Annotated in this window: 41 protein-coding genes and 1 other RNA gene; 36 read left to right on the top strand and 6 right to left on the bottom strand. The window is 42.9% G+C overall.

What is annotated here, in order from left to right; translation table 11 throughout:
- Nucleotides 1-316 precede the first annotated feature (316 nt).
- From ASU35_RS08255 to ASU35_RS08225, 8 genes are all read left to right on the top strand, one after another.
- Nucleotides 317-952 (top strand): hypothetical protein, encoded by a 636-nt coding sequence (locus ASU35_RS08255; protein WP_147525407.1) that lies wholly within the window; start codon nt 317-319, stop codon nt 950-952.
- Entirely contained in the window at nt 874-1,647 is a 774-nt protein-coding gene (locus ASU35_RS08250; RefSeq protein ID WP_147525406.1) for a tetratricopeptide repeat protein, read from the top strand. Before ASU35_RS08255 ends, ASU35_RS08250 begins: the two co-directional genes overlap by 79 nt.
- Nucleotides 1,648-1,925: 278 nt before the next feature.
- Complete coding sequence (locus tag ASU35_RS08245; protein ID WP_058352553.1) at nt 1,926-2,777, top strand: hypothetical protein; 852 nt, start codon at nt 1,926-1,928, stop codon at nt 2,775-2,777.
- A 20-nt stretch (nt 2,778-2,797) separates the two neighbouring features.
- Complete coding sequence (locus ASU35_RS08240) at nt 2,798-3,379, top strand: hypothetical protein (protein WP_058352552.1); 582 nt, start codon at nt 2,798-2,800, stop codon at nt 3,377-3,379.
- Between the two features lie 90 nt (nt 3,380-3,469).
- An RNA gene (ffs, locus tag ASU35_RS18665) (signal recognition particle sRNA large type) lies at nt 3,470-3,732 on the top strand.
- Nucleotides 3,733-3,919: 187 nt separating this feature from the next.
- The gene (locus ASU35_RS08235; RefSeq protein ID WP_058352551.1) at nt 3,920-6,229 is read left to right on the top strand and encodes a hypothetical protein; all 2,310 of its coding nucleotides are present in this window, start codon (nt 3,920-3,922) and stop codon (nt 6,227-6,229) included.
- Nucleotides 6,230-6,243: 14 nt separating this feature from the next.
- A complete protein-coding gene (locus tag ASU35_RS08230) occupies nt 6,244-7,443 on the top strand; it encodes a tetratricopeptide repeat protein (protein ID WP_058352550.1) in 1,200 nt (399 codons plus the stop codon).
- A 15-nt stretch (nt 7,444-7,458) separates the two neighbouring features.
- Nucleotides 7,459-9,117: a putative manganese-dependent inorganic diphosphatase gene (locus tag ASU35_RS08225; RefSeq protein ID WP_341416584.1), complete on the top strand. Its 1,659-nt coding sequence runs from the start codon at nt 7,459-7,461 to the stop codon at nt 9,115-9,117.
- On the opposite strand, the gene ASU35_RS08220 is transcribed toward ASU35_RS08225, so the two are convergent.
- On the bottom strand, nt 9,114-9,455 hold the full coding sequence (locus ASU35_RS08220) for an Ig-like domain-containing domain (protein ID WP_058352548.1): 342 nt from the start codon (nt 9,453-9,455) through the stop codon (nt 9,114-9,116). The genes ASU35_RS08225 and ASU35_RS08220 overlap by 4 nt on opposite strands.
- An 88-nt stretch (nt 9,456-9,543) precedes the next feature.
- On the opposite strand from ASU35_RS08220, the gene ASU35_RS08215 reads away from it, so the two are divergent.
- The 6 genes from ASU35_RS08215 to ASU35_RS08190 all read left to right on the top strand — a co-directional run bounded on the left by ASU35_RS08215 (nt 9,544) and on the right by ASU35_RS08190 (nt 15,006).
- Nucleotides 9,544-10,134, top strand: coding sequence for a flavin reductase family protein (locus ASU35_RS08215; protein ID WP_058352547.1), 591 nt, complete (start codon nt 9,544-9,546; stop codon nt 10,132-10,134).
- Between the two features lie 7 nt (nt 10,135-10,141).
- A complete protein-coding gene (locus ASU35_RS08210) occupies nt 10,142-10,687 on the top strand; it encodes a shikimate kinase (RefSeq protein ID WP_058352559.1) in 546 nt (181 codons plus the stop codon).
- 40 nt (nt 10,688-10,727) lie between these two features.
- Nucleotides 10,728-12,032, top strand: a complete 1,305-nt coding sequence (locus ASU35_RS08205; protein ID WP_058352546.1) for a UDP-N-acetylglucosamine 1-carboxyvinyltransferase — start codon at nt 10,728-10,730, stop codon at nt 12,030-12,032.
- A gap of 170 nt (nt 12,033-12,202) precedes the next feature.
- Entirely contained in the window at nt 12,203-14,458 is a 2,256-nt protein-coding gene (locus tag ASU35_RS08200; RefSeq protein ID WP_058352545.1) for a heavy metal translocating P-type ATPase, read from the top strand.
- Nucleotides 14,459-14,477: 19 nt separating this feature from the next.
- Entirely contained in the window at nt 14,478-14,792 is a 315-nt protein-coding gene (locus ASU35_RS08195) for a metal-sensing transcriptional repressor (protein WP_058352544.1), read from the top strand.
- Nucleotides 14,793-14,808: 16 nt separating this feature from the next.
- Nucleotides 14,809-15,006, top strand: a complete 198-nt coding sequence (locus tag ASU35_RS08190; RefSeq protein ID WP_083504204.1) for a heavy-metal-associated domain-containing protein — start codon at nt 14,809-14,811, stop codon at nt 15,004-15,006.
- A gap of 73 nt (nt 15,007-15,079) precedes the next feature.
- On the opposite strand, the gene ASU35_RS08185 is transcribed toward ASU35_RS08190, so the two are convergent.
- Entirely contained in the window at nt 15,080-15,283 is a 204-nt protein-coding gene (locus ASU35_RS08185) for a YaaL family protein (protein ID WP_058352557.1), read from the bottom strand.
- 165 nt (nt 15,284-15,448) lie between these two features.
- Between ASU35_RS08185 and ASU35_RS08180 the strand changes: the two genes are divergently transcribed.
- The 16 genes from ASU35_RS08180 (at nt 15,449) to ASU35_RS08105 (ending at nt 28,411) form a co-directional block, all read left to right on the top strand.
- A complete protein-coding gene (locus tag ASU35_RS08180) occupies nt 15,449-15,661 on the top strand; it encodes a pro-sigmaK processing inhibitor BofA family protein (protein WP_172794622.1) in 213 nt (70 codons plus the stop codon).
- A 71-nt stretch (nt 15,662-15,732) separates the two neighbouring features.
- On the top strand, nt 15,733-16,233 hold the full coding sequence (locus ASU35_RS08175; protein ID WP_058352542.1) for an A24 family peptidase: 501 nt from the start codon (nt 15,733-15,735) through the stop codon (nt 16,231-16,233).
- Nucleotides 16,230-17,183 carry a P-loop NTPase family protein gene (locus ASU35_RS08170; RefSeq protein ID WP_058352541.1) on the top strand — a complete coding sequence of 318 codons (954 nt, stop codon included), beginning with the start codon at nt 16,230-16,232 and terminating at the stop codon, nt 17,181-17,183. The genes ASU35_RS08175 and ASU35_RS08170 overlap by 4 nt, the downstream gene beginning before the upstream one ends.
- Nucleotides 17,159-18,403 (top strand): TadA family conjugal transfer-associated ATPase, encoded by a 1,245-nt coding sequence (locus tag ASU35_RS08165; protein WP_058352540.1) that lies wholly within the window; start codon nt 17,159-17,161, stop codon nt 18,401-18,403. Before ASU35_RS08170 ends, ASU35_RS08165 begins: the two co-directional genes overlap by 25 nt.
- Entirely contained in the window at nt 18,303-19,130 is an 828-nt protein-coding gene (locus ASU35_RS08160; protein ID WP_058352539.1) for a type II secretion system F family protein, read from the top strand. Before ASU35_RS08165 ends, ASU35_RS08160 begins: the two co-directional genes overlap by 101 nt.
- The gene (locus tag ASU35_RS08155) at nt 19,120-20,322 is read left to right on the top strand and encodes a type II secretion system F family protein (RefSeq protein WP_058352538.1); all 1,203 of its coding nucleotides are present in this window, start codon (nt 19,120-19,122) and stop codon (nt 20,320-20,322) included. Before ASU35_RS08160 ends, ASU35_RS08155 begins: the two co-directional genes overlap by 11 nt.
- A gap of 11 nt (nt 20,323-20,333) precedes the next feature.
- Nucleotides 20,334-20,507, top strand: a complete 174-nt coding sequence (locus ASU35_RS08150) for a Flp1 family type IVb pilin (RefSeq protein WP_058352537.1) — start codon at nt 20,334-20,336, stop codon at nt 20,505-20,507.
- Nucleotides 20,504-21,889: a DUF5702 domain-containing protein gene (locus ASU35_RS08145; protein ID WP_058352536.1), complete on the top strand. Its 1,386-nt coding sequence runs from the start codon at nt 20,504-20,506 to the stop codon at nt 21,887-21,889. Before ASU35_RS08150 ends, ASU35_RS08145 begins: the two co-directional genes overlap by 4 nt.
- A gap of 46 nt (nt 21,890-21,935) precedes the next feature.
- Complete coding sequence (locus ASU35_RS08140) at nt 21,936-22,715, top strand: TadE/TadG family type IV pilus assembly protein (protein ID WP_147525405.1); 780 nt, start codon at nt 21,936-21,938, stop codon at nt 22,713-22,715.
- A 3-nt stretch (nt 22,716-22,718) separates the two neighbouring features.
- Nucleotides 22,719-23,171, top strand: coding sequence for a hypothetical protein (locus tag ASU35_RS08135; protein WP_058352534.1), 453 nt, complete (start codon nt 22,719-22,721; stop codon nt 23,169-23,171).
- Nucleotides 23,159-23,461, top strand: coding sequence for a TadE family protein (locus ASU35_RS08130; protein WP_058352533.1), 303 nt, complete (start codon nt 23,159-23,161; stop codon nt 23,459-23,461). Before ASU35_RS08135 ends, ASU35_RS08130 begins: the two co-directional genes overlap by 13 nt.
- A complete protein-coding gene (locus ASU35_RS08125; RefSeq protein ID WP_058352532.1) occupies nt 23,449-24,678 on the top strand; it encodes a DUF6382 domain-containing protein in 1,230 nt (409 codons plus the stop codon). Before ASU35_RS08130 ends, ASU35_RS08125 begins: the two co-directional genes overlap by 13 nt.
- A gap of 91 nt (nt 24,679-24,769) precedes the next feature.
- Nucleotides 24,770-25,492 carry a GTP pyrophosphokinase gene (locus ASU35_RS08120; RefSeq protein WP_058352531.1) on the top strand — a complete coding sequence of 241 codons (723 nt, stop codon included), beginning with the start codon at nt 24,770-24,772 and terminating at the stop codon, nt 25,490-25,492.
- Nucleotides 25,493-25,577: 85 nt separating this feature from the next.
- Nucleotides 25,578-26,075 carry a hypothetical protein gene (locus ASU35_RS08115; RefSeq protein ID WP_058352530.1) on the top strand — a complete coding sequence of 166 codons (498 nt, stop codon included), beginning with the start codon at nt 25,578-25,580 and terminating at the stop codon, nt 26,073-26,075.
- Nucleotides 26,076-26,106: 31 nt separating this feature from the next.
- Nucleotides 26,107-27,027: a 30S ribosomal protein S1 gene (locus ASU35_RS08110; RefSeq protein WP_242861232.1), complete on the top strand. Its 921-nt coding sequence runs from the start codon at nt 26,107-26,109 to the stop codon at nt 27,025-27,027.
- A 64-nt stretch (nt 27,028-27,091) separates the two neighbouring features.
- Complete coding sequence (locus tag ASU35_RS08105; protein WP_058352529.1) at nt 27,092-28,411, top strand: Sapep family Mn(2+)-dependent dipeptidase; 1,320 nt, start codon at nt 27,092-27,094, stop codon at nt 28,409-28,411.
- An 86-nt stretch (nt 28,412-28,497) separates the two neighbouring features.
- On the opposite strand, the gene ASU35_RS08100 is transcribed toward ASU35_RS08105, so the two are convergent.
- Nucleotides 28,498-30,426: a heavy metal translocating P-type ATPase gene (locus ASU35_RS08100; protein ID WP_058352528.1), complete on the bottom strand. Its 1,929-nt coding sequence runs from the start codon at nt 30,424-30,426 to the stop codon at nt 28,498-28,500.
- A gap of 28 nt (nt 30,427-30,454) precedes the next feature.
- Entirely contained in the window at nt 30,455-30,820 is a 366-nt protein-coding gene (locus ASU35_RS08095; protein ID WP_058352527.1) for an ArsR/SmtB family transcription factor, read from the bottom strand.
- Nucleotides 30,821-31,005: 185 nt separating this feature from the next.
- Here ASU35_RS08095 and ASU35_RS08090 point away from each other — a divergent pair, with 185 nt between their 5' ends.
- Complete coding sequence (locus ASU35_RS08090) at nt 31,006-32,346, top strand: alpha-amylase family glycosyl hydrolase (protein WP_172794621.1); 1,341 nt, start codon at nt 31,006-31,008, stop codon at nt 32,344-32,346.
- A 220-nt stretch (nt 32,347-32,566) separates the two neighbouring features.
- Here ASU35_RS08090 and ASU35_RS08085 read toward each other — a convergent pair whose 3' ends face one another.
- Nucleotides 32,567-33,508, bottom strand: coding sequence for an alpha/beta fold hydrolase (locus ASU35_RS08085; RefSeq protein WP_172794620.1), 942 nt, complete (start codon nt 33,506-33,508; stop codon nt 32,567-32,569).
- Between the two features lie 16 nt (nt 33,509-33,524).
- Nucleotides 33,525-34,034: a transcription repressor NadR gene (locus ASU35_RS08080; RefSeq protein ID WP_058352524.1), complete on the bottom strand. Its 510-nt coding sequence runs from the start codon at nt 34,032-34,034 to the stop codon at nt 33,525-33,527.
- A 144-nt stretch (nt 34,035-34,178) separates the two neighbouring features.
- On the opposite strand from ASU35_RS08080, the gene dtd reads away from it, so the two are divergent.
- The 5 genes from dtd (at nt 34,179) to ASU35_RS08055 (ending at nt 40,660) form a co-directional block, all read left to right on the top strand.
- The gene (gene dtd, locus ASU35_RS08075; protein WP_058352523.1) at nt 34,179-34,634 is read left to right on the top strand and encodes a D-aminoacyl-tRNA deacylase; all 456 of its coding nucleotides are present in this window, start codon (nt 34,179-34,181) and stop codon (nt 34,632-34,634) included.
- A gap of 78 nt (nt 34,635-34,712) precedes the next feature.
- Nucleotides 34,713-37,664 (top strand): DUF6240 domain-containing protein, encoded by a 2,952-nt coding sequence (locus tag ASU35_RS08070; RefSeq protein WP_058352522.1) that lies wholly within the window; start codon nt 34,713-34,715, stop codon nt 37,662-37,664.
- Nucleotides 37,654-39,063, top strand: coding sequence for a flagellin N-terminal helical domain-containing protein (locus ASU35_RS20470; RefSeq protein WP_058352521.1), 1,410 nt, complete (start codon nt 37,654-37,656; stop codon nt 39,061-39,063). The genes ASU35_RS08070 and ASU35_RS20470 overlap by 11 nt, the downstream gene beginning before the upstream one ends.
- 80 nt (nt 39,064-39,143) lie before the next feature.
- Nucleotides 39,144-39,641, top strand: a complete 498-nt coding sequence (locus ASU35_RS08060; protein WP_058352520.1) for a flagellar export chaperone FliS — start codon at nt 39,144-39,146, stop codon at nt 39,639-39,641.
- 20 nt (nt 39,642-39,661) lie between these two features.
- Nucleotides 39,662-40,660, top strand: a complete 999-nt coding sequence (locus ASU35_RS08055) for a LacI family DNA-binding transcriptional regulator (protein WP_058352519.1) — start codon at nt 39,662-39,664, stop codon at nt 40,658-40,660.
- Nucleotides 40,661-40,760 lie beyond the last annotated feature (100 nt).

The raw sequence follows: 40,760 nt of genomic DNA, 5'->3' as shown, positions 1-40,760 counted from the left end.
TAATTCCCCTCATGAATGAGGGGCTAGGGGAGTTGATGTGTCGAAGACACTTTTTTATGAGATGAGAGAAAAGATAGAGGAGGCTCTCCAGGAGGGAAAGGTATCACTTATAAAAGAATTTTTAAAGAATTATGAAAAAAATCTCAAAGAAAAGTATGTGCTGCACTGGCAGTATATAGATATGGTAAAAGCACTGCTTTTCTGGGAAACATCAGAAAAAGAATGTGTTTTGTGGCTGGAAAAAGCAATAGAAAGGACATTGCCATTTATAAGGGAGAAAGATATTTGGAACCTGGCAATGGGACGAGATGAGCTAATGCTTTTGATTTTATGGGGAGAAAAAAAGAAACAAGGAAAAAGACGAATTGCTTTTATGCAGAAAGCTCTTACTTATATGGAAAAACAATGGAAGGATATAGAAGAAAAAGGAAAGATTTATCCTTATGCAGCAATGTTATTAGAAAGAGAACTAATAAAAGAGAAACTTTGGCAGGAAGCAGAGAAAGTAGGGGAGGATGCGGTAAAACTTCTAATAGATATAGATTCTATTTGTTATTTGCGAGAGCTTCTTCAGCTGCAAATATTTGTGAAAAATGAATTGGGAAAGACTGAGGAAGCAAAAAAGTTTACAGAAGAGTATATGATACTTGAGGATATTTGTAAAGAATATGGTTATATAGATGAAAAAACAGGAATACTTGTACGTTTAAAAAAGCAGTTTTATGTTGAAAAAGAGGTTATTCGCAAAAATCGAATTGGTAGAGGCTTTACGCAGGAGCAACTAAGTGAAGGAATTTGCGAACCGGAAACACTTGCCCGTATTAAAAAGGGAGGAGGGCTCATGAACGAAATTTTGGGAAACTTACGGAGCGTTTGGGGTGGAGAAAAGAAAAGCGAAGTACAGAGCTTGCTATTTGGGATTTTAAAAAACTGGAAAAGAAGTGGAAAATAGACTGGTTGATGGGACATAGAAAATTTAAAGAAGCAAGGAAGGAGTTAGAACTTTTTGAATGTGGAGATACGTTGGAAGGCAGACAATATTTGCTTTATATGAAGACTATGGTTCGAGTGCAATTAGGAGAGCTTACTTATCAGGAAGCATTAGAAGTATTTGGGGAGGCACTTTCTCTTACATTGAAAAATTATGAAAAGTTATCCTTTAAAGAGTATATTCTAACCAGACAAGAAATGGTAATATTGAATGGAATTGCATTGGCACACATTGAAATTGGAGAGAAGGAGCGTGGAATAGAAATATATGAAGATGTTTTGACAGGGTGTGACCAAAGCAGTGTGAAAAACCAACATAGAACAACAGGAGTATTAATTTTTATGGAAAATCTGCCAGTCTACCTGGAGGAAATGAAGAGATATGAAGAGGCATTGGAGTGGCATGAAAAGGCAATAAGATTGGTATTGAAATGTAGACGAGGGCTACTGTTGGATAAAATACTCGCAAATAAAGCATATGTTTGGGAGAAGCAGGGAAGAAAAGAAGAAGCCTGTTTACAGCTATATAAACAGGCATATTATATTAGTATTCTAATGGAAGATAAGGTGATTGGCAGTGGGATTAGAGAGCATTGTCAGAAACAGTATGGAGAAGAAACCTGGGCAAGGGTAATTTCTGGCGAGAATAATTTTTGAGATTTAGGGGAAAGAAGCTTATTGACAGAGAATAAAGAAAGCACATGGATACCTGTAATTAATAATAAAATAAGTAAATTTTTTCTTTTTTTCATAATAATTTCTCCCTTTTAATAAAATAGTTTAATAATAGTATACATAAAAAATGAATGATTAGCATGACGTTTTTGGGGATTTTTGAAAGTCTCTAAAAACGTCATGTTTTATTGGACAGATAATTAATAAAATAAGTATAGATATTTTGTAAAAATTAGCAAATGCTAGAAAGGATGAGTATTATGAAAAAGTTTACAGCTAAAGTTTTGAGTGTTATACTTGTATTGTCAATGGTGTTGGAGTTACCAGCAACAGCTTTTGCCACCGAATATGGTGTTGCCTATGATTTGTCTATTGGAACTCAAGAGGATATAACATATGCTAGAAATACATATAATGCACTTGATTCAAAGGCAAAGGTTATTTTTGAGAAAGCTCTTGCAAGAGATCCCAAATTACTCGAGTTCCATAAAACTTATGTCGACCCTAATTTTACGACTCTTAGAAAAATTCCTATAGCACGTGTTGCTGTTTCATCTATTGATCCAATGACAGTTCTGTCTGCTCAGCTTGCGACTCTTGGTTTGCCTTCAGCAGTAGTTTACTCATTAAAGGCTATGGGAGCGGGGATGGTAGCAGCCATTGCAGATGGACCACTTCCGGTTGGAGACATTTTGCTTGCGGCGGCTACAGCTAGCACAGCTGTGGTTATTGCTGCTAATTGGGACACCGTTTCACCTAAATTTAATCGGATTGTTAGTGCTTTTCAGAAAGCTTTTTCAAGCACTGGCACCAATATTTCATCTGCTTTTACAAAGATAAAAAGTGATGCGAAGGAGAGGGTGGCTAGAGCAGAAATAAATCAGATTAGAAATAATATACCCAAAAGGCTTCTTAAATCAAATGGCGATGTAGATATTTCAAGGTTTAACCGAAAGAAGCCGGGTGGGCATCGACCAACATGGATGGGACCCCTTGGCTGGTATATTCAAAGAGATACAGCTGGTCATGGAGGACGCTATTGGAAGCTGTTTGATTATGTTGGAAAAAGAATAGCATCTTTGGCACAAAATGGTAAAATATTAAGCAAGTAGTGATAAAAACAGGAGGGGACATGTATAAGCAGCAAGATAGCTTCTTTGATAAATGGGAGAGCTTTGAATTTCCGAAATCTAGCGATGATTTATGGAGTTTTTTAGCTGAACATTATCCGGATGACTGGTATATTCTTGATTATATACCTGTTCAGATGAAGGATAATAAAAAATATTCACAGATAGAGGTATGTTATTCCAGTGAGGAGTATGGTGCCGATTATAGTAACTATAATCGTATTGAGGAGAGCTTTCTTCGGGTTTTGACTCTACTGTGGGGATTTTATGACAGTAGATGTGAAACAGAAGTAAATCCAGACATTTTAAATAGTGGCATTGAGTGTATAAGTAGTAAAGATATATCTCATGATGGAACAGAGATTAAGTTGGTGAGTATTGAAAGCCTGTCTGCATATAAACGGCTTACACAACTTTCTTTGCGGGAAAAAACGACTCATATTATTTTTTTCGCAGAAGCCGAGCTTATCATCTGGGTGGGTGGCTTGTATGCAGAGGTATTTACAAGGAAGAAGGATACGATTAATCTGCTCACAAGAATAGCTACCACCGAAGGTCTGTACCTTTGGAAAAAGGAACCTTAATTGTCTTTTAGTAGTAAAAGCTTGACAGAACGCTTAAAAAAGGATATACTGTAACAGCGTCATTGACGTACTGTATTTGTCATAACATTTCCGTGCAGCTGGGGAGTTAGCGGTGCCCTGTACCTGCAATCCGCTATAGCAGGGGTGATGTCCGGTTTCGGGTTGGTTTTTCTAATGCAGCCCTCTATAAGTGGCGTTGACGTTTGGGTCTTACGCAATGGGAATTCATGAACCGTGTCAGGTCAGGAATGAAGCAGCACTAAGTGAAACCTCCCATGTGCCGTGAGGAAGCCTGGGCTGAGCAAACTGTAGAGGTAACGGTTAGGAAAATTGATTCAACGCCGGATGCACGGATTTTTTATTTAAATTTTTTATTCAATAGGATATTTTAGCCAGAGGCTACATGAAAAGTGTAGCTGCTGGCTTTTTTTGCAGTATAGGAAGTTCGTCCTATAGAACAAAAAATTTTACTTTAGGCTTTATCTTAGCGGAAGAATGCATTATAATAAGAAATAGATTAAATTCCAAAGGAGAACCGGTATGGGTATCGATTTGAGAGTAAATACTGTAAATCAAATTGCAAGGGGAGTTACGATATACAGCGAAGGAGAACCTGTTGAGTCAGTCTGCCTGGTGCTGAAGGGCAGAGTTCTGGTAGAAAAACGGGGAGTCCGTTTGGTCATTGGTTCTGGCAATTTTTTAGGAGTAAGTGACCTGGAGGAGGGCGTTTATGGCGTATCCTATACGGCCTTCGATAATGCGGTTGTATTTCCTTTTGCAGCAAGAGAAGGTAGCGATATTGAGAATATTATAGCTTCTAACCGAGAGTATGGAAGCTTAATGGTGGCGTCCTTTAGCAAGTACATCAAAGAACTGAAGGATGTACAGAAAAGTCTTTTGATAGGGGCAAATGCACTGTATACTTTTTTAAAGGTGCAGTATGATTTGTATAAAAAAGGCTGCCGGGAAAATGGATATGAGATAAAGCTAAATCAGAATCTGGAAGTAATGGATGCTTTTTCAGCAAGTCATATGGCATCAGCAAGACAGTTAAATTACTATGTGCAATGTGCAGATACGCCGATAGATGTGCAGAAAGCCTTTTACAGAAATAGCACAATATGTCTGTACCATATCGAAGAGCAGACGGTATTGGTACGAGAAATTATTGAAGAGTCTGTGGAGACAGCAGAGTATTTTGACAGCCTTAGAAAGGAGCTGTATGGTGTCGATGGGGACAACCTGTTCCGTCTGGTATCAGGACTTTTAATCCAGCTAAAGCAGTGTGGGAAAAAGGTTTCTATGCAGCTACAGGATTCTCTGGATGAGATTATTGAGCAGCTTAACCAGACCGAGGATATTTTGCTGAATAAAGCAGGGATTCCTCTGGATATTAATCGGGATGATCTGGAGGATACTTACTTTAAGGTGCTGGCAGGTGCCGGTGCCGTAGAGGCAGAGCCGATGTCGATGGTAGACCAGGTGGCCCGTCTGGAGAATTCAGTAGATCGGATTCTGGGCTATGGTGAGCTTGAAGAGGATAAAGCAGAGCGTCTTAAGGAGCTGGTAGACAAATTCTATCACATGAAGGATAAGACGGCTGCAGATGATAACAGTAGAACTCTTAGAAGAGAAATAGTGTCGATTTATTACGGTCTGTATGAAAAGGTGTTTTTCCGTGCCGTAAAGGATAGCGATTGTCCGATTGCAGTAGAGCTGTTTTTGAAATATGGTCTGTTTGATGAACGGCTTTTGACAAAGGAAGAGCTGGTTGAGCTTGTTAATCTGGAAAAGGATGAAAGAGGTAAGCCTTGCCATGTATACAATATGAAGGAATGGCTAACTCTGATTTATGAGGGGAAGCGTCTTCCATCCAAAAGTGAGTTTGACCTTGATTTTGAGGAGCATTTAAGGGAGCTTAAGAAAAATAAGGAAATTACAGGAGAAGAGGCAAAGGAGCAGCTTAAGGATCCGGTACGCCGGGTACAGTACGAGATTCGTAATATGTTTGCTTATAATAACCGTATTGTTTCCGGACAGATTACAAGCTTTGTACCATTCCTGTATGAAAATTCCTTTATTGGCGGTCCGGCAGGCTGCCGGCTGACAGCACAGGTTATCAATGAGGCTGTTGAGAAAATCCGGTCAATTGATTATTCCCTATTTTGCCGGGAATCTCTGTATGAGAATCAGGAGGCTGGTATTAAAAAGGAATACGTTGTTAAGGAGGTATTCCCGGATATTATAGTTATGCCAATCGGTGGAAGCAATGGCGTCATGTGGCAGGAAATCAGCGGCAGAAGAAGAGACTCCAAGGGAAGATTTTTGCTTCCGGCCTTTATGAATGGCCGACTGGAGGAGGTTCTGGTGCAGATGTGCGGTCGGTTCCGATGGGAGATGTGCCGTACAATCCAGGGAGCCATGTGGAATAATATTAAGTATAAATCTCTTACCAGTGAATATATGGATTATATCCAGTTTTATAGAAAAAACAGGGATTTATCCGAGGAACGAAAGGAAAAAATTAAGCTTCAGCTACAGAAGGCAAGAAGCAGTGCAAAGGAAGTATTTGTACAGGATTATGAAACCTGGGTTAAAAATGAGTCCCAGGGCTCTATCCGTATGAATAAGGTGGCAAGAGAGATTCTCGCATTCTATTGTCCGTTTAGTGTAAACATTCGTGAAAGTGTAAAAAATCAGCCTATTTTTGCAGATGCTATGCAGCGGTATATCCGGGAAAAGGCAGCAAAGGTAAAGGAAATTGATTTGCGTTATCGTATGTTGGAAAAGGAAGGTGTTACGATACCGGAGGAACTTATAAGAACACAGGAATATTATCGGGATAAGTAAAAGGAGAACCGTTAATGAGTAAATATGATAGCATGATGAAGTGTGCAAAGGCACGGAATCTTGTAAATGATAAGAAATTTGGTGAAGCATTAGGGGCAATAGATGATGTGCCTTTAGAACAGGTGAAAGTGATTGCCGATTTGAATTTGATTGCCGATGTTTTTATTAAGAATGAGAAGTTTGATCGTGCTCTCGAGGTATATCAGTTTTTGTATGGCAGGGTACAGACAAGACGAATTTTGTATCAATTGATTTATCTGTCTGTAAAGTGTGGACAGATTAAGGAGGCAGAGGAGTATTACAGGGAATATATTGCCCTACCTGCTCAGTCCAGTGACCGCCTGATTTTGAAGTATTTTCTGGATAAGGGACGGGGAGCTGAGCGAAGGCAGCTGATTGAAGACCTAAAGGAATTAAAGAAGGAAGACTATATTGAAGAGTGGGCTTATGAGCTGGCTAAGCTGTACCACAAGGAGGGCATGGAAGAGGAATGTATCAATGAGTGCAGTGACATTATTATGTGGTTTGGCGAAGGCAGAATTGTGGAAAAGGCTATGCTTTTGAAGCTTCATTATATGGATGGGCTGGATATCTCTTCTCCAAAAGCGATAGAGGAAACCAGGAACCTGGCAGCAGATTTAAAGCTGGCAGCAGCAATAGCGGCTGAGAATGATAAGAAACGTGCTGACCTTTATGAAAGGGATGAAGAGATACCGGAAGAGCTTTCCGAGGAGGAAGCGGTTTTTGAACTACAGCAGACAGTTGCTGGGCCGGAGCCACCTATAGAGGTAGAGGGTAGTGATAAACGGACAAAAATGCTGAAGCTTCTGGATGAGATTTCGGGAAATGGAAAGCTGCCTCATTTTGCTCTTATTGGTGAGGATGAAGAAAAAATAACAGATTTTGCAAAGACCATATCAAAGGGACTCGCGGCAAAGCAGGTAACAAAAGCGGCGAAGCTAGCACGCATTAACAGCTCCCGTTTAAATGAAATTAACCTGTCAGATAAGCTTTCACAGCTGAAGGATGGATGCCTTTTAGTCAGTGACGCAGGGAAGCTCTCTATCAATTCTCTGCAGAGCTTAAACCAGATGATGCGGAAAAGAGAAAATGGAATTGTTGTAATTCTTGCAGATGAAGAGGATGGACTGGAGTCTGTTCTTCGCAGAAACAGAAAGCTGCAAAGTATGATTGAATTTGAAATCAGAGTTTAGGAGGAGCTAATGGCTATGGAAGGAATGGAAAGGCCGGTATGGGTTATCGGACATATGAATCCGGATACGGATTCTATCTGCTCGGCGATTGCGTATGCGAATTTGAAAAGTAAGATAACGGGTCGCACTTATCTTCCGAAGAGAGCTGGAGATGTGAATACGGAGACCCGGTTTGTATTGGAGCGGTTTGGAGTTCAGGAGCCGGAGTTTGTTTCAGACGTGAGAACCCAGGTGAAGGATATTGAGTACCGCTATACTCAGGGCGTAGATGGGACAATTTCCTTAAAAAAGGCATGGGAATCTATGCGGGCGATTCAAGCTCATACCCTGCCGATTGTAGCCCCAAATGGTAAGCTGGAGGGTGTTATTACTATTGGTGATATTGCAAAGTCCTATATGGAGATTTACGACAATAAGATTATTTCTGAGGCAAGGACACCTTATAAAAATATTATCGAAACCTTGAATGGAGAAATGGTGGTCGGTGATCCTTCCAAAGAGGTGACGAAAGGGAAAATGCTGATTGCGGCGGCAAATCCGGATTTAATGGAAAGCTACATTGAAAAGGATGATATTGTTATTCTTGGAAACCGGTATGAGTCTCAGCTGTGTGCTATTGAGATGGATGCTCAGTGTATTATTGTCTGTGATGGTGCTGCAGTGTCTTATACTATCTGTAAGCTGGCTGAAAGTAAGAGCTGTACGATTATCAAAACACCTTATGATACTTATACAGCGGCGAGATTAATTAACCAGAGTATGCCAATCCGCCATTTTATGTGCCGTGAGGGTATCATTTCTTTTACGATGGAAGATTATATCGAGGAAATTAAGGAAATTATGGCGAAAAAGCGGTTCCGTGATTTTCCGATTCTTGATTTGGAGGGCAGATACGAGGGTATGATTTCTCGCCGTGTTCTGTTGAATACAAAGAAGAAAAAGTTGATTTTAGTAGATCACAATGAACGCTCCCAGTCCGTCAGTGGTGTTGAAGATACGGAGCTTTTAGAGATTATTGATCATCACCGGCTGGGCGGTATCCAGACGATGAGTCCGGTATTTTTCCGCAACCAGCCTCTGGGCTGTACCGCTACAATTGTGTATCAGATGTATGAGGAAAATGGAATTGAGATTGAGCCTTATATTGCGGGACTTCTTTGCTCTGCTATTATTTCGGATACACTGGTATACCGCTCTCCAACCTGTACAGAGGTTGATAAAGAGGCGGCAGAAAGACTGGCAGGGATTGCAGGTATTGATGTAGCTGAATATGCAAAGGAAATGTTTACCGCAGGCAGTGATTTAAGACATAAATCCTGTGAAGAGATTCTACATCAGGATTTTAAGAAGTTTACTTCAGGAGAGATTATCTTTGCTGTAGGTCAGATTAATTCGATGAATGGCGAGGAGCTTCAGGCAATTCAGGAGAAAATGCAGGAGTATATGAAAGAGACCTTTGCAGAACTCGGGGTTTCCATGCTGTTCTTTATGCTGACAGATATTATGGAGGAATCAACACAGCTTCTGTGTGCAGGAGGTGGTGCAGATGAGCTGGCTAGAAAGGCTTTTGGAATTAAAAATCCTGCTGAAGGTCTTAAGCTGGATGGCGTCGTTTCCCGTAAGAAACAGCTGATTCCGACACTGATGATGGCACTTCAGCAGGAAAATAACTAATCAATCTTAAATTGAAGACGGACAGGGGCCTTGAGCTTCTGTCCACCCCTTGACTGTACCTTTGTGGTAATGTTAAGGGTATAGGATTCGTGCTGGGCATAGGCTTCTAAGGGCTCTATCTCAATGACGCTGCTTTCTGCGTCATAATGGATGGATGTATTTAGAATCTTTCCATCGGCACTGGTAACGAATAGATTGACATTGTTCACAGTACGGGCATCTAAGGGTGTAGTAAACTTGACACGCCACACAAATTTGCCTGTTTTAAACCTAAGATTTTGTTTTACTTTATCTTCTAGTCCATCGGACATAGCTTCTATATCAAGATAGTTAGACACATTAATCACCCCGCTTTTGCTCTATTATAATACAAAATACGGTAAAAGGATAGAGGGAATTTTGATAAAATCGGAAAAGAGGAGTTTTATGGAAAAGGAGCTTTGGAAGCCAGGCAATATGCTATATCCCTTGCCTGCTATCATGGTGAGCTGCCAGGAAAAAGGGAAGAAGCCAAATATTATTACGGTGGCGTGGACAGGGACAGTTTGTACCAATCCGCCGATGGTTTATGTGTCCATCCGGCCAGAGCGGTATTCCTACGATATCATAAAGAAAAGTGGGGAATTTGTTGTTAATCTGACCACAAGAGAACTGGCCCGGGCTACGGATTTTTGTGGTGTCCGTTCCGGCAGAGAGGTGGACAAGTTTGCCGAGATGAGGCTGACGCCGTCAGAGAGCGAGACGGTTTTAGCACCGGGAATTTTGGAAAGCCCAGTCAATATTGAGTGCAGGGTCAGAGAAATCCAGGAGCTTGGCTCTCATCATATGTTTTTGGCAGAGGTGACAGGCGTCCGTGTAGATAAGCAGTATATGGATGAAAAAGGCCGGTTTGATTTAAGCTTGGCTAATCCATTGATTTATTCCCATGGAGAATATTTCGATGCGGGCGAAAGACTTGGAAAGTTTGGATATTCTGTACAGAAGCCGAAAAAGGAGAGAAAACGACGTGAAAAATAATATAGTTATGATTGGTATGCCGGGAGCAGGAAAAAGCACGATTGGCGTTATTCTAGCAAAGGCATTAAATTATCATTTTCTGGATTCGGATCTGGTGATTCAGGAAAGAGAAAATCGGCTTCTCAGGGAAATCATTGCTGAGGAAGGTCTGGACCGTTTCGTTGAGATTGAAGAAGAAATCAATGCTTCTATTGAGGTGGAGAAAACGGTGATTGCTACAGGCGGCAGTGTGGTCTACGGGCCAAAGGCAATGAAGCATTTTAAAAAGACTGGAACGATAGTTTATATCAGGCTAAGCTATGAGGCAGTGCTGAAACGGGTGGGTAATCCGAAAAAACGGGGAGTGGTCTTAAGAGAGGGTCAAAGCTTCCAGGATTTGTATGAGGAAAGATGTCCTTTATATGAAAAGTATGCCGATGTGGTTGTCGAGGCAGATGGCTTGGAAATTGGTGAATTATTGGAAAAAGTAAAAAGCCATTTTACAAATGAGGAAAACAATGGTATAATCAATTGGATTAGGGGAGATGTGTTGGAAGGCAGTGGAGACTGCTGACTGTTATGGGAAAATTATTATAGATTAGCAGAGGTGTCAAATGGAAGAATATATTATGAAAGGTGGAAAGCCCCTGGTAGGAGAGGTAACCATCGGAGGAGCAAAAAATGCTGCACTAGGCATTTTGGCAGCAGCCATTATGACAGATGATACAGTTACACTTGAGAATTTGCCAGATGTCCGTGACATCAACGTTCTTTTAAAGGCAATGGAAGGTATTGGTGCCAGAGTAGAACGAGTAGGAGCCCATACCGTTAAGATTAACGGCAGCAACATTGGTTCTGTCAGTATTGATTATGAATTTATTCGTAAAATCAGAGCGTCCTATTATCTTTTAGGAGCTTTATTAGGTAAATATAAAAAAGCACAGGTAGCACTTCCTGGCGGCTGTAATATCGGAAGTCGTCCGATTGACCAGCATATTAAGGGCTTTAAGGCACTGGGGGCAACGGTGGAAATTGAGCAGGGTGGTATGATCGATGCAGCTGCAGAGCGGCTGGTTGGAAATCATATCTATCTGGATGTTGTCAGTGTAGGTGCGACAATTAACATTATGCTTGCCTCCTGTATGGCAGAGGGTAAGACGATTATTGAAAATGCTGCGAAGGAGCCCCATATCGTAGATGTGGCGAATTTCTTAAATAGCATGGGAGCCAATATCAAGGGTGCCGGTACGGATGTTATCCGCGTCAAGGGTACAGATAGGCTCCATGGAAGCGAATATTCTATTGTGCCGGATCAGATTGAAGCAGGTACTTTTATGGTGGCAGCGGCAGCGACCCGGGGCGATGTTCTGATTAAAAATGTGATTCCAAAGCATCTGGAGGCGATTTCTGCAAAGCTGGTGGAAATTGGTGCTGAGGTAGAGGAGTTTGATGATGCAGTCCGTGTGATTGCAAAGAAGCGTCTTAAGAATACTCATGTGAAGACACTGCCATATCCGGGGTTTCCGACGGATATGCAACCGCAGATTGCTACCCTTTTAGCACTTTCAGAGGGCACAAGTATTGTTACGGAGAGTATTTTTGAGAACCGTTTCAAATATGTAGATGAGTTAAGCCGTATGGGTGCGACGATTACTGTAGAAGGCAATACTGCTATTATCAATGGGACAGAGAAATTTAACGGAGCTATTGTTTCGGCACCAGATCTTCGTGCTGGAGCAGCTCTGGTGATTGCGGGACTTGCTGCTGAGGAGGGCTATACCTTTGTAGACCAGATTGAGTATATAGAGCGGGGGTATGAGGCCTTTGAAGAGAAGCTGTCTGCTCTCGGTGCTACGATTGAGAAGGTAAATGTTGAGGATGAGAAGGCCATCCAGAAGTTTAAGCTGAAGGTAGGCTAGGATAATTTAATAGGCTTTATTTTGTAAGGAAGCTTACGTTTAACAGACTAAGCCTCCTTACTTTTTGTCTTTTCCGGTTGAAAAAAGCGTATAGAAAATACCTCTTGACAAATACTTTCCCTAGGAGTATAGTGTTAATATACCCCATGGGGGTATGAGGAGGAAGGAAAATGAAGGAAGAAACCTATTTAATTGAGGGAATGACCTGTGCATCCTGCAGTGCTGCAGTAGAGCGTGTGACGAGAAAGCTTCCGGGAGTTGAACGAAGTGATGTTAATCTGGCAACGAACCGCATGGTTATTTGTTATGATGAGACCCAGGTAAATCCCGATAAAATAAAAGCAAAGGTAGAAAAAGCCGGCTTTGGTATTAAGGAATATGAGGAGCCTTTGAAAAGAGTAGAAAAGGCTTTACCAAGGGAGGAAAATGATCCTGAGGAGGCCCAGATAAAGGATGCAAAGCACCGGCTGATCGGAGCTTTTGTATTTGCGATTCCGCTTTTTTATATTGCAATGGGACATATGGTGCCAGGTGGCACACCTCTGCCAGAGCTTTTATCCATGGACAAGTATCCGACAAATTTTGCAGTGATACAGCTGATTCTTACAATACCGGTATTGTATTTTGGGAGGAGCTTTTATCTAAAAGGTTTTAAGACGTTGCTTCACGGCAATCCAAATATGGATTCTCTGGTAGCGATTGGAACAACCAGTGCTTTTTTTTACAGTCTGGTTATGACCTTTATGATACCCTTGGATATGAAATATGCCCACCAGCTCTATTATGAATCTGCAGCCATGGTAGTGGCACTGGTTATGTTTGGAAAATATCTGGAAAAGAACAGCAAGAAAAAAACAAAGGGTGCGATAAAAAAGCTGATGGAGCTGACACCGGATACAGCGATACTTAAGACAACCTCGGGAGAAAGAGAGGTTTCTGTGGAGGAGCTTTCTCTGGGTGATATTGTGATTGTGAAGCCGGGAGCAAGACTTCCGATGGATGGAAGAGTTGTAGGTGGTGAAAGCAGCGTAAATGAAGCTATGCTGACCGGAGAAAGTGTTCCGGTAGAAAAAGCCCTTGGCGATGAGGTAATTGGTGGCAGTATCAATTATAACGGTGTTATGGAGGTGGAGATTACCAGAACCGGTGCAGATACCACTCTGGCAAAGATTATTAAAATGATGGAGGATGCCCAGGGGAAAAAAGCACCGATTTCTAAAATTGCAGACCGGGTAGCAGGAATATTTGTGCCGGTGGTTATAACAATTGCACTGGTAGCAGCTATTGTCTGGCTTCTGATGGGACAGGATATTTCCTTTGCTTTAAATGTTTTTGTATCGGTGCTGGTTATTGCCTGCCCTTGTGCTCTGGGGCTGGCGACACCGACAGCAATTATGGTTGGTACAGGACTGGGAGCCAGTAACGGTATTCTGGTACGTTCTGGTGAGGCACTGGAGCAGGCACATAAGATAGATGCTATTGTTTTGGATAAGACAGGAACGATTACAGAAGGAAAGCCAAAGGTTACTGAGATTATTTCTGATAAAATGGAAAAACGCGAGCTGCTGCGGCTGGCTGCTTCTGTAGAAAGGGCCTCGGAGCATCCGTTGGCAAAGGCGGTTGTAGCAGAGGCAGAAAAAGAAGGACTTGAGCTTGAAAAGACAGAAAGCTTTGTAAGCTTGACTGGAATGGGAGTAAAAGCAAAGCTTTTATATGGTAGCGAGCTGCTGGTGGGAAGTCGCCGCCTGTTTGAGGAAAATAAAATTGATTTGACAGCCTACGAAGCTTCCATGGAGCGGCTGTCCGGTATGGGGCAGACACCGATGCTGGTGGCGATAGATGGAGAGGTAGCTGGTATTGTCAGCGTGGCAGACGTCATGAAGGAGACAAGCCGTGAGGCGATAGAACGGATGAAGAGCTTTGGGCTTAAGGTATATATGCTGACCGGTGATAACAGAAAAGCAGCAGAATACATTGGAACGCAGGCAGGCGTAGATGAGATTATTGCGGAAGTACTTCCGGATGATAAGGCGAAGGTTGTAGAGGATTTGCAAAATCAAGGAAAACGCGTTATGATGGTAGGCGATGGTATCAATGACGCACCGGCACTGGTACAGGCAGATGTAGGCTGTGCTATAGGAAGCGGAAGCGATGTAGCGATTGACTCCGGAGATATTGTGCTGATGAAATCTGACCTGCGGGATGTGGCAAAGGCAATTCGTTTAAGCCGCCTTACAATTACCAACATCAAGCAGAATCTGTTCTGGGCATTTTTCTATAACAGCATAGGTATTCCGGTAGCGGCAGGAGCTCTTTATCTGGTAAACGGAATGCTGTTAAGCCCGATGATAGGAGGCTTTGCGATGTCTCTAAGCTCGGTGTGTGTCGTAACAAATGCTTTGCGGCTTAGAACAAAGAGGTTGTAAAAGAGAAAAGAGGTTTGGTATGGAACAGAAAAAGGAAGCAGTCTGCTGTGAGTGTCACAAGCGTAAGCACAGAGAGGAAAAGGAATACAAGGATTTGATAACCCGGCTGAACCGGATTGAAGGACAGGTTCGCGGCATCCGGGGAATGGTAGAAAATGAATGCTACTGTGTGGATATTCTGACACAGGTATCAGCAGTGCAGTCAGCATTAAACAGCTTTAATAAAAAGCTTTTGGAAAACCATATTAGAACCTGTGTGGTAGAGGATATTAAAGCAGGGAAGGAAGAAGTAATAGATGAGCTTTTGAATACTCTGCGGAAAATAATGAAATAAACAGGAGGAAAGAAAAGTGACAACATTAAGGGTAGAGGATATGCACTGTGGAAAGTGCGTAGAAAGAATCAGTAAGGTATTAGATGCAGCAGATATTAAGTACAGTGTATCTCTGGAGGATAAGTCAGTAACCATTGATGGCCGTGAGCATTGTGTAAAGACGGCGATTGATGAACTGGAGGATATTGGATTTACTGCTGTTGTAGCAGAATAGAGCTTATGCTAAGGGCTGCTGTACCTGGTTTTCGGGTGCAGCAGCCTTTTGCTTCTTTTTGGGAAACAACTTGTCAAACTGCATTTTCTAAGCTTTGCTTGATTTGTTTTGCCTGGTTTAATAAAAATTTATAGCGTTTTTGGGCGGCATTCCATTCGTAGATATAACAGTCAATTAAATCCGGATCCTGTACATTTTCAAAATTGGAATATGCTGCTTCCATTGAAGATTTTGTCATGGAAAGCTGGTGCTGAATTAGTTCCAGCTCCAGCTCCAGGGGGCTCTTTTCTTGTTTTAGAAGGAATCTTTGAAGCAATTGAACCATCCTTTCTGGAAACTTTTGTATTATAAGTATAGGCATATATTTACAGTTTTATTCTAAAAAGAAGCATATAGAATGGAATTGGAAAATATAATAATAAAAAAAGAGGACAGGATAAAAATGAAAAAAATAGAAATGCTTGTAAACGTTTTGTTGCGGGCTGTTTTTGGAGGAATTGCCATCTATGCCCTAAATACTATTTTTCAGTATATTGGTTTACAGATGGTTGTAGGAATTAACGTTAAAACGATAGCAACAGTAGGTGTCCTTGGCTTTCCGGGCCTGCTTCTTTTGTATGGTATTTTGTTTTGTCACAGCTTTGGAGCCTATTGACAAAATGAAAAAGCTGTGATAGTATAGACGCTACAAGAAAGGAGGAGAGGGTTTTTACAGAGGTTTTAGCTGTGGCACTTCTTATAGCTGCTGCAGTAGGGGATGTGCAGAGCTGCCGGGTGTCTAATCGTATTATACTGGCAGGACTGCTATTGGGAGTTTTTACAAACATACGACAGAACGGATATATGGGAATTTTCCCCTTCTTCCTCGGGATGCTGGTTCCTGTATTACTGCTTTGGCTTTTATTTCGCTTTCGGATGCTGGGAGCTGGGGATATTAAGCTGTTTTCTGTAATTGGAGGTTTGTATGGAGCTTCCTTTGTTCTTAGGGTTATCGTCGCTGCCCTTTTCCTGGGTGCGGGGATGTCTGTATTTCAATTACTCAGATATAAGAATCTGAAGTTTCGTCTGCAGTATCTTGCAGAGTATGTTTCCAGGTATTTAAAGACAGGAGAGATTGTGCCCTATTACCAAAAAGAAAGAGATGGAGATACGCCGGTGGTGCATTTTGCGGTGGCGGTTCTGGGCGGATTTCTTTTGTGTATATTGAGAAAAGGAGGGAATCTTTGAATCAAGGCATATTGATTATATGTGATCGAGAGGAGGCCTATGCACGCCGGTTGATGGATTTTATAAACCGGAAGGGAAAGACCTTTGAAATTTGTATTTTTACGACTGTTCAAGCGTTGCTTTCTTATATCAGCACTCATGAAGCGGATATTTTATTGATTGAGGAAGAGCTTTGGGAGGATAGGATTGCGACACAGACAAAAGGAAAGATACTTCTTTTGTCGGAAGGGACACAGGTAGGAGAAGAGCTTGGATATCCAGTAGTTTATAAGCTGCAGCCGGCAGAAAATATTGAAAAGGAAATCATGAGCTGTTATGCGGGAGAGAAGCTTCGTTTTTTGCGGGAAACAGCTGTGATGGGGAATGTTAAACTTTGGGCAGTGTATTCACCGGTAGGTGGGTGCGGAAAAACGACGCTGGCACTGGCATTGGGACAGTATCTTTCCAGAGAGAAACGAGTACTTTATCTGAATATGGAGTGCTTTGGAAGTCTTATTTCGGAGAATGGTTATCCGGGCGGGATGACAGACCTGCTCTATTATGTGAAGGAAAGAAAGGAAAATCTTTTTATGCTGATAGCTTCTTTGACAGAATGCTGTCAGGGAACAGAGTGTATTTTTCCGACAGACTACTATGGAGATATTACTTCTCTGACAGAAGGGGATATCAACTGGCTGATAGGACAGCTGGAAAAGAGTAGCTATGACATCATTATATTTGATATTGGGTGTATGGCTGCCTGGGTATTTGGATTGTTGGCAGGGTGTAGCCGGATTATTGTTCCAAGGCTTAAGGAGGAAGAAAGTCTTGGAAAACAGGCTGCTCTGGAACGGAGTCTTCGTACCGAAGGTAGGGAGGAGCTTCTTACACATATGGAAAGAGTACGAGTACCGAGACTTAACAGTCCGGAAATGGAGCACTTTTTATGGAAACTGGCAAACAACAATTAGATGATTTGAAAAAACAGTGGCAGGAGGAGTTGAAGGAAGAGCTGTGCAGTCTGCCAGAGCTTACAGATGAAGCGGTAAAGGAACAGATTGAAAGGCTGGTGGCAAAAAGAGGAAGAGAAGCTTTTTTAAATCTGGAAGAACGGCGGCAGCTTGGCCGGGAGATTTTTAACAGTATTCGACGGCTGGATATTCTACAAGAGCTTTTGGAGGATGAAGAGGTCACGGAAATTATGGTAAATGGACCGGAAAGCATATTTATAGAAAAGCACGGCAGAATAGAACAATGGAATAAAAGGTTTGAGTCGGAGGACAAGCTGATTGATGTAGTGCAACAGATGGCGGCAGCTGTAAACCGCCGGGTAAATGAGGCAAATCCAATAATGGATGCCCGGCTGCTTGACGGCTCACGGGTGAATGTAGTTTTGAACCCGGTAGCCCTGCAGGGAACGGCTGTAACTATTCGTAAGTTTTCCCGGGAGCCCTTCACGATGAAGGTTTTGCAGGAACTAGGAGCTATCAGTTCAGAGGGAGCAGTCTTTTTAAAGGAGCTTACCCGGGCTGGTTACAACATTTTTGTCAGTGGAGGAACCGGTTCTGGTAAAACAACCTTTTTGAATGCACTGGCAGAGGGGATTCCCGGAGAGGAACGGGTAATTACGATTGAGGATTCGGCAGAGCTTGACTTAAAAATTAAGAATCTGGTAGCTCTGGAAGCCAGACCGGCAAATATAGAGGGGAAAAATGAGATCCGGATACGAGATTTGATAAAATCAGCACTACGGATGCGGCCAAGTAGAATTATCGTTGGCGAAGTGCGGGATGATGCAGCAGTAGATATGCTTCAGGCGATGAACACAGGACATGATGGAAGCCTGTCCACAGGCCACGCTAACAGCCCGGAGGATATGCTGCACCGGCTGGAAACCCTGGTGTTGATGGGAATGGATATTCCGCTTCTGGCGATACGGCAGCAGATTGCTTCTGCCCTGGAAATTATTGTACATCTGGGGCGGCTTAGGGATGGTTCCCGTCGGGTACTGGAGATTACGGAGGTTGTCGGCTTATTCGGAGAAGCTTATCAGATGAATTCTCTTTTTGTCTTTGAAGAGGAGGGGATGGATGAAGAAGGGAAAATTAAAGGAAGTCTTAAAAGGACAGAAAATCCATTTTTGCAGCGGGAAAAGCTCTGCCGTGTCAAAGGGGAAGGTGACGGATTATAGAAGCTATTGCTGCAGTAAAAAAGAAAAGGTTATATATGGAGCAGAGGGAATGGTACTTTTTTGCGGCTTAGGCTATCTGTTTTTTAGAGAATGGCTAATTTCTGCGGTGGTTTCTTCGGGAGCTGTTTTTTATATAAAAAAACGGGAGAGGGAGAAAAAACAGACCAGGAGAGAGCAACTGGGAAAGGAATTCTGTCAGGGAGCAGAAGCTATTTTAAATGCACTGGAGGTCGGTTATTCAAAAGAAAATGCGGTACGGGAAGCGATAAAGGATATGAAAGAAAATGGGAAAAAGGATAGCCTGATGCTTACAGAGCTTGTTTATATGCAGCGGCAGCTAGCAGTGAATCGTCCTTTGGAAGAGCTGTTTCTGGAATTGGGGGAAAGAAGTGGGATAGCAGATATAAAAACATTCGGTGAGGTGTTTGCAGCAGCTGGAAAAAGAGGAGGGAATCTTGTACAGATAATTAAAAAAGACATTACTGTAATGAAGGAAAAACAGGCTGTCCTACAGGAAATCCAGGTACAGACTGCTTCCAGAAGACTGGAGTTTCATATTATGTGCCTGATTGTACCAGGAATGATACTGTATCTACAGCTATTTTCACCGGGCTTTCTGGATATTTTATATCATAATCTGCTGGGACAGCTATTTATGACATTGGTTATGGCTGTCTATTTGGGGGCAATCTGTCTGGGAGAGAGGATGACTGAGATTGAAATATAAGAAAATTGTGGTAAAAAAGGAAATGCTCAGTATAAGCATAACCCTGTTTCTTCTGGCTGTTGGAGGTATCCTTGGAATATGGGGACAAAAAAGAGAGCGGCTGTATGTATTGGAGAGACCTAAGTGGAAGGAGGGGGCAAGAGAAGAAGCTCTGCTGATAGAAAACGAAAAGGGTAAGCAGCAGGAAATCCGGGTAACGGTACAGGAAAGGACATATACAGAAGCAGAGATAGCGGAATTTCTGGCGAAGGCCGAAGAGTATATAAAAACTGCCTGCCTTGGTGAAAATAAAGGCTGGGATAAAATTACGGAAAATCTTTTTCTGGAAACTATGGTGCCAGACTTGCCTGTAGAGGTGTATTGGGATATGGGAGACAATGAGTGCTTTGACAGGCAGGGAAGGCTTCTTTTAGAAAATATACCGGAAGATGGGACAGAGGCAGTGATAATAGCGGTGCTTTTATGTCAGGAGGAGCGAAGAGATGTGGAAATCCCGGTAAAAATACTGCCGCCTTTGTGGACAGAGGAAGAAACCTGGAGGCAGCTTATAGAAAAAAAGGTACAAGAAAGAGAAGGCTCCCAGTCTGAAGAACAAAGGATAGAGCTGCCCTTTGAAGAGGGAGTGCCAGTGGCTTATTACGCTGTGGAAAACAAAAAAAGCCGAGGCGGTGAATGGCTTTTATTTTCTCTGGCAGCCGGGATATTTACCTATATAGCACTAAGGAAAGAGGAAAAAGAAAGAAAAGAAAGGCAACGGCAGAAGCTTTTGGGAGAGTATCCGGCATTGACAGAAAAGCTTTTATTATTTCTGGAAGCTGGAATGAGCATACGAAATTGTTTTTTTAAGCTTAGGGAGGAGGCCTGTGGACGGGCCTTAGAGGAGGAACTTTATAAGACATGTCAGGAGCTGAAAAATGGAGTGTCAGAAAAGGAGGCCTATCTTCATTTTGGAGATAGGATTGGTCTTTTGCCTTATATTCGCCTGGGGGCTTTACTGTCGCAGAATCTTAAGTCCGGAACGGGAGAGATTCTAGAGTTTTTAGAGAGGGAGTTGGCAGAGAGTTTTTTTGAAAAAAAGGCACAGGTAAAAAAGCAGGGAGAAGAGATTGGAGTAAAGCTTTTGCTTCCCATGGGTATACTTTTGCTTCTGACATTGGGGATCATTATGGTTCCGGCATTTTTACAATTTTAAGGAGGAGAAAAATGGGAGAAGTTCAGGCGTTTTGGAAGGAAGAGGATGGCGTTGGTGTAGTAGAAATTATTTTAATTCTGGTAATCTTAATTGGCCTCGTTCTGATGTTTAAGGAAGAGATAGGGAAAATTATTGATAAGGCATTTAAAAGCATTCGTGATGATAGCGGGAAAATACTAAAATGAAAGGCCTGCGAGGAGAAATTACAGTATTTTTAACCCTTCTTTTGCTTTTGTTTCTTGGTTTTTTTACTGTGCTTCTGGAACGGCTTCGAGTCGAGGGTGCAAGAACTGCAGGGGAAAGAAGCTTAAATCTGGGGCTTAGCAGTGTATTTACCGAGTATTATGAACCTCTTTGGAAGGAATATCATCTGTTTGGACTGTCTCCAGAGAATCTGGAGGGGAGAGTTCGGGAGTATATGCTGCTTTCTTATGGTTTGTCCTGTAAAGAGCTTACTATAGAGGAAATTGTGTGGGGGACGGATTACGATGGAAAGATATTTCTGCATCAGATAGAAGCCTATGAAAGGTATCGGAGTGGGGAGGCGTTGCTGGAAAGGAATTTTGTTGAGAAATACACAGAAGCGGCAGATAAGGTCTTGGCAGAAAATGCTTCAAAAGGGGAAGCAGCTCTTCCGGAGGATTGGAAAGGAACTGAGGAGGGGAGAGAGGAACGCCGGAAAATGGGGAGTTTGAAGGCGGTCTGGGGGAGAAGTATCATGGAAATGGTTCTGGATAACCCGGCAGAGCTGTCTGCAAAAAAGCTGAAGGGTGGTCCAGCAGTTGGAGAAGGGAGATATTCCTTTTCTTCTACAAGGCCGGAGAAGAATCTTGGACAGGTAAAGAGGTTTTTACAAAAGCGGATGGTTGAAGAAGCAGAACTTCGGTATTATCGGGAGCACTTTAAATCCTATTGTAAAAAAACAATAGAATTTCAAAGGCCGAATTCACTTCTGGATTATGAGCTGGAGTACCTGATGGAGGGGAAGAAAAGCGATAGGGATAATATGGAAGCCTGGCTTCGGAGACTGGTGCTTACAAGAACAACGTTGAATTATCTGATGATTAACCAGGACAGTCAAAAGAGCCAGATGGCATATGAGATGGCCTTGACGGCCTTGGGCTTTACCGGACTTGAGCCACTTATCCGGGCAGGGCAGCAGTTTATTTTACTGGGTTGGGGATATGAGGAGGCTTTAGTTGATGTCTGTATTCTTTTACAGGGTGGCCAGGTATCTTTGTGGAAGGGAGCGGAGGAATTCAGCATAAGCTTCGGGGAGCTTTTTTCCTTTTCCAAAGAGATGGTGCGAAGAAAGGCCAGGGAGCGGAAAATAGAAGGAATCATGGATTACGAGGCCTATCTAAGCCTGTTTCTTAGCTTTAAAAAAGAGCAGAAACGAAGGCAGGCTGCATGGTATTTGATAGATGAGAATATCAGGCTTCGCTATGGTGAGGAGTTTTCTCTTCAGGATACGGTATTTGGAGTACATATGAGAGCAGAATACCAGCTGCCGGGAAAGCTTGGAAGAGACTGGATTTTAGAAGCGAAAAGGCACTACTCCTACTAGGAGATGCGGCCGGATGAGGATATTTTTTGTACAAAGGAGGGAAGGAGTGTCAGAAAATACGCCTAAAAATTTTATAAAAGAAGAATATCCCCTGGTTTCATCCGGAAAGGGGTCACTTACGGTAGAAGCGGCCTTTGTTCTTCCAATTTTTTTATCTGCCATGCTGGTGTTCTTGTACTTTATGAGAATGGTACAGGGATATGAATGGATCCAGGAAGGGCTTACAGTGACAGCCCGTGCGGCATCTCAATATGGAATACTGGAAAAAAGACGGTTTTATCAGTATATGGAGGAGAGAAAAGGCCAGCTCATCTATATTGAAGATGGAAAAGAGGGAATTTCACTGCAGGGCTCCTTCATTGTACCGGGAACAGAGCAAATAGTAGTAAAAGCGGAGTATAAAGTACGGCTTCCAATACCTTTTTTTGCTGGAGAAGGGATTACAATACATCAGATGGTAAAAAGCAGAGTTTTCAGCGGTGTTGGGGTATGGAAAAGAAAAGCTGCAGGAGAAGAGGAACGGGTATATATTACGAAATATGGTACAGTATATCATCGGTATAAGGACTGCAGCTTTTTGAATCCTTCAATACAGATGGTAGGGAAGGAGGAAGTATTCCGGAAAAGAAACAAAAAGGGAGGAAAGTACTACCCTTGTGAAAGCTGCATAAAAAAGAAAGAGGCTATGGAGTCGGCACTTTATATTACGAAGGAGGGGGAGTGCTTTCATTCCTCTCTTGGGTGCAAGGGGATTAACAGAACGATTTATGAGATTCCGCTTTCAAGGGCAGTAGGGCTTCGAGCATGCGATAAATGTGGAGGATAAAGGATGCAGGATATTTTGATGGGGATTTTTTTAGGAGGCTGTGCCTGGACAGATGGGAGGAGGAAGGAAATCAGTTTGTTTTGGCTGGCTGTCTGGATGGTAGTCGGTGGAATCTGGCTGGCAGCAGGACTCTGGAGAGCAGGCCTTGGTTCACCGGAGGAGCTACTTGGAAGAATAGGTGGTATTGCCGTTGGAATTTTTCTTTTAGCTGTCTCAATCTTAAGTCATGGACAGGTGGGCTTTGGTGATGGATTGGTGTTTTTGGTGTGTGGGCTGTTTCTTGATTTTTGGGAAAGCAGTCTTTTGCTGCTAGGCGGTCTGATTTTGCTATTGGGAAGATTCTTTGCAGGCTTTCTTTATAAAAGGCTCACAGGAGAGAGAGATAGTCCAAAGGAACAGCCGCTAATGCCGTATGTTTTTTTGGCATATGTGGGAGGTCTTTTATGGAAGCTGTAAAAAAGGGAAGCTTTACAGTGGAGGCTGCCCTTATTATGCCGGTAATTCTTTTAGTAGTATTCGGGGTATTGAGGTGTGGCCTTTTGCTGCAGGAGGAAATTGTGCAGGATCTGGAGGTGCTGCAGATTTTTGAGAGAAAAGAAATGGAAGAAAAACATATTGGAGATACGGAAACGGGAAGACCGGATTACGAGAAAATATTAGAAACACCGGAAAGAAAACAGCCAGAGGATGCCTATGTATTTCATCCGGCAGAATACAAAAGGAGGACAGAAAAATGGCAGAGATAGAATATAGGAGAGATATGGGGCGGAATTATATACTTCTTCGGGAAGAGATTGCTTTAGAAGAAGGATATTTTCTAAAGCTTATACAAAATAATACAATAAAAGGAATTCTGCCTCTTGAAATCCGTACAGTAAATGCAGGCAAGGAATGTCTTTGGGATGTTACGGGAAAGCAGTCATTGAAGGCTGTTTTTGAAGGTAGAGGCATGGACAGGGCATTTTTGGAGGAAATCATAGGGAAGATTCAGGAGGTAATAAAAAGAGGAGAGGAATATCTTTTGCGTCCGGAGGACTATGTATTGGAGGCAGAAACCATTTTTCTTGACCGTTTGGATTTTTCTCTCTATTTGTGCTATGCTCCGGGCTATCAGTGCCCTATGGAAAAGAAATGGAGAGATTTTACAGAATATTTAATGAATGTGGCGGATTACAAGAATGAGGATATGGTTTTGTATGTTTACGGATTGTATAAGTCTGCCCGGCAGCCGGAGGGCTTTGTCGGCCCACAGCTGGTACAGCTGGAGCGAAAGGAAAAGGCGGAAAGGCTCCAAAGGATTTGTACCGATATACCGGAATTTGAAGAACGGATTGAAGAAGACGAAATGGTAGAAAAATATCCGGTAAAAATCTATATTATGGCAGCAGGAATAATAATAGCAGGACTTTTTGTGGCAGGTGCGGGATTATTTCTCTGGAGGCCACAGCCGGTGCAGGCGGCAGTCTTTCTTATGGTTGTAGGAGCTGTGACAGCTTATGTATGCAGCCGTCTGTTTTTGCCGGAAAATAAAGAAATAAGGCTGGAACATCAGGTGGAATATATTCCGGCGAGGGAGCCTTTAAGGGAGGAAGCTGTTTTTGAATGGGAAAGGCAGGAGGAAGAAAATACAGCTATACTGGCTAGCGAGGGGATGGAAAGAAAAAGCTTTTTAAGGGCAGAGGACAAATATAAATATCAGGATATTGAATTGATAGAATTTCCCTTCTTTTTTGGCAAGCTTAAGACACAGGTGAATAGTTCTATTGAAAGCCCGGCAGTCAGTCGCTTTCATGCAAAAATAGAATATCTGGGAGGAGAATATTATCTGGTTGATTTAAATTCTACCAACGGAACTTATCTGAATGGAGAGCGGCTTAAAAGTAATGAACGAAGACATTTAGAGCCGGGAGATAAGGTAAGGTTTGCTGATGTAGGGTATTATTTTGAACCAGTCATAGATTAAAAAATTTATATATCTTTTAGAGAGTTTACAAGCATTTTTAACAAATTTGTGTTATACTAATCCTAGATTGTGTACGAAAGAAGGGTAAGAGATGGAACTGCCGATGTTTTATAATCAGGAAGAAGAGTGGAGAAGAGCACTTTTATTATATGATGCTGCACTAAAGGAAGTAAGCACAAAAATAGAAATATTAAGTAATGAATTTAAAACCGTAAACAGATATAATCCGATTGAGCATGTAACAGCCAGAATCAAATCCCCGGAAAGCATAGCAAAAAAGATACGACACAGTAACAGGGAGCTTACTGTGGAGAATATTGTAAAATATATAAATGATGTAGCGGGGGTTAGGATTATCTGTTCCTTTACATCAGATATATACCGTATTGCCAGTGCCATCACAAAGCAGAATGATGTACGGGTCTTAAAGATAAAGGATTACATAACACAGCCAAAGGCAAATGGTTATATGAGCTATCACATGATTGTAGCAGTGCCGATTTTTTTGAGTAATGAAGTGATTGATACCAAGGTAGAGATTCAGATACGAACCATTGCGATGGATTTCTGGGCAAGCTTAGAGCACAAGATATATTACAAATTTGAAGGAAATGCACCGGAGCATATTAGAAAAGAGCTGAAGGAATGCTCGGATATAGCATCCTATCTGGATCAGAAAATGCTATCCTTAAATGAAGAGATTAAAAAATACAATCAGGAGGAGCTTGTTCTGGAAGAGGACTACAAAGAGATCGAGGTAGAGACCTATTATTCTGTCTTAAAAGAAGACTTTGGAAAACTGGCAGATGGCTAGGAAAAACTGGAAAATAGGGGTTGTCAGAGGCTTTTTTTGACGTTATAATGAGACTAGAAGTCTACAAAAGATGGAGGTATCTTACATGAGCCTAATGGATAATGTGAACAGTTTACGGCAGGAAACCCAGACTGCGGTGGGACAACTGCTAAAGACAGTAAAAACTGCTGGTTCGGAAACTAATAATGAAGAATATAGAAGGCTTTTGGAGGAGTGTAAAAGCTGTCTTTTAGAATGTCGGGAGCGTTTAGAGCAGCTGAGTGCAAAGGGAGAGGATCAGATGGCAGCAATACAGGTTGCTCTGGATTTGACCTACATAAAAGAAGAACTGGATGGCATTGTACAGGTTCAGAAAATAAGCAGCGATAAGATATCTAAAATAGATACTACGATAATAGAACCAATTAAGAAAAATTATACAGCAAACAGAGTTGCCACAGTAGAGAAGCTGGATGAAGTTCTGGAAACGGTAAACAAGAAGAACCAGGGTCTCAGATACGTGCTGGGATTTTCGCTGCTTCTTAATATGGCAAGTTTAGGTGGTCTGATTTTTATTATTTTATGGATTTTGCAGATATTATAATGTATAAAATAACAGGAAAAGAGGAATAAAAATGAGTGATGCAGTAATGCCATCCATGGCAGAATTTGAAGAAGAAATCAGTCGTTCCATGAAAAAAATAAAGGAAGGAGATATTCTCTCCGGAACGGTAATCGGAGTAAGTGATACCGAGGTTATGCTTGACCTGGGGAGCTATACTGAGGGCATTATCCGCTTAGAGCAGTTAAGTAATGACCCACGCTTTTCTATTAAAGCAGATATTGCTGTAGGAGACGTAATAAAGGCTATGGTACTGCGGGAGGACGATGGACAGGGAAATATTCTTTTATCCAAAAAACAAGCGGATGATATTCTTGCCTGGGACAAGCTAAAGGAGCTTTTGGAAGCAAAGGAAGTTGTTTCTGTAAAGCTTCAGTCCGCAGTAAATAGTGGTATGATTGCATATCTGGAGGGTATCCGGGCCTTTGTACCAGCTTCACAGCTTTCTTTGTCTTATGTAGAGGATTTGGAAAGCTGGGTAGGAAAGACGATAGATGTGATTGTAATTACTGTTGATGAGGACAAGAAACGGCTTGTACTCTCAGCAAGAGAGCTTCTGTGGCAAAGGGAGCAGGAGGAGAAGCAGCAGCGTCTTAATAGCCTACAAAAAGGATTAGTGACTACAGGTGTGATTGAAAAGATTGCTCCTTATGGCTGCTTTGTGAATATTGGAGAGGGTCTTACCGGCCTTGTGCATATTTCACAGATTTGTGGAAAAAGAATCCAGTCTCCGAATGAGGTTGTAAAGCTAGGTGAAGAAGTAAAGGTTAAGATTGTGGATGTAAAGGATGGAAAAATCAGCCTGAGCATAAAGGCAGTAGAAGAACGTGAAGAGGTTGTTGAGGAAATCGAAAAGGCACCGGTAGAGTATCATTCTGAGGGTGAAGCGTCTACAGGTCTGGCATCCTTACTGGCAGGAATCAAGCTTAATTAAAGAGATATAAGTTTCTTGAGGAGATTTATATAAAAGAAAATATGTAAAAGGGAAAGGTTCGGTTATGGAGAAATATCGCAGTAAAATTGTAGAAACTACTTGTGAACTGGTTCGTATGCCATCCGTATGTGAGGAAGGTGGAACATTCCTCTTTGGTAAGGACATTGATAAATGTCTGGATAAGGCATTGGAGATTTTTGCAGACATGGGCTTTCGCACCTTTAAGGCAGAAGATGGTGCTTATGGCTACGCAGAAATTGGTGAAGGTGAAGAGATGCTTGGTATTCTGGGACATCTGGATGTAGTAAGTGCCCGCATGGAGGATGGATGGAAGCATAATCCTTTTGAGCCGGTAGTAGAAGATGGATTTATCTGCGGAAGAGGAGCCCAGGATGACAAGGGGCCTATTGTAGCAGCAGCTTATGCCCTGAAGGCTGTTTTAGATGAGGGCTACAGGTTAAATAAGAGAGTCCGCTTCATATTCGGTCTGGACGAAGAGACCCTGTGGCGTTCTATTGCAAAATATATTGAGAGAGAAGAAGCTCCTACGATGAGCTTTTCACCAGATTCAGAATTCCCTCTGACCTATGCGGAAAAGGGACTTTTACAGGTGCTATTTAAATCTAAGGAAGCATCAGCTGTTTCCTTTAAGGGAGGACACAGCTTCAATGCTGTATCCTCAGCAGCAGAGTGTAAGTATGAGGAGAAGCTGGAAAATGCGATGAAGGAGCTTGGCTATGCTTACCATGTAGAGGGCGACCGCCTGGTAGCAGAGGGTGTCAGCGTCCATGCTAAGGATCCATGGAAGGGTGTTAATGCAAATCTGCATCTGATTGAGGCTATGAAAAAGGCTGGTTATGAGGATAAGGCAATTTCCTTCATTTCAGATGTGTTTAATGACAAGTTTCGTTTCGAAGGCTTCACATCCGAGGATTTATCTGATTTTTCAGGGCCGGTTTCCGTATGCTTCAGCCGTATGACCGGAGATGAAAATGGTGTTGTTCTCAGTGTGGATTTACGACTTCCTGTTACTCTTGAAAAGCAGAAGGTTATGGATTTGATGGCAGCAAAGGCTGCAGAATATGGTTTTGAGCTGGAGCAGTTTGACTGGCTGCGTTCCATCTATGTTCCAAAGGACAGTGAGCTGATACAGGGTCTTATGAAGGCTTATCAGGATGTGACAGGTGATACGGAAAATGAACCGGTTATTTCTGCCGGAGCAACCTATGCAAGAGGTTTTGATAACTGTGTGGCTTTTGGTGCGATATTTCCGGGTGAGGAAATGACAGAGCATGAGCCAAATGAAAGAGCCTCTATTGATGGTCTTGTAAGGGCAGCAGAGGTATTTAAAAAGGTATTTATTAATCTGGCGACAGAGAAATAAAAATTAGGAAAAATAAGAGGCAGCAGCCCTGACAGAATGGTCAGGGCCGTTGCCTCTTTTATTCGATAGGAAAGTGCGTACTATCTTTATCTCAGTACCCGCAGGGAATTTAAAATAGCAATCAGTGCAACGCCTACATCGGCAAATACGGCAAGCCACATATTTCCTAGACCAATTGCCAGGAAAAGGAGGACCAGAATTTTAACACTCAGCGAGAACACTATGTTTTCTGTTACAATTTTTCTGGTCTTTTGGGCAATAGTAATAGCGGTCTTCAGCTTGGAAGGCTCGTCGGTCATCAGAACAATATCAGCTGCTTCTACTGCAGCATCAGAGCCTATACCGCCCATAGCGATACCGATGTCGGCTCTTGCAAGAACTGGGGCATCATTTATGCCATCGCCGACAAAAAGAAGCTTTTCTTTTCCTTTGCCAGTTTGCTTGTGAATCAGATCTTCAACCTTTGCAACCTTATCTGCCGGAAGAAGCTCAGAGTATACCGTGTCGATACCAATTTCTTCTGCAATCAGCCGGGCAGTTTCCTTTGTATCGCCAGTCAGCATAAGAGTGTGGATGCCAAGGGATTTTAATTCCTCGATAGCCGTCTTGGTATCAGCCTTCAGCTCATCAGAAATCAGGAAATATCCGGCATAGCTGTTATCTATGGAGAGATAAATGACAGAACCCGGTGTTTTTTCCGGAGAAAATGTAACGTTAATACCGTTATTCTCCAAAAGACGTCTGCTTCCAAGGAAAAGCACCTTTCCATCGCAGCGGCCTTCTACACCATAGCCAGCGATTTCACGATAATCAGAAACCTCATATAATGGCTGGGAGCCTGTATAGGCTGCTTCAATGGACTGGGCAATTGGGTGAGTAGACAAAGCCTCTAAAGAGGCTGCAAGGGCAAGAATCTCATCCGCTGTAAAGCCCTCTGCCGGAACTGTCCGGGTTAAGGTAAAGGTGCCTTTTGTTAGTGTGCCTGTCTTGTCAAATACAGCATATCCTACATCATTTAAAAGCTCAAGATAATTACTTCCCTTAATAATGATACCATGGCGGGAGGCAGAGCCAATGCCGCCAAAGAAGCCCAATGGAACAGAAATTACAAGGGCACATGGACAGGAAGCAACCAGGAAACCACAGGACTTGTAAATCCAAGGAATAAAGTCAAAGCTTCCGGAAATCACCGGTGGAAGTATAGCCAGTGCTAAAGCAAGAAATACAACAATCGGCGTATAGACCCGGGCAAAGCGGGTAATAAAATTTTCTGTTGGGGCTTTTCTGGCAGAAGCGTTCTCTACCAGGTCAAGAACCCGGGCAACCGTGGAATTTTCATATCGTGTCGTTACACGAAGCGTAAGTGGCTCTTCCCCGTTCAGACAGCCGCTTAATACATTGTCGCCAGGAGCAACCTTGCGTGGAACAGATTCTCCGGTGAGAGAGGAGGTGTCAATAAAGGAGCTGCCCTCTAAAATAATGCCATCCGTTGGAATGCGCTCCTTTGGCTTAACCAGGATAATGTCATCTAGGGCTAACTTTTCCGGGGCAATGGTCTGAAGACCTTCAACAGTTTTTAAATGAGCAAATTCCGGTTTAATGTTCATGGCTTCGCTTAAATGCTTTCTGGATCTATCGACAGCAAGTCCCTGAAGATACTCGCCAATCTGGTATAAAAGCATAACAGCCAGGGCCTCCGGATATTCTCCAATAGCAAAGGCACCTAAAGTAGCAGCTGCCATTAAAAAGTTCTCATCGAAGATTTCACCATGCAGAATGTTTTTTCCGGCATTCAAAAGAACCTCTTTTCCAAGTAAAAGATATCCAAGGATAATTACAGCAAGGAAATAAGGGCTCTTATCCAGAAGGGCAATGCCAACAAAGCCAATAACAGCACCGATGCCGCCAATAATCAGCTCTTTGGTATCAGCCTCTTCATGTTCGTGACTATGAGCACAGCTACAGCTGCAGCTATCCTGCTCATGACTGTGTTCGTGGTTATGTTCGCAGCTCATAATGAATACTCCTTTCAATTTTATATGTTTACTCCATGACGTGAGAAAGACCCTGGTCAAAGATATGTTTTACATGGTCGTCGGCGAGGGAGTAGTAGACGACCTTTCCCTCTTTCCGGCTTTTAATCAGCTTGGCAGATTTTAAGACCCGCAGCTGGTGGGAAATAGCGGATTGTGTCATGCCTAAAAGAGCGGAAATATCACAAACGCACATTTCAGATTCAAACAGGGCACATAAAATCTTTACTCTTGTAGTATCGCCAAAAACCTTAAAAAGCTCAGCAAGATCATATAAAATCTCCTCCTGCGGCATGCTTTCCTTTACAGAATGTATAGTGTCCGCATGAATGGTATTACATTCGCAAGTCTCAATAGATTTGTTGTTTGCTTCCATAAAAGTAACCTCTTTTCATTTTGATATATGATTAATTGTTCATATGTTTAATATAATCTCTGTGCCTTATCTTGTCAATAGGATTTTTGAAAATTTTGCGAAATCTTTCTGTCGGAAAGGAGTTGACAGTGAAAAAATCCCTTTATATACTTGTTTTAAAGAAAGTAAAAAGTGAGGTAATAAGTATGAAATGGTATGATAAAGCAGTATTTTATCACATCTACCCTTTAGGCTTTTGTGGAGCACCAAGGCAGAATGACGGCATGAGCGAGGAGCATCGCTTTGATAAACTGGAGAAATGGCTTCCGCATATTACAGACTTAGGCTGTACAGCTATCTATATAGGACCCTTGTTTGAGTCCGTGGGACATGGCTATGAAACAACGGATTATAAAAAAGTAGACAGAAGACTTGGATGTAACGAGGAGTTTGCTGCTTATGTAAGGAAGTGCCATAATCTGGGACTCCGGGTGATTGTTGATGGTGTATTTAACCATACAGGAAGAGAATTTTTTGCCTTTCGGGATTTAAAGGAAAAACGGGAAAATTCAGTATATAAGGACTGGTACTGTAATGTAAACTTCTGGGGAAATAATGAATATAACGACGGCTTCTCTTACGAAAATTGGGGTGGCTATAACCTTTTAGTAAAGCTCAATCAGAAAAATCCCGCAGTGCAGGAATATATTTATGAGGTTATCCGCTTTTGGGTAAAAGAGTTTGATATTGATGGAATCCGCCTGGATGCTGCAGATGTGCTGGATTTTGAATTTATGAAGGGAATACGCCGGGTAGCAAATGAGGTGAAGGAGGATTTCTGGCTGATGGGTGAGGTTATCCACGGTGACTACAGCCGCTGGGCAAATCAGGAAATGCTTCATTCGGTTACCAATTATGAGCTTCATAAGGGCTTGTTTTCCGGTCACAATGACCACAATTATTTTGAAATTGCTCATAGTGTAAAACGGCTTCTAGGCCTGTGCGGACAGGTAAAGCTGTATAACTTTGTAGACAATCACGATGTAGCCAGAATCTATAATAAGCTTAATGTGAAGGAGCATCTGATACCGGTGCATATGCTTTTATACACCCTGCCGGGAATCCCTTCTATCTATTATGGCTCGGAATTTGCTATTGAAGGGGCTAAGGAAAAGGGAAGTGATGACAGTCTGCGGCCATGCCTTGATTTAGAAAGCTGTATGGAACGAAAGGAAGGAAAAGAGCTTTTATTTCTTCTTAGAAGGCTGGGGCAATTAAAAGCACAGTATGCCGAGCTTTCGGAAGGAGAATACCGGGAGCTTGTGCTGACGAATCGGCAGTTTGCCTTTGGCAGAATACTGGGAGAAAATGCAGTAATTACAGCCGTTAATAATGATGATAAGGAAGCCGGAATGGAAATTCCGCTTCCGGTGAGAGCTTATCGGGTGCTGGATTTGATGACAATGGAATATCTCCCAATTGAAGATGGAAAAATCAGGATAGCTATTGCTGGAGGTAACGGAAGAATTCTGTATGCTATTAAATAAAACTGTGAAAACTACACAAAATGCAACTAAATAGAAGAAATACAGTTGACAAAATGCACAAAATGTGATAATATGAAAAAGGTCGTTGAAAGGTTGAGGAGAAGATTTCTTTTGTGTTGGGGAACGCAGAGAGGGTAGCTCTAAAAGAAAAAAGGTTGAGAGGCACGTCCATTCGCAGGCGGGATGGACCTTGACTTTCAACCTTTTTTCTTTTATATAATTAAGCCTGTTTCTCAAGCTGCGTATTCAGCCAGTTTAATACATCCTGATAGACCTCTTCTTTTCCGGTTTCGTTTAGAATTTCATGTCGCATATCCTTATAAAGCTTGACGGTCAGATCAGTAAGACCCTGGGCCTGAAGCTTTTCTTCTACCTCGCGGATCCCTTTGCCCCAGTTACCGACCGGATCCATATCACCGCTAATGATAAAAACAGGAAGCTCCTTTGGAACAGCTTCAAACCACTTCTGAGAGGAAACATAATGAAGCAGACGGGTAAGGTCTTTATAAGCAGAGGTGGTGAATAGGAAGTTACAGTATTCATCCTTTTCGTATTTTTCAATTACTGCCTTGTCATGGGTTAGCCAGTCAAATTTAGAGGAAGTGTTTTTATAGCGGCTATTATAGTTACCAAACATCAGCTTATCAATAAAGGGACTTCGGTAGAATTCGCCTTTAAAAGCCTTAATAATGGAGATGAGGAAGGAACCGGCACCTAAAGCAGGGTTTGAACCGGCAGAGCCACAGATAATAATACCATCAATTAAATCTGGATAACGGATTAGATAAGCTCTTGCAACAAAGGAACCCATGCTGTGTCCCAGCAGGAAAAACGGAAGGTCAGGGTATTGACGCTGAACCATCCGGGTAACTCGGGCCAAGTCTCTTGGGAGGAAGGTATAACCGTCCTTTGGAGCAAAATAACCCAGCCTATCCTTAGAAGGAACACTGTTTTTATGTCCCAGGTGGTCATTGCCACAAACCAAGAATCCCTTGCCGGTCAGATAATCAATAAAATCCTCATAGCGTTCCATGTATTCGCACATGCCATGGGAAATCTGAAGAACAGCCTTTGGTGTACATAAAGGGGTATAAATATAATACGTAATGTCCTGGATGCCATTGCGGCTGGCAAGCTTGCCGGTTTCCTTTGTGTAGTTCATAAATACCTCCTGTGATTTATAATAAAAAATGCTTTTCATTTAAAGCATGCTCAATCTCGTCCAAAATCTCTTCGGAATCGGCATCTATTATATGAGAATGGATGTCACCGCCCAGAACCTTTAACGGAACGGCCTGAGAGGACTGTACCCGGGCTACAAAATCATCGACTTCCCTTCGGGAGCTGATATTCAGGCTTCCGGTAATACTTCCATAGATTTCATGTTCTACGATAACATTACGGATGCTGCCGCCCAAATCGACAATCGTATATAATTCGTCCCGGATATCCTCGGTAGAATGGGAAACGGTAAAGATACGGGAAGCTCTGTGGAGTTCTTCTGGATAGAGAAGATAGCCTCTGTTTGTGGAAATAATACGGCACCCGCTGGCACGCAGCAGGGCAATATCCTGTACTATAATCTGCCGGCTGACGCACAGAGTATCAGAAAGCCGTTCGCCGGAAAGAGCAGTATCTGTATTTTTTAAGAGCTGAAGCAGTTTTTTTCGCCTGGTTTCGCCGTCCATAAGTAACCTCATTTCTGCACGGAAGTTTTGTACATCGTGCCCTAATACCAGTATACATGGATAAAAGGGGCTTTGCAAGGGTAAAGGCTTGTGAAAGTGAGAAAAATATTGTATAATTTTAGAAAAAAGAAATGAGGACGAGCTATGAAAATCGTAATTCAGAGAGCTTCGGAAGCTTCTGTAGCCATTGATGGAAAGGTTGTGGGAAGCATCGGAAAGGGATTGGTGCTCTTGCTTGGTGTTGGCTCAGAGGACACCAGAGAGCTTGCAGATAAGTTTTTAGAGAAAATTATCAAGCTTCGCATTTTTGAAGATGCAGAGGGAAAAACCAATCTGTCCCTTGCAGATGTAGAGGGTGAGCTTTTGGTAGTATCTCAATTTACCTTGTATGCTGACTGCAAAAGGGGCAACCGTCCAAGCTTTATTAACAGTGCACCACCAGCGATGGCAGAGGAGCTTTACGAGTACTTCCTTGACCGGTGTAAAGAAAAACTGGGGGCTGTGGAGCATGGTGAGTTTGGTGCTGATATGAAAGTAAGCCTTGTAAACGACGGACCCTTTACCATTGTGCTGGATGATGAAACCATCCTTAGAAAATAAAGATAACTGCTAATGAGAACAAGGAAATCTGCCGAAATATTCTGTAGACAATGTACAGAATATAAGGCAGGTTTTTTTATGAAAATAAATCAGACAAGAAATATAACAGCTGCAGGACAGCCTGGCTGGCTGGAAGAGGCTGTTTTAAACGAAAAAAAAACAAAGGAAGAGGGAAAAGGGCCGGCTGGCATAAAGGCAGTTTCCTATGAAAACAGTCAAAAGACCGCTAAAACAAAAAATCAGAGTGGTCTGACGACAGGGATTTATAAAGCTACGGGAAATGAAGAAGAGCTTAGGAAAAGGATGATAGAAGAAAATATAGGGACAGAGGAAGACTCTGGCGAGGCTCTTAATAAGTCTGCAAATACCCTGACAGAAGAGGATTGTGCTGCTTTGGAGGAAGAGGGTATGACTTTAGAGGCCTATGAGGCTGAGCGTCTTAGCCGGGCAATTCTCCGCATGAAAGAAAACCGCCGGTTTGCAGAGGAAAATTTGGAGTCAAGAATTATTAAGAGTGAGGAGTACGATAAGGAAATTCAGAAAATTGCCCTGAAAAACAAGATAAGTGATGCAACAGCAAGGAAGCTGGGCCAGAAGCTGATAGAGGCGGGCCTTCCGCTTACCGAGGCAAATCTGGAAGCTATGGCACGGGCACTTAGTATGAGTGATAATGTGGCCGGGCTTTCGGATGAGAGCATGGCTTATATGCTGGAAAATCAGCAGGAAGCTACGATTCAAAACATTTACCGGGCTTCCTATGCAGGAAAAACAACTCTTCCGGCAGGGGAAGAGGTCTGGGAGGCTGTAAAGGGACAGATAGAGACAGTGATTGAAGGCAGTGGCCGCCCGGTAAATGAAGAAACGCTGGAAGAGGGACGATGGCTGCTGGATCATGGACTTCCGGTGACAGAAGAAAACTTAGAGGAGCTTGAAAATCTCCAGGGAATTCGTAGCCAGGCAGATGAGGACTATCTTCTGGAGCGGATGACAGAGGCAGTACGGAAGGGAAGACTTCCGAAGGAAGCAAATCTGGATTTGGAAACGATTCGTACACGCCGGCAGCTGGAAGAGATTCGTCTGTCCATGTCAGTGCAGGCTTCAAAGGCTCTGGAGGAAAAGGGGATTGTCATTGATACGGAGCATATGAAGGAAGTGATTGAGGAGCTTCGCATCATAGAAAAGGAATATTATAAATCCTTGCTCTCCGAGGCGGGAGAGGTACCAGAGGAGACATCCACCAGCCTTTTAGAGGAGACACTGAAAAAGGCAGAGGCGGTAGGAAAGAGTCCTGCATACCTATTGGGAAGGACTTTAGAAACCCGTAAAGAAGAAACTCTGGAAACTCTGTATCAGACCGGTGAGGCATTAAAGCATCAGGCTGCAAGGGCAGAGGAGGCCTATGAGCCGCTTTGGACAGCACCCCGGGCAGATATGGGAGATTCCATTCAGAAAGCATTTCAAAATACCGGAACACTGCTTTTAGAAATGGGGCTTGAAGGGACAGAGGAAAATCAAAGAGCAGTGCGGATTCTGGGCTATAATCGAATGGAAATCACAGAGGAGGCTATCGACCGGGTAAAGGCTTATGATGCCAGAGTAAATGAGGTACTAAACGGACTTAAACCAAAGGTTACGGTAGAGCTGATACGCCGTGGTGATAATCCGCTGAATATGCCACTGGATGAGCTAAAAGCCTCTATCGATGAGATTAAAAATACGATAGGGGCAGACAGCGAGGAAAAGTACAGTATTTACCTGTGGAAGCTGGAAAAGCAGAGCGGGCAGATTACAGAAGAAGAAAGAAAAAGCTACATAGGCATGTACCGTCTGTTAAATAACATTGAAAAAACAGATGGTGCAGCACTGGGAGCTGTTTTAAATAGCGGACGGGAGCTTACGCTGTCCAATCTTCTGACGGCAGTCCGTACCCTGAAAAATAAAGGCATCGACCAGAAAATTGATGACAGCTTTGGCGGGCTGGAATCCCTTAGTTTTTCTTCAGAAAGCATTTCCGAACAGATAGAGACAGCCTTTCGCTATACCGATAAAACAGAGTATCTTAACAGCCTGGTAAGCCGCACATTAGAGGAAATTTCACCGGAACAGGTAATAAAGATGGTAGAAGAGGCCAATGGAGCGGTAATGGATATGAGCCTGGAGGCCTTTTGTGAGCAGGTAAGAGCCCAGGAAAAGGATGTAAATCTGGAAACAGAACGGCAGAAGGAGCAGATGGAGCTGGTACAAACTCTTGCTCGGGAGTCGGAGGCAGCAATTGCTTTTCTGGATGCCTATGGCGGCGAAAAGACGCTTTGGAATATCCAGGCTGCCGGAGCATGGTTTGCTGGAAATAAAAACCTGTTTAAGGAAATAGACGAAAAAGCCGATACTATTTCTGAGGATAAGAAAAAGGCTTACCGGGAAGCAGCAGAAGGACTGCTGGATTCGATGGAAGCAGAGGAAGGCTTTAAGGCAGAGTACCAAAGAACGGTAGATATGATGAACCGTATTACAAGAGCTGCCTTTTCGGAGCCGGAGCTTGTATCGGGGGAAGCCCGGATACTTCAAGTAATGCAGAAGGGAATTGCCCTTGCCAGCCGTTTGAGCCGGCAGCAGCATTATGAAATGCCGGTAGTAATCGGCAATGAGGTAAGCAGCCTAAGCCTTACGATTTTAAAGGGAACGAAGGAAAGCGGTAAGGCGGAGGTAAGAATTGATTTTCCACAGCAGGGCGTCGTGGAGGCTGAGCTTACCATTAAGAAGGATGAGATAAAAGGATTTATCCTGTGCGAGACCACGGATGGTCAGCAGTTAATAGAGGGCTGCCTTGAGAATGTGAAGGAAGGCTTTGAAAAGCTTGGACTTACAGTAAAGCAGATAAGTGTCAGTAGGAATAAAAAAGCTGCCAGCTGGAGTGCAAAGGAAACAACGACTGAGGACAGACCGACAGAGACCAGAATGCTGTATCAGGCAGCAAAGCTTCTGGTCAAACAGACCATAGAGAGGACACAGGTGATAGACAATGAAAATTAACCACAACATTTCAGCACTGGTGGCAAATGGCCACTTAAGAAACACAAATAAAGCATTGGATAAAAGTCTGGAGCGTTTATCCTCCGGCTATCGTATCAATCGTGCAGCTGATGATTCTGCCGGTATGGCGATTTCCCAGAAGATGAAGACCCAGATTCGCGGTTTGGAGCAGGCCTCTAGAAATGCTTCTGACGGTATCTCTGTTATTCAGACTGCAGAGGGGGCTTTAACTGAGGTAGAGGCCATGCTTCAGAGAGCCAGAGAGCTTTCGGTGCAGGCAGCCAATGGAACTAACACTCCAGAGGACAGAGAGGCTATCCAAAGTGAGATAGATCAGCTGAAAAATGAAATTCAGCGTATTTCTGATGATACAGAGTTTAATAAGAAGAGCTTATTAAATGGAGATTTAGATAGGAAAACTCATTCGGATAATACGAAGGTAAAGCTGGTTTCCCTTTCTGATCAGGTAAACAGCCAGCAGTATAAGATTACCGTAACGAAGGAAGGAAAAGCAGCTTCCTTGACAGCAGCGAACGAGCCAGCCGTTCCGCAAGCTGGTATGGCAAATGAGGGAACTATATTAATTAATGGAGAAGAGGTAAAGATTAAAAAAGGCGAGTCCTTTGATGAGGCCTTGACCGACATTAAAAAGGTCTGTGACCGGGTTGGAATTAAGGTAGATTATAATGCTGACAAAAAGCTTGTATTTACGGCGAAGGAAGCTGGAAGTCATCGAAGTGTCAAGATTAAGGCAGAGGCTGACCTGGCAAAGGAATTGGGGCTTCCGATAGGAAATAATACCGGAACAGATGCAGAGATTAGCCTAACGACAAAGGTAAATGGTGCTGATAAAGTAAATGACGGCTTTACATCGACAACAACCTATCTGGCAAAGGGCAATCTGGTTACCATTACAGATCAGGATGGCTTTGAAATGAAGATTGAGATTTCAGAAGGGGCAGAGGCTAATGCAGACGGAGTTGCTAACATCACTGTTCTGGATGCCGGTCCTATGACCCTTCAGATTGGTGCGAATGAAGGACAGACGGTAGATATCAGTGTGCCGGAGGTTTCTCCAAAAACTCTGGGAATTGAGAATCTGAACGTATTAACTGTCTCTGGTGCCTCTGAGGGGATTGCCCTTTTGGATGAGGCCATTGGGATGGTATCTGCTATTCGTGCGAAGCTGGGTGCTTACCAGAACCGTATGGAGCATGCGATTGCGAACCTGGATGTATCTGCAGAGAATCTGACAGAGGCCTTGTCCCGTATTGAAGATGTGGATATGGCAGAGGAGATGGCAACTTATACCCAGAAAAATGTCCTGGCTCAGGCAGGTGTGTCCATGCTGTCCCAGGCAAATGAAAGACCACAGCAGGTATTGTCTCTGCTTCAGTAATTAAAAAGGAAAAAATGAGCCTGCGGCTGTGACAAGCGGCAGGCTCAAGCTGTAAATGTGCATAAGAAATGGAGAAGTCTATGGATAGTGAAAAAAAGCAGATGTATTCGGCCAGAATTACACAGGCCAATGCCAGTGAGCTGGTGGTAATTACCTACGAGATTATAGAGGATTGTATTGCAGAGGCCATAGAAGCATTAAAAAGCGGGCAGGCAGGAGCCGGTGCGGTAAAGGGAAGCTTTGAGCAGGAGATAGAAAGAGCGAGAAAACTGTTAAATGAGCTGATGGGTTCTCTCGATTACAGTTACGACATTTCCAGGCAGCTTTTTAATCTGTACCGCTATGCGGATCGGGAGCTTTCTGCCGGTTTGTTTGAAAGGAAGGAAGATCCCCTTAAAAATGCTGGAGGTGTTCTTGCTATCTTAAAAGAAGGTTTTGAAGGGGTAGCAAAGGAGGATACCAGGGGACCGGTAATGGAAAACACCCAGAAGCTGTATGCCGGGCTTACCTATGGGAAGCATTCCTTGAATGAGGTTTTTGTGAATGTAAATGAAAACAGCCGTGGTTTCCGGGCATAGGAGATGAAAGGAAGTTAAAAATGGCGACAATTAAGGATATTGCCAAGGCATTGGATATAGCAGTAAGCACGGTATCAAAGGGGCTTAACGGAGCCAGTGATATTAGCGAGGAGCTACGGCAGCAGGTAATTGACAAGGCTGTGGAGCTTGGATATACAACGAAAAAAATGCAGAAGCAGGAGAAAAAGAAAATTTGCATTTTTGTTGAAAATATGGATTATGAAAGCAGTGATCAGTTTGGCTATGACATTGTAACTGGATTTAAAAAAGCAGCAGTACGAAAGCACTGGGAGGTTTCCCTGGTACCGGCTAACCTGACCCTGCAGGCAGAGGAACGGTATGATAGCTACATGCTGAGAAACGGATTTCACGGCGGCTTTTTTCTCGGATTTACACTGCATGAGGACTGGATTGAGCAGCTTAGTGACACCCATGTGCCGACTGTGCTTTTGGATAATTTCATACCGGAAAATCCCCATGTAGGATATGTGGGAACCGATAGCTTTGAAGGTATCCGGGCAGCGGTAAATTATCTGGTAGAAAAAGGGCATACAAGAATTGCTTTTTTAAATGGTTCTAAAAATTCAATGGTGACGAGAGAGCGTCAGGAGGCTTTCGAACAGGCCATGCGGAATAATGGCCTGAAGCCGGAGGAAAAGCTGATGGAATATGGATATTATGTGCCGGATTGTGCCAGATACCATGTGCCTGGCTTTTTAGAAAATGGTGCAACAGCGATTATGTGTGCCAGTGATTCTATTGGGATTGGAGTTGTCATTGATTTGGAAAACAGAGGAGTGAAGGTTCCGGAAGAGGTAAGTGTGATTGGTTTTGATGATATTCCAGCCGGAGAAAAGGTGAATCCACCATTGACTACGGTCCGTCAGGACAGAAGTGATCTTGGAAAAAGTGCAGCTATTTTGCTGGATGGACTGATGAACAATGTAGCAATCAGTAAGCTTTTGCTGCGGGCCAGGCTGGTGGAGCGGCAGTCTGCCGGAAAAGTGAAGAAAGAATAAATGGCAGAGGAGTTTGCACTGAAAAATCAGAGCGAACTCCTCTTTTTTGACATTATAGGAAATTCCGATTTTGGAAAAGTAATAAAAGAACAACAGTTCA

Origin of the sequence: Acetivibrio ethanolgignens, from assembly GCF_001461035.1 — a bacterium.
Taxonomy (GTDB): domain Bacteria; phylum Bacillota; class Clostridia; order Lachnospirales; family Lachnospiraceae; genus Velocimicrobium; species Velocimicrobium ethanolgignens.
The sequence above is the reverse complement of the archived record's forward strand: the minus strand, read 5'-3'. Positions and strand labels throughout refer to the sequence as shown.

Coding starts and splice junctions, on each gene's coding strand:
- ASU35_RS08240 (WP_058352552.1), top strand. CDS start 2,798: ATGTATAAGCAGCAAGATAGCTTCTTTGATAAATGGGAGAGCTTTGAA.
- ASU35_RS08080 (WP_058352524.1), bottom strand. CDS start 34,034: ATGGACGGCGAAACCAGGCGAAAAAAACTGCTTCAGCTCTTAAAAAAT.
- ASU35_RS08120 (WP_058352531.1), top strand. CDS start 24,770: ATGGAACTGCCGATGTTTTATAATCAGGAAGAAGAGTGGAGAAGAGCA.
- ASU35_RS08195 (WP_058352544.1), top strand. CDS start 14,478: ATGGAACAGAAAAAGGAAGCAGTCTGCTGTGAGTGTCACAAGCGTAAG.
- ASU35_RS08100 (WP_058352528.1), bottom strand. CDS start 30,426: ATGAGCTGCGAACATAACCACGAACACAGTCATGAGCAGGATAGCTGC.
- ASU35_RS08085 (WP_172794620.1), bottom strand. CDS start 33,508: ATGAACTACACAAAGGAAACCGGCAAGCTTGCCAGCCGCAATGGCATC.
- ASU35_RS08060 (WP_058352520.1), top strand. CDS start 39,144: ATGGATAGTGAAAAAAAGCAGATGTATTCGGCCAGAATTACACAGGCC.
- ASU35_RS20470 (WP_058352521.1), top strand. CDS start 37,654: ATGAAAATTAACCACAACATTTCAGCACTGGTGGCAAATGGCCACTTA.
- ASU35_RS08245 (WP_058352553.1), top strand. CDS start 1,926: ATGAAAAAGTTTACAGCTAAAGTTTTGAGTGTTATACTTGTATTGTCA.
- ASU35_RS08115 (WP_058352530.1), top strand. CDS start 25,578: ATGAGCCTAATGGATAATGTGAACAGTTTACGGCAGGAAACCCAGACT.
- ASU35_RS08150 (WP_058352537.1), top strand. CDS start 20,334: ATGGGAGAAGTTCAGGCGTTTTGGAAGGAAGAGGATGGCGTTGGTGTA.
- ASU35_RS08070 (WP_058352522.1), top strand. CDS start 34,713: ATGAAAATAAATCAGACAAGAAATATAACAGCTGCAGGACAGCCTGGC.
- ASU35_RS08210 (WP_058352559.1), top strand. CDS start 10,142: ATGATTGGTATGCCGGGAGCAGGAAAAAGCACGATTGGCGTTATTCTA.
- ASU35_RS08235 (WP_058352551.1), top strand. CDS start 3,920: ATGGGTATCGATTTGAGAGTAAATACTGTAAATCAAATTGCAAGGGGA.
- ASU35_RS08145 (WP_058352536.1), top strand. CDS start 20,504: ATGAAAGGCCTGCGAGGAGAAATTACAGTATTTTTAACCCTTCTTTTG.
- ASU35_RS08130 (WP_058352533.1), top strand. CDS start 23,159: ATGGAAGCTGTAAAAAAGGGAAGCTTTACAGTGGAGGCTGCCCTTATT.
- ASU35_RS08055 (WP_058352519.1), top strand. CDS start 39,662: ATGGCGACAATTAAGGATATTGCCAAGGCATTGGATATAGCAGTAAGC.
- ASU35_RS08225 (WP_341416584.1), top strand. CDS start 7,459: ATGGAAGGAATGGAAAGGCCGGTATGGGTTATCGGACATATGAATCCG.
- ASU35_RS08205 (WP_058352546.1), top strand. CDS start 10,728: ATGGAAGAATATATTATGAAAGGTGGAAAGCCCCTGGTAGGAGAGGTA.
- ASU35_RS08105 (WP_058352529.1), top strand. CDS start 27,092: ATGGAGAAATATCGCAGTAAAATTGTAGAAACTACTTGTGAACTGGTT.
- ASU35_RS08135 (WP_058352534.1), top strand. CDS start 22,719: ATGCAGGATATTTTGATGGGGATTTTTTTAGGAGGCTGTGCCTGGACA.
- ASU35_RS08125 (WP_058352532.1), top strand. CDS start 23,449: ATGGCAGAGATAGAATATAGGAGAGATATGGGGCGGAATTATATACTT.
- ASU35_RS08215 (WP_058352547.1), top strand. CDS start 9,544: ATGGAAAAGGAGCTTTGGAAGCCAGGCAATATGCTATATCCCTTGCCT.
- ASU35_RS08160 (WP_058352539.1), top strand. CDS start 18,303: ATGAAGAAGGGAAAATTAAAGGAAGTCTTAAAAGGACAGAAAATCCAT.
- ASU35_RS08180 (WP_172794622.1), top strand. CDS start 15,449: ATGAAAAAAATAGAAATGCTTGTAAACGTTTTGTTGCGGGCTGTTTTT.
- ASU35_RS08110 (WP_242861232.1), top strand. CDS start 26,107: ATGAGTGATGCAGTAATGCCATCCATGGCAGAATTTGAAGAAGAAATC.
- dtd (WP_058352523.1), top strand. CDS start 34,179: ATGAAAATCGTAATTCAGAGAGCTTCGGAAGCTTCTGTAGCCATTGAT.
- ASU35_RS08095 (WP_058352527.1), bottom strand. CDS start 30,820: ATGGAAGCAAACAACAAATCTATTGAGACTTGCGAATGTAATACCATT.
- ASU35_RS08165 (WP_058352540.1), top strand. CDS start 17,159: ATGGAAACTGGCAAACAACAATTAGATGATTTGAAAAAACAGTGGCAG.
- ASU35_RS08255 (WP_147525407.1), top strand. CDS start 317: ATGCTTTTGATTTTATGGGGAGAAAAAAAGAAACAAGGAAAAAGACGA.
- ASU35_RS08230 (WP_058352550.1), top strand. CDS start 6,244: ATGAGTAAATATGATAGCATGATGAAGTGTGCAAAGGCACGGAATCTT.
- ASU35_RS08090 (WP_172794621.1), top strand. CDS start 31,006: ATGAAATGGTATGATAAAGCAGTATTTTATCACATCTACCCTTTAGGC.
- ASU35_RS08200 (WP_058352545.1), top strand. CDS start 12,203: ATGAAGGAAGAAACCTATTTAATTGAGGGAATGACCTGTGCATCCTGC.